The organism is Planktothricoides sp. SR001 (genome assembly GCF_001276715.1).
Lineage (GTDB): Bacteria > Cyanobacteriota > Cyanobacteriia > Cyanobacteriales > Laspinemataceae > Planktothricoides > Planktothricoides raciborskii.
Map to the genome: position 1 here is coordinate 1 of NZ_LIUQ01000003.1, position 57,671 is coordinate 57,671.

Annotated in this window: 43 protein-coding genes (1 of these 43 running past the window's edge); 21 read left to right on the forward strand and 22 right to left on the reverse strand. The window is 44.5% G+C overall.

The features are described from left to right. Positions 1-22: 22 nt before the first annotated feature. From AM228_RS02420 to AM228_RS02465, 10 genes are all read right to left on the reverse strand, one after another. Positions 23-1,378, reverse strand: coding sequence for a DNA cytosine methyltransferase (locus AM228_RS02420; protein WP_072160619.1), 1,356 nt, complete (start codon positions 1,376-1,378; stop codon positions 23-25). A 218-nt stretch (positions 1,379-1,596) separates the two neighbouring features. Continuing rightward, positions 1,597-2,877 (reverse strand): lipid-A-disaccharide synthase, encoded by a 1,281-nt coding sequence (gene lpxB, locus AM228_RS02425; protein ID WP_054464517.1) that lies wholly within the window; start codon positions 2,875-2,877, stop codon positions 1,597-1,599. Continuing rightward, entirely contained in the window at positions 2,877-3,683 is an 807-nt protein-coding gene (lpxA, locus tag AM228_RS02430; RefSeq protein ID WP_082348711.1) for an acyl-ACP--UDP-N-acetylglucosamine O-acyltransferase, read from the reverse strand. The genes lpxB and lpxA overlap by 1 nt, the downstream gene beginning before the upstream one ends. 203 nt (positions 3,684-3,886) lie before the next feature. After that, a complete protein-coding gene (fabZ, locus tag AM228_RS02435) occupies positions 3,887-4,411 on the reverse strand; it encodes a 3-hydroxyacyl-ACP dehydratase FabZ (RefSeq protein WP_082348712.1) in 525 nt (174 codons plus the stop codon). Positions 4,412-4,420: 9 nt separating this feature from the next. Further along, positions 4,421-5,314, reverse strand: a complete 894-nt coding sequence (gene lpxC / locus AM228_RS02440) for a UDP-3-O-acyl-N-acetylglucosamine deacetylase (RefSeq protein ID WP_054464690.1) — start codon at positions 5,312-5,314, stop codon at positions 4,421-4,423. Positions 5,315-5,400: 86 nt separating this feature from the next. Beyond that, positions 5,401-7,842 carry a BamA/TamA family outer membrane protein gene (locus tag AM228_RS02445; RefSeq protein ID WP_054464518.1) on the reverse strand — a complete coding sequence of 814 codons (2,442 nt, stop codon included), beginning with the start codon at positions 7,840-7,842 and terminating at the stop codon, positions 5,401-5,403. A gap of 263 nt (positions 7,843-8,105) precedes the next feature. Beyond that, positions 8,106-8,840 (reverse strand): phosphoribosylaminoimidazolesuccinocarboxamide synthase, encoded by a 735-nt coding sequence (gene purC, locus AM228_RS02450; protein WP_054464691.1) that lies wholly within the window; start codon positions 8,838-8,840, stop codon positions 8,106-8,108. A 257-nt stretch (positions 8,841-9,097) separates the two neighbouring features. Beyond that, entirely contained in the window at positions 9,098-11,662 is a 2,565-nt protein-coding gene (locus AM228_RS02455) for an adenylate/guanylate cyclase domain-containing protein (RefSeq protein ID WP_054464519.1), read from the reverse strand. Between the two features lie 184 nt (positions 11,663-11,846). Then, entirely contained in the window at positions 11,847-12,980 is a 1,134-nt protein-coding gene (locus tag AM228_RS02460) for a glycosyltransferase (RefSeq protein ID WP_054464520.1), read from the reverse strand. Between the two features lie 440 nt (positions 12,981-13,420). Next, positions 13,421-14,599, reverse strand: a complete 1,179-nt coding sequence (locus tag AM228_RS02465) for a UDP-sulfoquinovose synthase (RefSeq protein WP_054464521.1) — start codon at positions 14,597-14,599, stop codon at positions 13,421-13,423. 327 nt (positions 14,600-14,926) lie between these two features. On the opposite strand from AM228_RS02465, the gene AM228_RS31635 reads away from it, so the two are divergent. The 6 genes from AM228_RS31635 (at position 14,927) to AM228_RS02495 (ending at position 19,934) form a co-directional block, all read left to right on the forward strand. Next, entirely contained in the window at positions 14,927-15,076 is a 150-nt protein-coding gene (locus AM228_RS31635; protein WP_156331478.1) for a hypothetical protein, read from the forward strand. Next, positions 15,073-16,470, forward strand: a complete 1,398-nt coding sequence (locus tag AM228_RS02470) for a serine/threonine-protein kinase (protein ID WP_054464522.1) — start codon at positions 15,073-15,075, stop codon at positions 16,468-16,470. Before AM228_RS31635 ends, AM228_RS02470 begins: the two co-directional genes overlap by 4 nt. Before the next feature lie 352 nt (positions 16,471-16,822). Beyond that, positions 16,823-17,080, forward strand: a complete 258-nt coding sequence (locus AM228_RS02475; RefSeq protein ID WP_054464523.1) for a hypothetical protein — start codon at positions 16,823-16,825, stop codon at positions 17,078-17,080. 355 nt (positions 17,081-17,435) lie between these two features. Then, a complete protein-coding gene (locus AM228_RS02480) occupies positions 17,436-17,723 on the forward strand; it encodes a hypothetical protein (RefSeq protein WP_054464524.1) in 288 nt (95 codons plus the stop codon). 345 nt (positions 17,724-18,068) lie between these two features. Beyond that, on the forward strand, positions 18,069-18,503 hold the full coding sequence (locus AM228_RS02485; protein WP_054464525.1) for a DUF1810 domain-containing protein: 435 nt from the start codon (positions 18,069-18,071) through the stop codon (positions 18,501-18,503). A 522-nt stretch (positions 18,504-19,025) separates the two neighbouring features. Beyond that, positions 19,026-19,934 (forward strand): Rpn family recombination-promoting nuclease/putative transposase, encoded by a 909-nt coding sequence (locus AM228_RS02495; RefSeq protein ID WP_054464527.1) that lies wholly within the window; start codon positions 19,026-19,028, stop codon positions 19,932-19,934. Between the two features lie 303 nt (positions 19,935-20,237). On the opposite strand, the gene AM228_RS02500 is transcribed toward AM228_RS02495, so the two are convergent. Next, positions 20,238-20,630 carry a hypothetical protein gene (locus AM228_RS02500; RefSeq protein ID WP_054464528.1) on the reverse strand — a complete coding sequence of 131 codons (393 nt, stop codon included), beginning with the start codon at positions 20,628-20,630 and terminating at the stop codon, positions 20,238-20,240. Positions 20,631-21,251: 621 nt separating this feature from the next. On the opposite strand from AM228_RS02500, the gene AM228_RS02505 reads away from it, so the two are divergent. From AM228_RS02505 to AM228_RS02515, 3 genes are all read left to right on the forward strand, one after another. After that, entirely contained in the window at positions 21,252-22,712 is a 1,461-nt protein-coding gene (locus AM228_RS02505) for a hypothetical protein (protein WP_054464529.1), read from the forward strand. A 112-nt stretch (positions 22,713-22,824) separates the two neighbouring features. Next, positions 22,825-23,541, forward strand: coding sequence for a PspA/IM30 family protein (locus AM228_RS02510; protein WP_054464530.1), 717 nt, complete (start codon positions 22,825-22,827; stop codon positions 23,539-23,541). A gap of 9 nt (positions 23,542-23,550) precedes the next feature. After that, positions 23,551-24,141 carry a 5-formyltetrahydrofolate cyclo-ligase gene (locus AM228_RS02515; RefSeq protein ID WP_054464531.1) on the forward strand — a complete coding sequence of 197 codons (591 nt, stop codon included), beginning with the start codon at positions 23,551-23,553 and terminating at the stop codon, positions 24,139-24,141. A gap of 54 nt (positions 24,142-24,195) precedes the next feature. Here the strand turns inward: AM228_RS02515 and AM228_RS02520 are convergent, their stop codons facing one another. Then, complete coding sequence (locus tag AM228_RS02520) at positions 24,196-26,349, reverse strand: hypothetical protein (protein WP_054464532.1); 2,154 nt, start codon at positions 26,347-26,349, stop codon at positions 24,196-24,198. A 258-nt stretch (positions 26,350-26,607) separates the two neighbouring features. On the opposite strand from AM228_RS02520, the gene AM228_RS02525 reads away from it, so the two are divergent. The 3 genes from AM228_RS02525 to AM228_RS02535 all read left to right on the forward strand — a co-directional run bounded on the left by AM228_RS02525 (position 26,608) and on the right by AM228_RS02535 (position 30,206). Beyond that, positions 26,608-27,678, forward strand: coding sequence for a bifunctional 2-polyprenyl-6-hydroxyphenol methylase/3-demethylubiquinol 3-O-methyltransferase UbiG (locus AM228_RS02525; protein ID WP_054464533.1), 1,071 nt, complete (start codon positions 26,608-26,610; stop codon positions 27,676-27,678). Positions 27,679-27,862: 184 nt separating this feature from the next. Next, positions 27,863-28,966 carry a bifunctional 2-polyprenyl-6-hydroxyphenol methylase/3-demethylubiquinol 3-O-methyltransferase UbiG gene (locus AM228_RS02530; protein ID WP_082348714.1) on the forward strand — a complete coding sequence of 368 codons (1,104 nt, stop codon included), beginning with the start codon at positions 27,863-27,865 and terminating at the stop codon, positions 28,964-28,966. A gap of 115 nt (positions 28,967-29,081) precedes the next feature. Further along, on the forward strand, positions 29,082-30,206 hold the full coding sequence (locus AM228_RS02535) for a bifunctional 2-polyprenyl-6-hydroxyphenol methylase/3-demethylubiquinol 3-O-methyltransferase UbiG (RefSeq protein ID WP_231636555.1): 1,125 nt from the start codon (positions 29,082-29,084) through the stop codon (positions 30,204-30,206). Here the strand turns inward: AM228_RS02535 and AM228_RS02540 are convergent. The 4 genes from AM228_RS02540 to AM228_RS02555 form a co-directional block, all read right to left on the reverse strand. Then, the gene (locus AM228_RS02540) at positions 30,177-31,148 is read right to left on the reverse strand and encodes an alpha/beta fold hydrolase (RefSeq protein WP_054464535.1); all 972 of its coding nucleotides are present in this window, start codon (positions 31,146-31,148) and stop codon (positions 30,177-30,179) included. The genes AM228_RS02535 and AM228_RS02540 overlap by 30 nt on opposite strands. A gap of 128 nt (positions 31,149-31,276) precedes the next feature. Continuing rightward, entirely contained in the window at positions 31,277-33,163 is a 1,887-nt protein-coding gene (locus tag AM228_RS02545) for a WD40 repeat domain-containing serine/threonine-protein kinase (protein ID WP_054464536.1), read from the reverse strand. A gap of 195 nt (positions 33,164-33,358) precedes the next feature. After that, positions 33,359-35,191, reverse strand: a complete 1,833-nt coding sequence (locus AM228_RS02550) for a serine/threonine-protein kinase (RefSeq protein WP_054464537.1) — start codon at positions 35,189-35,191, stop codon at positions 33,359-33,361. 316 nt (positions 35,192-35,507) lie between these two features. Continuing rightward, the gene (locus AM228_RS02555; protein ID WP_054464538.1) at positions 35,508-36,767 is read right to left on the reverse strand and encodes a serine/threonine-protein kinase; all 1,260 of its coding nucleotides are present in this window, start codon (positions 36,765-36,767) and stop codon (positions 35,508-35,510) included. Positions 36,768-37,187: 420 nt separating this feature from the next. On the opposite strand from AM228_RS02555, the gene AM228_RS02560 reads away from it, so the two are divergent. Then, complete coding sequence (locus tag AM228_RS02560) at positions 37,188-38,897, forward strand: ABC transporter ATP-binding protein/permease (RefSeq protein WP_054464693.1); 1,710 nt, start codon at positions 37,188-37,190, stop codon at positions 38,895-38,897. Positions 38,898-38,953: 56 nt separating this feature from the next. On the opposite strand, the gene AM228_RS31640 is transcribed toward AM228_RS02560, so the two are convergent. Continuing rightward, a complete protein-coding gene (locus AM228_RS31640) occupies positions 38,954-39,154 on the reverse strand; it encodes a hypothetical protein (protein ID WP_156331479.1) in 201 nt (66 codons plus the stop codon). Positions 39,155-40,417: 1,263 nt separating this feature from the next. Here AM228_RS31640 and AM228_RS02575 point away from each other — a divergent pair. The 5 genes from AM228_RS02575 (at position 40,418) to AM228_RS02595 (ending at position 46,360) form a co-directional block, all read left to right on the forward strand. Then, positions 40,418-41,266: a cyanophycinase gene (locus AM228_RS02575; protein WP_054464541.1), complete on the forward strand. Its 849-nt coding sequence runs from the start codon at positions 40,418-40,420 to the stop codon at positions 41,264-41,266. Between the two features lie 184 nt (positions 41,267-41,450). Next, positions 41,451-44,102: a cyanophycin synthetase gene (gene cphA, locus AM228_RS02580; protein WP_054464542.1), complete on the forward strand. Its 2,652-nt coding sequence runs from the start codon at positions 41,451-41,453 to the stop codon at positions 44,100-44,102. 195 nt (positions 44,103-44,297) lie between these two features. Then, on the forward strand, positions 44,298-45,038 hold the full coding sequence (locus tag AM228_RS02585) for a phycocyanobilin:ferredoxin oxidoreductase (protein ID WP_054464543.1): 741 nt from the start codon (positions 44,298-44,300) through the stop codon (positions 45,036-45,038). Positions 45,039-45,151: 113 nt separating this feature from the next. Then, positions 45,152-45,457, forward strand: a complete 306-nt coding sequence (locus AM228_RS02590; RefSeq protein WP_054464544.1) for an acylphosphatase — start codon at positions 45,152-45,154, stop codon at positions 45,455-45,457. Positions 45,458-45,646: 189 nt separating this feature from the next. Further along, a complete protein-coding gene (locus AM228_RS02595) occupies positions 45,647-46,360 on the forward strand; it encodes a Uma2 family endonuclease (RefSeq protein WP_054464545.1) in 714 nt (237 codons plus the stop codon). 111 nt (positions 46,361-46,471) lie between these two features. On the opposite strand, the gene AM228_RS34825 is transcribed toward AM228_RS02595, so the two are convergent. After that, positions 46,472-48,772 (reverse strand): hypothetical protein, encoded by a 2,301-nt coding sequence (locus AM228_RS34825; protein ID WP_231636556.1) that lies wholly within the window; start codon positions 48,770-48,772, stop codon positions 46,472-46,474. Positions 48,773-49,274: 502 nt separating this feature from the next. On the opposite strand from AM228_RS34825, the gene AM228_RS31645 reads away from it, so the two are divergent. After that, the gene (locus tag AM228_RS31645; RefSeq protein ID WP_156331480.1) at positions 49,275-49,442 is read left to right on the forward strand and encodes a hypothetical protein; all 168 of its coding nucleotides are present in this window, start codon (positions 49,275-49,277) and stop codon (positions 49,440-49,442) included. Between the two features lie 82 nt (positions 49,443-49,524). On the opposite strand, the gene AM228_RS02605 is transcribed toward AM228_RS31645, so the two are convergent. After that, positions 49,525-50,697, reverse strand: a complete 1,173-nt coding sequence (locus AM228_RS02605; protein WP_231636557.1) for an esterase-like activity of phytase family protein — start codon at positions 50,695-50,697, stop codon at positions 49,525-49,527. 246 nt (positions 50,698-50,943) lie between these two features. Here AM228_RS02605 and AM228_RS02610 point away from each other — a divergent pair, with 246 nt between their 5' ends. Further along, on the forward strand, positions 50,944-52,203 hold the full coding sequence (locus AM228_RS02610; protein ID WP_054464546.1) for a lipopolysaccharide assembly protein LapB: 1,260 nt from the start codon (positions 50,944-50,946) through the stop codon (positions 52,201-52,203). 205 nt (positions 52,204-52,408) lie between these two features. Here AM228_RS02610 and AM228_RS02615 read toward each other — a convergent pair whose 3' ends face one another. From AM228_RS02615 to btpA, 3 genes are all read right to left on the reverse strand, one after another. Beyond that, entirely contained in the window at positions 52,409-54,646 is a 2,238-nt protein-coding gene (locus AM228_RS02615; RefSeq protein WP_054464695.1) for a CHASE2 domain-containing protein, read from the reverse strand. 206 nt (positions 54,647-54,852) lie between these two features. Next, positions 54,853-55,809, reverse strand: coding sequence for a vitamin K epoxide reductase family protein (locus AM228_RS02620; protein WP_054464547.1), 957 nt, complete (start codon positions 55,807-55,809; stop codon positions 54,853-54,855). A gap of 264 nt (positions 55,810-56,073) precedes the next feature. Continuing rightward, positions 56,074-56,889 (reverse strand): photosystem I biogenesis protein BtpA, encoded by an 816-nt coding sequence (gene btpA / locus AM228_RS02625; protein ID WP_054464548.1) that lies wholly within the window; start codon positions 56,887-56,889, stop codon positions 56,074-56,076. Positions 56,890-57,150: 261 nt separating this feature from the next. Here btpA and AM228_RS02630 point away from each other — a divergent pair, with 261 nt between their 5' ends. Continuing rightward, a protein-coding gene (locus tag AM228_RS02630) for an SGNH/GDSL hydrolase family protein (RefSeq protein WP_054464696.1) crosses the window boundary here: on the forward strand, positions 57,151-57,671 show its 5' portion. Its footprint extends 469 nt past the window's final position; only the first 521 of its 990 coding nucleotides appear in the window; it begins with the start codon at positions 57,151-57,153; its stop codon lies beyond the right edge, outside the window.

Below are 57,671 nucleotides of genomic sequence, written 5' to 3' on the forward strand. Positions count from 1 at the left end.
TAACAACTAACAACTAACAACATTAATTAATTTTTTGCCAATAATCACTGGCTTCTGACGGACTCATCCAGAGTAAGCGCAGATCGCCTAATTCTAAAGCAGGAGAGTCAGGGGGTAGGGTGAGGGGATGTAATTCTAAGTTTTGGACGACTTTGGCGCCGATCGCCCGTGCCAATAAGGGGGGTAGGGCATTGCCGACTTGACGAAAGCCATGCCATTTGGTGGCGTGGAAGCGAAACCAGTCGGGAAATGAATGTAAGCGAGCGGCTTCTCTAACGGAGATGACCCGGGGATGCTTGGGATGAATTGGTCGGGGAGAGGTGTGGCGCCCGCGATCGTTGCCGGTTCCCGCCCGTAAGGGGGGACAAACATGATTGATATCGAGGCGACGGAGCCGACTTTGGGGTTCAACTTTGCCCATCGGTGTGGTGGCGAACCTCTTGGCTGAGGCTTCGGTGTGAACGGTACGCATGGCGCCGGTGAGCATTTGCGGATTCCACTGTCGGGGATAGCCCAAGTTGTGGGGGTCGGGGATTAATCCTCGGAGCGATCGCGCATATTGGGAACTGCGCTGTTCGCATTCAAGCAACTGTTCTGGAGTCAGGAGAAGTTCATCGGTTCCCAGTAATTTATGCCAGCGATCGACATTGGGCAGGTCGGCGATCGCATCCCCGACGGTGACTTGAATCGCGTCTGGGTCATTAGCAGAAAATTCAGGATATTCTAGCAAAGGATAACCAATGCGGGTGCCAAGGATAAATAAGCGGCTACGGTCTTGGGGCACCCCAAAGTTACGAGCGTTAATCTCTTGAACCGGCTGGGTAATGTGATAACCTCCAGCGGCTAAATCCTCTAATAATTTTTTTCTTAAGTCATCGTAAGGCGCATCCAATAAGTTCGTCACATTTTCCATGACAAAATAGCGCGGTTGCAGTTCGCGAACTAAGCGACTAAACTCAAAGACCAAATCATTTCGCTCGTCTTGTAATTCCCGCTTATTAGTTTGAGAAAATCCCTCTGCTGGCGGCCCCCCAATCACTAAGTCAATTTCACCCTGCCACGGTTTTACCGGACGGTGACGGTAGATTTCCACTGGATGAGAAATCCATCCCCTAATTGCCGCATTTTCAATTGCTTTTGCCGAAACTTTGGTCGCATCGGCACAGAGAACTGTGGTGTGAGGAAAGTTATAAGAATAGACCGCTGCATGGACGGGATCAATGTCTAAGGCGGCTACCACGTCAAATCCGGCTTGTTCAATGCCCAGAGAAAATCCGCCAACTCCGGCAAATAAATCCACGGCGATCGGTCGGGTTCGATGCCGATGCCCGGACAGATTGTGAGCAAATGGTTGAGTAAATGGGGAAGTAAATGACACAGTTGGCGATCTGGCTAAAATTTACTGGCTAAAACTTATGCGACTGGAGCTAATGGATCTAACATAGAGCAGTTTTGACCCTTTTAATATGGGGAATTAGAACTGCTTTCATATTGAAACATGATTTTCGCAAATTTTGAGCGATCGCCAGAAAGGTTTAAAAAACTTGACATTAGACAATTCCAATTGAATCAGCTTTTAGCCGCTATTTTTCTGGGCTAAACCTGGGCTAAAATTGCCAAAATTGATTGGGCAGCGCGATCGCACGCGCCAATTTCTCCTAGGGCTTGACGCATTGTTTGATAATCCTGGAGGATTTGTTGCCGTTTGGGGGTATTTTGAAGCAATGGTAAAGATTCACGGACAATATTGGCGGGAGTGACTTGATCTTGAAGTAACTCCGGCACAATTGATTTCATTAAAACTAAATTTACCGGAGACATAAACGGAATTGAGAATTTGAGCAGCTTGGCCAAAATCCAGGCGCTAATCGGGTTGAGGCGATAAATCACCACTTGAGGGACATTTAACAAGGCAATTTCTAGGTTGACGGTGCCTGATTTGGTAATGGCCAAATCTGCGGCAGCGATGCCTAGGTGATTGTTTTCCCCTGTCAAGATTTTGGCTGGTAATTTAAATAAAGCGATCGCTTTTTCGATATCTTGGCGATAAATTTGGTTGGACACAGGAATCACAAATTGCACGTTGGGTAAATGCTCTTGAATAGCCCGAGCCCCGGCCAACATCACTGGCAATAAATATTTAATTTCTTGCCGTCGCGAAGCGGGTAATAAGGCAATCACTGGCTGGGAAGAATTAATCCCTAAAGCGGCGCGGGCTTGTTCCCGGTTGGCTGCCCCTTGTATCTGGTCAATTAAGGGATGACCCACCCAGGTGACATGGGCGCCTTTTGCTTGATAATAACGAGCTTCTTCGGGAAAAATCGCGATGAGGCGATCGCAAATGCTAACAATTTCGCTGGTATTTTTGTGATTAAAAGACCACACCCATTCCTGGGGGGCAATATAATAAACAATCGGCACTTGGGGAAAATGCCGCCGAATATAATTACCCAGCCTTAAATTTGGCCCGACATAATCAATCAAAATCACTAAATCCGGGGTATTTTGTTGCAGATATTGGTAGATTTTTGCTTGCAGTTTTAGGGTGGGCAAAATATAAGGCAAAGATTCCAGAATGCCTACAGAACCAATGGCGGTTGTATTCGCCCAAATAGTTGCCCCGGCTGCGGCCATGCGATCGCCCCCCAGGGCAAAAATTTCTAAATCTTTAGATTCTAAATCTTTAGATTCTAAATCTTTAGATTCTAAATCTTTAACTTCTAAATCTTTGCCTGGGGCTAAAAATTGACGGTTTAATGCCTCAATGAGTAAAGAACCTTGCAAATCACCGGACACTTCCCCAGTGCTAATAAAAATGCGCTTGGATCGGTTCTTTTTCGCAGTTATGCTGGCTTCATTTTCTGGTTTCGGTTTCATTAAATATTTTTAATCTTATTCTCAAACTTTCCAGGAGTCAGTCCGCGTCTATCCTCTGTTAATGACTGGGTGATAAAGTCAGATAAATGGGTTAAATATGGATTTTCTGGAATTAAATTTAACTGTTCTAATGCCTCTTTTAAAGACAATCCAGAGCGATACAAAATCCGAAAAGCTTTTTTCAAAGATTGACTTTCTTCCGCGCTAATTCCTGCCCGTTTCAGCCCCACGGTATTCAGGACGCGAACTCGCGATGGCGATCCTTCTACTAACATATAAGGAGGAATATCATTGATAATGCGACTGCATCCGGCAATCATAGCCAGTTGGCCAATATGCACAAACTGATGAATTCCTGTCACCCCACCAATCACCGCTCGTGATTCAATGTGAACATGACCAGCCATATTCACCGAATTGGCCATGACTACATGGTTTTCGATCGCGCAATTATGGGCTACATGGGCATAAGCCATCAGCAGGTTATGATCGCCAATGGTTGTGCTTTCTCCCTCCCCTGTGGCTCGATTAATTGTCACATATTCTCTGATCGTATTGCCATTGCCAATCTTGGTAAAACTGATCGCTCCTTTATATTTTAAATCTTGAGGTTCGGTGCCGAGCGCGGCACCGGGAAAAATCCGATTGTCTTCGCCAATTTCTGTATGGCCATCAATCACCACATGGCTATAAATTTTGGTGTTTTTGCCAATTTTTACGTTTTTCCCAATCACACAAAACGGGCCAACTTCTACCGTTGGATCTAACTCGGCTTCCGGGTGAATACTTGCTGTTGTATGAATCATATTAATTATTAACAAAGTTGTTGGTTGTTTGTTGTTTGTTGTTGGGTAGGGATTCTTTGGGTAGGGATTCTTTGGGTAGGGATTCTTTGGTTGATGAACAAAGAACAAACAACAAAGAACAAACAACAAAGAACAAACAACAAAGAACAAACAACAAAGAACAAACAACAAATATGCTAGGCTTTTTTTTGCCAATGCGGAGGTCAGTCCGCCAAGGAAAACATCAGAGTTCCTTCGCAAACTTTCTGGCCATCGACTAAGGCGATCGCCTCCATTTTGGCGACCCGCTTGCGCTTTACCACCAGCAGTTTTGTGGTCATTTTCAACTGATCTCCCGGCACCACCGGACGCCGAAAGCGCACCTCATCAATTCCAGCAAACAACCAAATTTTCCCATGAGGTAATTCAGGATGTTGACTCAGAACAATTCCCCCCACTTGAGCCATTGCCTCGACAATTAACACCCCAGGCATAATGGGTTTTCCGGGAAAATGTCCTTGAAAATGCGGCTCATTAAAAGTGACATTTTTCATTCCCACCGCCAATTCCCCAGGGACATATTGAATGATTCGATCCACTAGGGCAAAAGGATAACGATGAGGGAGCAACTTGTGGATTTCTTCCACATTAAAGCAGACAGTTTCTCTAGCAATATCTTCAGACAATTTTTTTTCACCCAGATCCGTTGTCTCACGAGCAGTGGTTTGCTGCTCAATTGTTTTAGACATAAGCTTAAATCAAGCTTTACTAAGTAAGCGAGTAAGTTTGATATGTAGGTGATGGCTGGCTTTATAGGCCACAAAATGAGCTACGGGAAAGCTGCCCAGCAAGCTCAAATCTCCCACTAAGTCTAGAATTTTATGACGGACTGGTTCATTTGCAAACCGCAAGGGCGGATTTAGCCAACCAGATGGGCTGCAAACCAGGGCATTTTCTAAGCTGCCACCTTTAATTAAACCGGCGGCTCGCAGTTGGTCAATTTGGTGGGCTAACCCAAAAGTCCGAGCGGGGGCAATTTCTGCCATAAAGCTTTCGCGAAATCCCTCCTGCCCCCTGGCGCGATCTGGCGACCAACTATACCACTGCCGACCGATCGCCGGTAAATCAAAATCGATCGCATAACTAAAGCGCAGTTCATCCGCTGGTAACGCGGCGACAAAGGCATCATTTTGGCGCACCCATACCGGAGTCTTAAGCTTTTTGGGCAGGGGATTTTTGGGCAGGGTCAGGGAGTTGGTTGGGTCTTGTGGAGTTTTGAACTGGGTGGCGGGCACCAGTCCCACCCGGAGAATTTCTTGCGCCCAAGGTAGGGCTGACCCATCTAACAGCGGCACTTCCGGGCCATCAATTTCAATTCTGGCGTGGCTAACCCCCATTCCCGCTAAGGCTGCGAGGAGATGTTCTACGGTTCTCACCCTAGCCTCACCACTGGCTAACTCCGTAGAAAGGGTGGTTTGATGGACTGCATCTACATGAGTGGCGATCGCGGGTTTTCCCGGCAAATCAACCCGGACAAAGTAACGCCAGGAGTCCGCAAGGGATGATTTCTGGGCAGGCAGCACTTTGACCGTGGTGAAATTCCCTGTATGTAAACCCACCCCAGACAGTTCAAACCCTGCGGCCAAAGTCATTTGGGGAACAGGGAACGGGGAATAGGGAACGGAGAATATTGCCTTCCCGCCCTGCCCAGACTTTTTCCCTCTTTTTAATTCATACATTAGAATTTCTCTCCAATGCCAAAGTGGAAACGACTATCACCCTCATCATTGAAACCGTAATCAACTCTAATTGCCCCTAGGGGAGACTGGACGCGAATTCCCAGACCATAGCCAAACCCTTCACCGGGCTTACCCCGGACTCCTGCGGGGTCGCCGTCCACTTCACTGCCGGTTCCCAAGTCAGAACCCACATCAAAAAATAACGCTCCGCCAACTAATGAATAAACCGGAAAACGATATTCAGCGGTGGCTTGAACGTAACTCCGACCAGTACCCAGTTCGCCTTCCCCGTATCCGCGCACGGTACTGCTGCCGCCGAGAGAAAAGGCTTCATAAGGGGGTAAGTCTCCAATTACCGTTCCCGCTTGGAAATTCACCGCAAAGGTTTGTGGGCCTTGGGAGAAGCGAATTAAATTTACTGGAACATAATGACTGACGCTACCTCGGAGGCGATTTAAGAAAATACTGCCGCTGCCCACGGGAATTGATTGCTCGCTGCTCAGACGCAAGACCGACCCTTGTGTCGGTTGTTGGGCGCTATTGCGGCCATCATAAACTGTTCCCAACTCGAAGGTGATCAGGTCATCTTGCCCGTCTTCGTTAAAGCTGAGTAGGTTGCCCAGTTCATCGCGGGGGGTAATATCCCCATCCCCGTCTCTAACACTGACTCGTTGATATTGCAATCCCAGAGAACCCCGCCAGTTGCGAGCTAAAGGACGGAAAAAGCTGACGCCACCGCCGAGTCGCAGTAATCTGGGGCGATCGCCATTTTCCAAGGTGACTTCGTTTTCGCCGCCATCGAAAATTAAAGAAATGGAACGACGCCGAAAAGCATTCACTGTATAAGAAAGCCTTTCCGTACCCGCAATCCAAGGATCGGTGAAGCTGATGTCGTACAACAGGGCTCGCTCACCCACTTGGACTTCCGCGCCAAATTTCTGGTTGCGGCCAAACAGGTTTTGTTCTTGATAGCTGACGGTGCCAAATAAGCCACTGGCGGAACTGACCCCGGCACCAGCGGCGATCGAGCCAGTATTTTTTTCAATCACATTCACTACTACGACCACCTTCCGGGGGTCTGTACCGGGATTCAGAGACAGTTGCACGTCCTCAAAGATGCCTAAACCAAAGACCCGCTGCAAGTCTCTTTCTACGAGCGATCGGTTAAACACCCCGCCCGGTTCCAGTCCGAGTTCTCTGGTGATGATGTATTCTTTGGTGCGACCTTTAATCGGTTCACCATTTTCATCGACGGCCTCGCCATCTTTATTCAAGAACCGAATCTCGATACTTTCAATGGTTCCTTCGGCCACTTCTAATGTCACCAAGCCATCAGGGCTGACTTCCGGGGCATCAATTACTTGGGCCAAAATGTAGCCATTTTCTTGATACCAATTATTCAACCGTTGGATACCCTGTTGTAAGTCCCGAAAGTTAATGATTTTGCCGTACTGGTTGCCAAATGCGGCGGATATTTCACTCTGGGGCAGTACGCTATTGCCCACCACCTCAACCGATCGCAGTATGGGGTTGGCTTCTACCACAAAGGTGACTCGGACACCGAGAGGGGTGTCTTCGGGTTCCGCTCGCACTTTGGAGAAATATCCCGTGGCAAAAATCGCGTTAATGTCTTCTTGGAGTTGCGATCGCGTGGTGGTGCGTCCCGGTCTTAAAGAAATTACCCGATAAATCTCATCTTCCAGTTCTCCAGATACCCCACTCACCGCCACCTCTGCCACCAACACATCTGGCTGATTCCCTGGAGAAACCGGCGTAGGGCCGATGGGACTTGGCTGCCTGGGCTCTGGCTGAGTAGGAGGTTGACTGGGGGGAGATAATGGTTCCGCTTGTGGAGTTGCTTCGGCGGGAGTTGCTTCGGCGGGAGTTGCGCCTGCGGGAGTTGCGCCTGCGGGAGTTGCTTCGGCGGGGGTTGCTTCGGCGGGAGTTGTGGACTGATTTTCTGCCGGTTCACTTGCCGGAGTGGTCTGCGGCGAAGCTGCTTGAGCCAATAACTGAGTGGCAGATATGGTCTCGTTTTCTGCCACAGGTTCAATACCTTTTTGGGGCGAACTCTCAGAAATGACCCCCAGAGATGGTCTGACTGCGGATAACTCAGCCCTGACCAATAAGTCATTGGCAGAATTCACAACCTTATGATTTGATGACTCTAGGGAATCTAAACTACTTGGATGGAAAACTGGGAGACTGATGGGGGCAAACTCCTGGGTTCGCGACGGCTCCTGAGAACTGATTAAGGAATCCTTTGGGAGTTCTCCCCTGGCTGAATCCACTGTTTTTTGGTGGTCTGTCTGCTCAACCGGGCTGACCAAGGAGTTATCCGAATTAACGGCTGGGTTGGAGGTTTCACCCTTGCTAGGGGTAGAAACACTCAAAATCGTTGAGGCAGTGAATACGGCTCCCAACAGCGTAGATAAGCGCATTGTTTTATTTTCCGACACCTTCACACCATTTAAAATTAAGCTAAAATTAAGCTAAAACTAAGCCAAAACTAAGCCAAAAATTGACCAAACTGAAGCCAAAACTAAGCCAAAACGCCAAAAGCGATAATTAAGCTCATAATTAGCCAAAATTAAGCACTTTAATTAAGGACTTTTGGCACTGAACATGACAACTTAAAAGTGATTTTAGGTTATTCACCTATTTCGGCTTTCTGTTTAAGTTGTCCGGATGAATGTTTGCGGTTTTACCCTTGAGTTTTACTGTTTAAAACTCGTTCTAGCACTTTTTGATAAGCCGATTCTACTTGGCCTAAATCTTGGCGAAATCGGTCTTTATCCATGATTCGTTTGGTTTGATCCGTTTCCCCTTCATCCCACAGTCGGCAAGTATCTGGACTGATTTCATCAGCCAGCAACAGTTTGCCGTTGACATCTAGACCAAATTCCAGTTTGAAATCCACTAGGGTAATGCCACACTGGTGGAAAAATTCCGTGAGGATTTCATTGATTTGTAAAGTCATTGTTTTGAGTTGATCAAGCTGTTCTGGTGTTGCCAGTTCTAATAGTAGAAGCCGATCGCGAGTTAACAGGGGATCTCCTAATTCATCATTCTTATAGAAGAATTCCACCAGAGGATGTTTCAAGACCGTACCCAAGGGCAACCCCGTTTGCTTGCAAAGGCTACCGGCAGCAATGTTCCGCACCACCACTTCCACGGGGACAATTTTCACCCGTCGCACCCGCATTTGGTTCGGGGCGGGTTGGTCAATCCAGTGGGTGGGAATGCCTTTGGCTTCCAGAATTTGAAACAGTTCGGTACTCATCCGGCAGTTGATTTCGCCTTTGCCGATGATGGTGCCACGTTTCAGGGCATTAAATGCTGTGGCATCATCTTTAAAGTGTGTCAGCAAAATTTCTGGATCTTCGGTAGAATAAATAATTTTGGCTTTACCTTCGTAAAGTTTTTGCATATCGGCCATAAGGGTTGGGTTTTTGTCACTAAATAATGGATCTCGCCTGTATTCTGCCATAACCAGGGCAAATTTTGAGCGGTTTTGAGATTTTTTTGCCATGAGGTCTTGAATTTTGCTTAAATAAAAGCGTCCCAGCATATATCTGGGCATATATCTGGTGGGAATATATCTGGGAATATATTGGGTAATTCAGTCATTCATCGTTCAATAATAAAATTTGATGAAAAATATGGATTTTTAGAGCTATTTATGATTATTTATGATTATTTAGTTGTCATGGTATGCACCCCATCCCAAGAATCAGGCGGGGGTAATTGAATATAATTGAGCGATCGCTGAATATGTAAGCTTACCGATCGGTCTTGTTCTTGCAAGCCTTGAGCTTTTTGGAATAGTTCTAACGCTTGCTGAAAATTGCGATTCATATAGGCTACACGAGCTTGGTTATAAGTTTCCAGAAACTCTTCGGTTTCTGGTGCTAAAGGATGGCTGGCTAATCCAATTAGTTCATAGATGCTGACTGCTTGTTTTTTGCCTTTTACCCGAATTTTATCTAATTCCCTGACTCTAATGCGATCGCGACATAATTGATAAGTAAATTCACTTAAAATAATATCACAATGGTATTGTTTGGTGATGCTTTCTAAGCGAGAACTTAGGTTAACTCCATCGCCAATTACTGTATAGTCCATACGTTTTTGGGAACCAATATTTCCTGACACCACTTCCCCGGAACTAATGCCAATGCCAATGGCAATTTTATGCTCGGTTTGGCGATCGTTAAATTCCTTGAGGCGCGATCGCATATCCAAGGCAGACTGCACCGCTTTCCAGGCATGATCTTGGATCGGTAAAGGTGCCCCAAATACCGCCATTAAAGCATCACCAATAAATTTATCTAAGGTGCCATCATAATTAAACACCGCCTCCACCATTGTTTCAAAATATTGGTTTAATAAAGAAACCACTTGAGACGCTTCAAAGTTTTCCGTCAGGGTGGTATAACCGCGAATATCGGAAAATAAAATAGTCACTTCTTTGCGTTCCCCGACCATTAAAGCATCTTCACCCAAAGCCATTACTCTTTCCGCAACTCCAGGAGTCATGTAACGATACATGGTGGTCTTCATTCTTTTTTCCTGACTGATATCTTCTAGTACCACTAAACCTCCCCTAACTCCCCCTTCCGGGTTGGTTAAAGGATTAACGGTTAGATTAATACTGCGTTCGATTTTTTCAATTTGACTGGCATTAATTCTGGGTTGATTTACAAATTCTGAGGATTCATTCCAGAGGAGATAAATTTCAGGATTTGTGCGATCGCTAATTGCTAAACTATACCGTTCACAAATATCTCTGGTATGAAAAATTTGTTCTCTGGATTCTATATATAATCCCACGGTTAAACTTTGCTCTGGGACATAATGTTTTGCGGCATTTTTTAAACTATCTTCTAAACGCCAGCGTAAATTTTCAATGGGTACTACTTCCCACAGTAAGCGTCCGATTAATTTTTGCTGCCAAAGTAGTAACTGTTCTTTTCCCTGTTCTCCCTTAGTCGGACACCCCAACAAGGCGATCGCGGCTTCATTAATCGTCACGATTATTCCCAGCATATCCGTAGAAATAACCGCATCAGAAAGACTTTCTAAAATATCTTTTTGATACTGCTTTTCTACCATCACACTTTCAAATAACTGAGCATTTTCTAAGGCCATGCCTGCTTGAGCATTAAAAGCTCTTAAAAACGCTTCATCGGCACTGGTAAAATTGCCTTTAATCTTATTAATTAGTTGAGTGACGCCAATCAAATTGCCTTGGGCATTAAATACCGGCATACAAAGAATATTCCGGGTTTTGTATCCAGTCCGTTCATCGGTACTCGGATCGAAACGCGGGTCTTGATAAGCATTGGGAATATTCAAAGTTTGGCCGGTAGATGCCACATATCCGGCGATGCCTTTATTGGCAGAAATGCGGATTTCCATCATGGTTTTGCCATCGGCTTTGGCTACTTTTGTCCAAAGTTCGTTGGTTTCTTTACTGAGTAAAAATAAGGTGCTGCGATCGGCTTGCATTAAATCTTTGGCTTGATCCATTACAGCGCGTAAAGTGGTTTCTAAATCTAGACTTTGCCCCAAGGTTGTTGTGGCTTTCACCAGGGCATTTACTCCCCTTTGATTTCTCGCAGCCATGTAAAAAGATTGGCAACTATCGAGAATAATCCCGATCGCCTGAGCAAATTCCCGGAATTCTTCCTCGTCACGAGCGTCAAAGGGCAGGCGATCGGTTCTGTTTAAAAGTTGCACCACCGCCAAAGCATTCGTCTCGTCTTTCCGACTAAAAATTGGCATACATAGCAAATTTTCCGCCGTAGTTCCTAGGGCTTCATCGACTTCTGCATTAAATAAAGGATGATTGTAAGCATCGCTAATATTGACACCTTTGCCAGTTTTGGCCACATAACCCAAGATGCCAATATTGATTGGCTTACTGATTTCTATGGTTTGCCCAGTTTCATTATCGGTAATTTTTGACCAAAGTTTCCGTCTTTGGTCATCTACTAAGAAAATTGTAGTTTTTTCCGCTTTCAGGATTTGGCCAATTTTTAGAGTTAACGCATCTAAAATTTGCTCCAGGATATTTTCTAGGGATTCATTCTCAATCAAATCCAGTGCTCTGAGATATTGCTGAAATTCTGCGGTAATAAAATCCAGCAGACAGACAAATTCTCCCACTGGCAGTTTTTTGACTAAATTAGCCAGAACGCCGGTTTGATTCACTTGCGTCAGCCTAGCTAAAACACTACCAGCATTAGAAAAGGTCATGGGGAAGTATCCGAGGTATTTTTATTATCCAGCATAGCTTAGATGATGTAGGGTCTAGGCTGTGGGCAGTAGAAACTTGGCAACATTCAGAAACCGGGTTTCTTTTTTGTAAGAAACAGTTAACTCTGGACTTCACAGCAGAAACCCGGTTTCTGGTTTTATTGCCGATCGCTGGATCGGGAAGTTATGCCGCATTCGGCAATGATTCAACAGCCATCACCGATTGATAGTACCGACGGAGTTGGGCAGTTGCCGCTGACCAGCCCCACCGTTCCGCTTCCTGGCGGGCATTTTGACGCAGGGTTTCTCGTTCTTTTTGGTTGGCTAATAACCTTTGGGTGGCCAGAATTGCCCCGTCTTCCGCTTCCGGGTCAAATAAATAGCCGTTCACGCCATCGGTGACAATATCCAAAATGCCCCCTCTGGCGGCAGCTACTACGGGACAACCGGCAGCCATTGCTTCGAGTAGGACTAAGCCCAAGGTTTCGGTACGGGAGGGAAAGATGAAGGCATCCGCAGAGGCAAAGGCGCTGGCAAGTTCTTTACCCCGCAGGTAGCCGACAAAGTTAGTGGGCGTTCCGGCAAAATGTTCTTGCAGTTGTTGGCGGTTTGGGCCATCACCGACTAGGGCTAAACGAGCATCGGGAATGGCCGCTAGGATGGGTTTGATGCGATCGATTTCTTTTTCGGCACCGAGACGACCTACATATAATAGTAGAGGACTTTCTGGGTGGCCTTGGCTCAGGCGATCGCGCATTTCTGGACTGGCTAATTCCGGTTGAAATAGTTCGGTATCTACTCCCCGTTGCCATAAATCGACTCTTTCAATGCCGTGCGATCGCAATTCTTTGACCATTGCCGTGGAAGTACAGAGATTCAGATCCGCTTGATTGTGGGCGCTTTTGAGCAATTCCCACAACAAGGGTTCCAGAATACCCAGGCCATAATGTTGCAAATACTGGGGTAAATGGGTATGGTATGACGCCACCAGGGGAATTTTCATGGTTTTGGCGTAATACAAGCCCCCTAGACCCAAAATTGCCGGATTGACTACATGGATTAAATCCGGCTGGAATTTTTCCAACACTGGACGAATGGAAGGATTCGGGGGCGCCAGTTTTAATTCTGGGTACATGGGTAAGGGAAAACCACTGACTCCATAGACTTGGGAGCCTTTGTAGTCTTGAATGCCATAATCCGGTGAGATGATTAAGACGCGATCGCCAAATCTTTGGAGATGATCGATCGTCTGACAAAGACGGGTGACAATCCCATCAATCTTAGGTAGAAAAGTTTCCGTAAAAAGAGCGATTCGCATGGGGTTGCGTCTTTAATATTGCTGCTGTGAATATTGCTGCTGTGAATATTGCTGCTGTGAATATTGCCTGGGATAATTTATTGCTGATATTCGGCGCTAATCTTGGACTAAAGTTAATTTTTCTCGTTGACTGCGTGGTAATCCTTTTGATTCTTTGAACGAGAAAAATTAACTACATATTTTTTGCGGTTTGTCTGAAGCCATAATATTTATTATGTTAAGTAGAATGGCAGAAATAAATGCACCACATACCCCATGAGAAAAAAACTGTCATTCCCGCGAAGGCGGGAATCCAAAGCCTATCGGCGGGGAAGGAAAAGTGCAATTAATTATGTTTACCTACTTATTTATTATGTTGGCTTCAGAAAATAACCGGTTTCTGGCAAGATTAATCAGGGAAAATTGAGCGATTTTCCCTGATTAATTTTCCCTGATTCATGTTAGCGCCGCCAAGAAACTTTGGGCAGAATATGTTTTTGATCCACGCGTTCTTTGTACTTAATCGCGAATTTCAGCAGGGAATCAATCAGCGAATCCGAGAGATAGTGAGGCTTTAAGCCCAAATCGAGTAAATTTGTGTTTTTGGCTTTAAAGTAATGTTCCTCTTTTTCTACCCGTGGGTTATCAATGTTATGAACTTCTACATCTAGTCCCAAAGATACCCCTGCTTGTTTCACTTTCATGGCCAAGTCTTTGACACTGAACATTTCCGTGAATTGGTTAAAGACTCTGAATTCACCGGGTGCGGCTGGGTGGCTAAATACACCCCGTTCGGCGGGATTTCCTAATGCTAATTCAATACAACGCACCGTATCCCGAATGTCCAAGAAAGCCCGCGTTTGTCCGCCACTACCGTAGACGGTTAGGGGATGTCCCACTGCCGCTTGGATGCAGAAACGATTTAACGCCGTCCCAAATACGCCATCGTAGTCTAGACGGTTAATTAGCATTTCATCCATGCCAGTTTCATCGGTCAGAACGCCATAAACGACGCCCTGATTTAAGTCGGTAGCCCGCAGACCCCAAACCTTACAAGCAAAGTGAATGTTATGGCTGTCGTGGACTTTACTTAAGTGATAGAAACTACCCGGTTGTTTGGGATAGGGCAGGGTATCTTTGCGGCCATTATGTTCAATGGTGATATAGCCTTCTTCAATATCAATATTAGGCGTGCCATATTCGCCCATTGTCCCCAGTTTGACTAGGTGGCAGTCGGGGAAATGTTCTTTGATGGCATAGAGAATATTCAGATTTCCCACCACATTATTTGTCTGGGTGAGTACCGCGTGTTCTCTATCGATCATGGAGAAGGGGGCCGATCGCTGTTCCCCAAAGTGAACGATCGCCTCTGGTTCAAACTTGATCAGGGATTTGATCAGGAAATCGTAGTTGGTGATGTCCCCAATAAACAGATCGATATGTTTGCCGGTCAGGTCATGCCACCGTTGGATCCGGTGTTGGATGGGGGCGATCGGGGTCAGGGTTTCCGCACCCAGTTGCAAATCCCAGTGCCGACGCACCAAACTATCTAATATGCCTACTTCATAACCTCGGTTGGAAAGGTAGAGGGCGGTTGCCCAACCGCAGTAACCGTCACCACCAATGACTAAAACTTTCATAAATTGATAAATTTTGCTTGCCGATACTCGGTAAATTTATCAGGTTTTGTGCCTCGTTTCACATTTTTAGGGGTGGGACTTCTGCTATGGGTCTGGTCTTGTCTGGGTTTCGCGGTGATTTGACTATGAGTTAGAAATGAGGAAAGGTAGTCTAGGTTACATTCCGGTAATCGTTGTTGGTTGTTGATTGTTGATTGTTGGTTGTTGGTTGTTGATTGTTGATTGTTGATTGGTAACGGATGGGCGACTTTGTGTTCTTTGTGTCTCTGTGGTGAAAAAAATAGGCAACGGATAAGGATAAGCAACGAATTAGCGTCAGGATTAGCTATGACAGATGGCTGTTGCAATGTCATATATCGGATTGAATCGCTCTATAATTATGGGGGCAATTATGGGGGCTTGGTGGTCGATCTGCTTCTGATTCCGGCGATCGCGATCCATCGCCCCAAGTTTAAAGAAATATCAACGCCAATATGATGACTCAATGCCTTAATCCTAATTGCCTGAAGCAAAACCGGGCAGAGAATCAGTTTTGTGAAAAGTGTGGCGGGAAATTGCTCCTGCGCGATCGCTATCGTGCTCTATCTATGATTGGAGAAGGCGGCTTTGGTCGCACTTTTAAAGCTTGTGATGAAGACAAGCCATCCAAACCTTTTTGTGTGATTAAGCAGTTTTTACCCCAAGTTCAAGGCACCGCTAACCAACAAAAAGCCGCTGAATTATTCGATCTTGAGGCAAAAAGATTAGAGACTTTGGGTTCACATCCTCAAATTCCCGCACTGTTTGCTTATTTTACTCAAGAAGGACGCCAATATTTAGTCCAGGAGTTTATCGACGGGGAAAACTTACAAAAGGAACTTGAGCGAAACGTCTTCACAGAAGAGCAAATCAAAGAACTACTGGCTGATTTGTTACCAGTGCTGCAATTTTGTCACGAAAAACAAGTGATTCACCGAGATATCAAGCCAGAAAATATTATTCGCAGAAATAGCGATCGGGCTTTGGTTTTGGTGGACTTTGGAGCGGCTAAATTCGTCACGGATACATCTTTGTCTGTGGGAACCGCGATCGGTTCACCGGGTTATCAGTCTCCTGAACAGTCTTTAGGAAAAGCTACATTTGCCAGCGATATCTACGGTTTAGGATCCACCTGCATTCACTTGTTAACTGGGGTTAATCCTTGTGATTTGTTCGATGCATATGAAGACAGATTGCTGTGGCGCGATCGTTTACCTGAAGCCATCAGTGATGAACTGGCTCAAATTCTCGATAAAATGCTGCAACGAAGTCTCGATCGGCGCTATAAATCAGCCGAGGAAGTTTTAGCAGCACTCAATCCCCCAAGGTCTGCAAAACATAATCAAAATGTGGTTCTCGAAAGTGATAAGGGCATTGACTATACTCATCTACGCCACCTTTTGCAAGCCGGAAAATGGCAAGCAGCAGACGAAGAAACTGCTAAAAAGATGCTGGAAGTAATGAATCGAAAGTCTTTACCGTTTCTCCGACGTAAAGACATTGAGAATTTCCCTTGTAAAGACTTACGCACTATTGACCAGTTGTGGGTCAAATATTCAAAGGGTTATTTTGGGTTTTCGGTTCAGTCTCGGATCTTAGAAGAGCTTGGCGGAGTTGGAGAAGAATATGGTAAGCAAATCTGGGAACAATTTGGCGATCGTGTAGGGTGGCGTAAAAAAGGTAAATGGCTGAAGTATCAAGACATCGCATTTAATAATACTGCACCTCCGGGTCATCTCCCAGTTGGTGGGGCTGGACTGAGGAGACTTACAGCGGAGTTGTTCGATATGGGGTTTTTTGTGAAAAGATTTTCGGCTCTGGTCAGAAGGCTGGCAGTCTGTAGAATTTCATAATTATTATTAATCCACGTTCAGCGAACTTAATTGTTATTGGTTTTAACCCGTTGACGGAAACGAGCGATCGCTATTTTATTTTCCAATCAGCAACGTATCGTTGTTGATTGTTGATTGTTGATTGTTGATTGTTCATTGGCAACGGATGGGCGCCTTTGTGTCCTTTGTGTCTTTGTGGTGAAAAAAATAGGCAACGGATCAGCGTGAGGATAAGAGGCGATCGCGCAGCGTCCCGGAGGGAATCGCTATTTTATTTTCAAATAGGGGAAAGATGAGGTAAGTTAGCTTTTTTTGAGCAATGGTAAAATGAGAATAATCTGTAACCAACCATGATTTAAGGTTTGAATCAAATATGACTGAGTTACTTCAAAAAGCGAAAAGCCCTTCGGGCATGGCTTCGCTTACCGCCCAAATCGAGAAACTTCCCATAGATGAACAAAATACCATTGCCAGTCGTTGGCTGGCTGAACTAGAAGACGAGGAAGCATGGAAATCTCGATTTCAAGCTACGACAGATGAGCAATGGGATCGAATCGCGGAAATGGTACATCAAGAAATTGCCGCTGGTGACATTGATTCAATTGATGATGTTTTTCCTCCAAAACCATGAATTCAAGTATGACGAAAACTTTTCGGAAGAAATTAATTCAGCTTCCCGAAGAGGTACAAGAACAGGCAAATAAAGCTTTTATAACCCCATTTTTTTTGACTGATAATTTTTGTTGAGGCGAGCGCTATTTTATTTTCAAATAGGCAGCGGATGGGCGATCGCTATTTTATTTTCCGATAATTTTTCTCTTTGTGTTTCTTTGTGTCTTTGTGGTGAAAAAAATAGGCAACGTCCCGGAGGGAATCGCTATTTTATTTTCAAATAGGCAACGGATGGGCGATCTATGACCTTATGAAAATGAGTGATATAATCCGCTTGATAACTCCTCATCAGACCTAACAGCAAAATTATAAATATGAAAGCAATTACGACTACTGGAAAAATTGATCCATCCGGTCAATTATCTTTAGACCAACCAATTGAAGGGACTGCACAGAGGTCAGTTCGAGTAATTATTCTGTTTGAAGAAACCGATTTGCCAGTAAGAAAAAATCTGATGTCAGCCGAAGAATTGCAGCAAGAATTAAAACAGGCTTTTACCGAAGCAGGCTATGATTCAAAGGAAAAAATTATTAATCTAGTCCAGGATATTAAACGAGAAATATCTCAAGAGCGTGAATCAAAAAACCACCAAGGTAGATAATGGCCATTCCTCAAACCGGAGAATTTGAATCTTTAACCCCATCGGAATTTGTGAAGAAGTATATCAACTGAGTTTGAGAGGCGATCGCGCAGCGTCCCGGAGAAAATCGCTATTTTATTTTCTGATAAGTTTTATCTTTGTGTCCTTTGTGTCTTTGTGGTGAAAAAAATAGGCAACGGATCAGAGGGAATCGCTATTTTATTTTGAAATAGGCAAGAGATAGGCGATCGCTATGGCAATTCTACCCCACCACCAATCTTCTCCTTTAGCAAGTCTGACGGGGTGACAGTATAATCAATCAGTGCGGCGTTATTCCCTGCCGTCTAACTCACTGCAAGACCTAACATGAACAGCGATCCGTACAATCTAAAACGTTTCCTGGACGCACAAGCTACAACCTACGATCGCGCCTTAGCCGAACTCAAAGCCGGTCAGAAGCGATCGCACTGGATATGGTACATCTTCCCCCAATATCGAGGCTTGGGTTTTAGCGCTATGTCACAAAAATATGCCATCCAAAGTCTAGACGAAACTAAAGCCTATTTAGCCCATCCGATATTAGGCGATCGCTTACTTGAATGTACCACAACAGTTTTAGGCATTACCGGGCGATCGGCAGATAAAATTTTTGGCTCCCCCGATGACCTTAAATTGCGTTCCTGTGCCACTTTATTTGCCGTAGTATCACCTGCGGATTCTCTGTTTGTGCAATTGTTAGATCGATTTTACCACGGGCAAAGAGATACCAAGACCTTGCAGTTGTTGGGGTTGGAAGAGTGAAGAATCGGGGCGATCGCCTTTGTGTTCTTTGTGTCTTTGTGGTGAAAAAATAGCGAAAAATGCCCAGGAGAACCCCCGCCAGAGGGTTCTCCGGTTGTGAAGCGATAAAGGGATTTGCCTGACCCGGAGAGGAACTCGATGGCTCCTAAAATTTCTTAACTTTCTTGATGTTTTTGTTGGTGTTAAGAAGGGCAACTCCGGGCCGGGCGCCCCTGGCGATCGCTTGGGCTTGTATTACATTTGCCCCAATTCGCCTTCATCTCTTTATAACTATTATTATTGTCTATTTTTTTATATTTGTCAATAGGTATTTAAAGTTTTTTTTGATGGTTATTTTTCGATTAAATTGGACTAATTTTAGATTTTTTGCCCCCGTTTATTGTAAAAAAATCGCTACTTTATTCTGAGATAAGTTGTTTTTCTGTGTTTCTCTGTGCCTCTGTGGTGAAAAAAGCCAAAGCTTTATGCTAAAATTAAGCTAAAATAAGAATAGCCACGCACAGGCAAAATCGGGAGGAAATTATGAGATTTATTAATCCCAAGGTCGATTACGCCTTTAAAAAAATCTTTGGTTCAGAACAAAGCAAGGAAATTTTAATCAGCTTTCTCAATGCGATCGTCTATGATGGGGAGAAAGTAATTCAATCTTTGACTATTGTTAACCCCTATAACCCCGGTCAGGTACTTACCTTAAAAGATACGTTTTTGGATATCAAGGCGGTTTTAGCTGACGGGTCAATTGTAGTAATTGAAATGCAAGTGGCTGCGATGACTGCTTTTAACAAACGGGTGGCTTATAACCTAGCTAAAGCCTACAGCAATCAGTTAGTCACCGGGGAAGATTATCCTCTGCTCAATCCTGCGATCGCGGTGACAATTACCGACTTTATTCTTTTTAAAGAAACCACCGATACGATCAACAAGTTTGTTTTTCAGGAAGTGACCAAAAAATTCAAGCTGCTGGACGATCAATTGCAGTTAGTCTTTGTGGAGTTGCCGAAATTCCATCAAACGCTTGAGGAGTTACAGACTTTGAGCGATAAGTGGCTTTATTTTTTGAAAAAAGCCGCCAGTTTAGATGAGATACCGGAAAGTTTGGGGGCAGTGTCAGAGATAAATTTTGCTCTAAATTTGGCTAACCAAGCGAATATGACCGTAGACGAGTTGGCAGCGGTCGATCGCCGAGGGATCATGTTACAAGATGAACGGGGACGACTTGCTTATGCGGCAGAACAAGGGGAACAACAAGGACGAATCAAACAAGCGATCGCCCTATTAATGCGGTTACTGCAAAAGCGGTTTGGAGAAATTCCCGCTACCGTCAGTAACAAAATTGAAAACTTACCTTTGGGGAATTTGGAAAATCTAACTGAGGAAATTTTAGAGTTTGAAAGTTTATCGGACTTAGAAGTTTGGTTAGAACAGCAGTAGGCAGCGAACAATGGACAATTGTTCGCTGTTCATATTGTTCATTGACGAGGAGGTACTTCTCTAGTCTCTGATAATTTCTGATAAGTTATTCCTCTGTGTCCTTCGTGTCTTTGTGGTAAATATTTTTGGGTTGAATATTAACTAGAACCAATTGGAACCACAGAGGCACAGAGTACACAAAGTTAATAAGACTGATTTTGGCTTTAATTTTAGCTGTAAAATTAATTATCTTCTGTTTTTTAAGGCAGCGTTAAAAACCAAGAATCTAGTAACAATAATCTAGTAAATAATAACGAGATATTTTTAACCAGATAATTTTTTGATTTTTATTTCATAAACTCGGTTTTTTGCTGGTGAACTTGTTTCACAAATTTTATCTAATAACTCTAGAAAGTCTATGGGAGGATGAAAATCTTTGCTGGCGTTAAAATTTTTTAGAGAAACCAATTGTTGATCGTGTCGCCAGATCGTATAAGCATTAGCTTCTTCGACCAGTAAAAAAATGACCTGTTGTTGCTCTTCATCAAACAGTTCTCTGGCTCGATTTACGGCGGATTTATATTCAGTGATGGGATAGGATTCAATTTTACAAAAAAGTCGGTTATTATAGGCCAATCCAGAAAGTTTACCAAATTTGCCTCGGCCAGGGCGAACGACTTGACAATATATTACTTCCTGTTCGTTAAGAATTAGCATAGACAATCTCCAGTCTAATTATCATAATTACTTAGTCATGCTCCTGGATGCTTGGCGATAAGCTTATTAAGCGGATCGCAAACACGCTTTGAAAATAGCAGCTTTTTACGTCGTGTAGCTTTAAGAGGTATCACGCCAATTTAGTCGCCCAGAAGCCGGAAGCCGGTAGCACAGCGATCGCCTCGGAGAGTTATTGAGTAGCTGCTGCATTTTCATTATGTAACCTGGTGCAAATAATTGCTGTGATGGTATCTAGGGCTAAATAGTGATCTGCATCACATCCTCTGGGGGCAATGGTTGGCGATCGCCTCCGAGGATATAGTCCTGGTCAAGGGCGATCAACAAGATCGACCCACCCAGACCCCCACTCAAACCATAGACGATCCCAAGAGTTCAAGGTCGATCGGGTGAAAACAGCATCGGAAAATCTAAAATGATATAGTCCTCAAATAGCGGATGCACGATCGAAGCAACAACTCACCCATAAAAACTGGCGATAATAAACCAGCCAACTTGCCCTAAAAGCACATTATTCAAATTTTGCTCCCTTAAGCGTTCTCCCTAGGTAAGATCGCACAATAAAATTATACAAAGATCGCGCAAATTTAAGGAATCTGTCTGATGAATCAACAAACCTCCGTGGACAACCTGAAAAAACTTAACCGTCAAGCGGATCAATTAAATCCTCAGTTGCAAGCGGTTTTGGGTAGCTTAGATGTGCAGCTTGATGATGAATTGGCTCGATACCGCCGAAAAAAACGGATCGAGGCAGAGGCGCCTCAGCCTTCTGGTTATCGTCATCGGTCAACAGCGCCAAACAATCTGGAATTGTTTACGATACCAGGGTTGAGAGAAACCTCCACCACACCAGCGGTGGCACAAAGTCCGTCAGAGGCGATCGCCTCGGAGTTCAGAGAACCGAATCAGTCAAATCCTTTTTCCTCTGGGTTATCTCCGTTTTCCCCGGAAGCGGTTTTGCCTGAGAAATTAGAAGCCTCGCTTTCTGCCAACCGACCCAACATTGGCGATCGCGATCCTTTATCATCGAATGCTAATTTAGCGGACAGTGATTCCCAGGATTCCCAGAATCCGATATCACAATCTAATGATTCTAATGATTATTTAGAATCATCGGAACAGCTACTCGGTAGTTTGGAAGATTCTACGCCCAACAACTTGCCAACCCACTTGCCAACCCAATTGAGAAACCGAAGACTGCGCCGCCGTTCTCTGAAAAGTTTACTCAGTCCTTTAAGTGTTGGTGTCACCTTGCTATTTGTCCTGACTTTAGGAACTGTAGCATCGGTCATTAGTGGCAGATTTGGCGATCGCAAGCCTGTGGTCACGGCGGAAAATTCTGCATCATCGGCATCATCTCCAACTCAAACTCCATTACCGGAAGTACCGCGATCGCCCAATTTAGCGGATAAAGAATTTGTGTCTTTAGACTTAGACACATTAGGTACTCTTAGCCGTAATTCTGAAACAAATCCGCCAACGATTCCAGAGCAATCATTGCCAACAGTGCCGATTTCTCCATCGCCGAATCCCAATCCAAACACCACCACCACCCCTGCGGTTCCCGATCAAAATTATCCCAGTTTGGAAAATCTAAATACCGCCATCTTGCCTCAATCAGTGCAAGATAATTTGCCCAACGCCAGGGCGACTAATTCTAATAACGCCAATTCTAATAACGCCAATTCTAATAACGCCAATTCTAATAACGCCAATTCTAATAACGCCAATGTAGCCAATAATTCTCCTGAAGCCAAAACAGGGGCAAGTTCTCCAACCGCCGCCGCAACAAGCCAAAATCCAGCTACCAAAACCCCAGAAAAATTACCGGAACCAAGCGTGGGTACTCAATCATTTCCCTTATTCTTTTATGTGGTGATTGATTATCAAAATGAAGACAGTTTATATCTGGCACGGCAAGTAATTCCCGATGCATATCTGCGAGAATTTCCTAACGGGGTAAAAGTGCAAATGGCCGCATTTGAAGATACAGCTTCCGCTCAAAACATGGTGCAGTATCTCAAGGAACAAGGATTTGCTGCTCAAGTTTATCAACAACCGTAGGGAATTGTGTGCGGTTATTGGTTATTAGTTATTGGTTACTCGTTAAGCTGTCAAATAACCAATAACTAACAACCAACAACAAAGAACAAATAAAATAACAGGAGTTAGAAAAATGGGATTATTTGAGCGAATCATGCGAGTAATTCGCAGCCAAATTAATAGTTTAGTTAGTAAGGCAGAAGACCCAGAAAAAATTCTGGAACAAGCGGTGATGGATATGCAGACGGACTTGATCCAAGTTCGCCAAGCAGTTGCCCAGGCGATCGCCACCCAAAAACGTACTGAACGACAATATGAGCAAGCGAAATCTACTGCCGATGAATGGTACAAACGGGCACAATTAGCGTTGCAAAAAGGGGATGAACACTTAGCTAAAGAAGCGTTAACCAGACGGCAATCTTATCAGCAAACTGCCAATTCCCTAAAGGGTCAAATTGACAGTCAACAAGAGATTGTGGCTCAATTAAAAAATAATATGCGCGGGTTGGAAAGTAAAATCGCAGAAGCGAAGACGAAAAAAGACTTATATATTGCCCGTGCTCGTTCGGCACAAGCGTCGGAAAAACTATCAGAAATGCTAGGTAGTTTAAACACTAGCAGCGCTATGTCAGCCTTTGAACGGATGGAAGAAAAGGTGATGCAATTAGAAGCGCGTTCAGAGGCGATCGCCTCCCTGGGATCTGATGATTTAGAAAAGCAATTTTCTGCCCTAGAATCTAATAATATCGATAATGAATTAGCGGCGATGAAACAACAAATGTTGGAAAGTAAACAGCCTAAAGGAACGTTGCCCGGTAGCAATAATTCCGGGGCTAACTCCGGGCAATAAAGGGGAAAAATGGATAAAAAGGCATTACGCAAGTTATGCTTACAACAGCGCAAATCCCTGTCTGAGGCAGAATGGAAACTGAAGAGCGATCGCCTCTGTCATCATCTCAAAGCTGCCTCAATGTTTCAGCAAGCCGAAACCATTTTAGCCTACTTTAGTTTTCGCCAAGAACCCGACCTAAGTCCTCTATTTAACTCAGAGGATAATTCTAATAAACAATGGGGATTTCCTCGCTGTGTTGATCAATCCTTAGTTTGGCATTCTTGGCAACCGGGAGAACCTTTAGAAAAAGGGGCATTCGGCATCCCAGAACCATTAGCTAATGCCCCAATTTTATCACCGGAAATGGTTGATTTAATCCTCGTTCCCGCCGTAGCTTGCGACTTGCGAGGATACCGCTTAGGATATGGTGGTGGCTTTTACGATCGCCTCTTAAATGACCCAAAATGGAGTCACAAACCCACCATTGGCATTGTCTTTGAATTTGCCCGACTACCGGAATTACCCATCGATTCTTGGGACAAACCTTTGGATGCAATTTGTACGGATTATTGTTTAACCAACCGGGTTGGAGGCACAGAAACCGGGTTTCTCGAATAACAAGAGAAACCCGGTTTCTTCTTTTTTTGTAGGATCAAAAACCCCGTTTCTCGTTCAATTGGTATTTTTAGTTTTCTTACCCGAAGGAGTTGGTTGACTTAAGGAAGTTTGCTGCTCTTTTGTAAGCTGAGTATATTGACGACGAACTGCCGTCCCTACTGTGAGAACCTTCGCCACTAATTGACTGCCTGTGGTAATGCCAATTGTATTCATCTTAGCTTCACTAGCCTGTTTTTCATCAACGTTTCCCTGTCCTTTAATTTCATTGGCAATACTATAACCCACTTCATACAAATCATTGACTCCTGAAATCGTACTAAATCCCATATTTTTAGCGGCATCTGCCATCCGCCAAATATACTTCGCCGATTTAAAAGCCGCTTCGCCAAGAGTATCATTATGACGGCTAATTTCTTTTAGGGCATCTCCCATATTTTCCGTAACGGCTTGCATCGATTCTGCTTTGCTTTGTTCAATGGCATTTCCCCCTTGAAGTCCAACCACTGCATGATAAACTGCGGCATCAGTTACATAAGCTTCATTGGAAAAAAGTGCCGATTCAGAAACGAGTTTTCGCAGGGCTTTTAATTTGACTTCTATATAACCATTGAGCATTTCCAGCCCCGTCACGCCACCGAAAGCTGTTCCACCATTATCCCCCTGTTCAACCATATTATTATAACGAGCGATCGCATCTTTTAGCTCCTTGCGTAACTGGGATACTTCTTGCAATTTTCTCTCATAAACTCGGTTGCTCGATCCCATCAGTAAATTTTCCGCTAATACTTCACCACTAGACGATTTTCCTCCCAATTGCTGATGGATTAATTTCTCGGCTGTACTGTTCAAACCAGTAATCCCACTCGCCATATCATCTTCACTCTGTTCAGCCGCATCTACGGAGATATTCGCTTGTTTAGACATTTCCTCAGAAATCTCTTTAACATAGTTCTGATATTTAGCTTCTATGCTTTCTTTTTTCTTCTTGGAAAGACCGGCGGCTTCCGCATACTCTTCCCACTGCACAGGATTAGAGATATATAATCTAACTTTAACCAAAGACCATTCATCCTGTTGCTCCTTATCTTGTTGAGATAAGATTGATTCTTTAAAACCGCCTTGAATTTGATTTTGTCGTTTTCCTTCTTTCTGGGTCAGTTGATGACCGTCCACCTCAACTCCCCCAAATGTATGCATAAAGTCTAAAGCATAAACATTCACATCATAAACAACTCCTGATTCATAATCCCAACCGTCTTTTTTAAACTCTTCATTAAAAATTTTGACAGCGAGTTCCGTTTCTGTTCCTTTCAAATTCACGTCAATATCAGAAGTTAAAGTTTCGCTTCCGGCTGCTGACCAGTTTTTTAATCCATTTTCATCTGTGGTGAGTTGGTTAACTCTCGTTTTTGCCCTTTCCAGAATGTTTCTATGATGCCATTTACGAAATTCCCAGATTTTACGCATGAGCGCTTTAGCTTTTTCATCTCCCTCTGCTAATTCATGTTTGGCAGTATGCCAACTTTGTCCCAAAGGATATTTTAAAATATTACGAATTGTCTCAGATTGGGGATTCAATGAAGCAATGGCACCGAGAGTCGTTGATTGCAAAAAATCCTTCAATTCCTGAAGACTCAGCTTTCCATTATTTAATAAAATTTCCGGTGACTGTTGATTCTCAGGAATATTTTGTTCCTCTGTAGGCTGACTGGCAACCGACTGACTGGCAACTGGTTGATTGGCAACCGACTGATTCGCTGGGGGCTGATTCGCTGGGGGCTGATTCGCTGGGGGCTGATTCGCAGTGGAATGCCCGATCGCTTCTTCAATATTATTTAGTTTCCCTGCTTGTTCGACAGGCAAAAGTGGCAAGCCTCTGGCTTTACGAATTCGGTTAGCGTGTTTAACCTGCTCTGGAGTCAGCTTGCATTGAATATTGGGAGCGTCACCTTTCATTTGGATCGTTGGCAAACCTGGTGACTCAGGCGGTGTAGCGGGCGCTGAAATAGAAATATTCCCTAAACGATGGCCAAAACCTTGCCCAAAACCTTCGCGGGGTTCTGGTTCCATTTGCAACTCTGGCACTTCTAAGTCTGGATTCATAGTTTCCGCTGACTGAACCCAGGAACTTGACTGCAACTGGGTTTGTATTTGGGGGACAAATACCGGATCCGTGTTCTTTTTCTTGCTGCGAGAGTGACTTGGCATATTTTTCTCGGTTTTACACTAAGTTGGATTTCGTTTTGTGAAGGTTGATTAACCCCAGGGAAATCAGAAAAATTAGATGGAATCAATGATAGAAGATTTGGGCAGCAGGGGTGGATTAGACTAAAGTCTAATTGTGAACCGAAAAAAATCATCCCAGAATCCATATTATATTAGATTCAAAAAATTAATCGCACTTGCACCATTAAACAAATAACCACAGAAACACTGCAATAATTCAAGTACAAATAGACAGATCCTATGACATCTTCACAACCCCTAAACCCCACCAAAGAGCGACCTGTAATTACCGATCCAGATGTGCTGAATTCTCTACTAATGGATGCCTTTAATCGCTCCGTTGCTGCTGGGGGAGAAATGTTAATGCCTTGCGTTCCCGTACTGCATTCTTCCCAGATGAAGCGAATTCTAGGAATTTTTGATGCCCTGGGTAGCGAATTTAATGAAGAACAACTGCAACGGTTGAGTCAAATTGTAGCGCGAAAACTCCACGAAGGTTTTCAAATTTCCCCTCATGCCAGACTACTGCTGCACTACAAACCCGCCGAAGGCAAACAAGAAGGATTAACTTTTGATATTTCCGTGAAAGTTGCCTCTTTTGAGGATGAATATAAAGATTGGGTCGAAAGCCAAAATCCGCCTTTATTCGGTCAATATGCCGATGCCAAGGTGATGGCATTAGCCGCAGAATTGGGCAACCCCGCAGAAGCACCAATATTAGATGTGGGGGCAGCCAATGGGCGCAATACTTTTGCTTTAGCGGCCCAGGGTTTTCCTGTGGATGCGGTGGAGTTAGCCCCAGAATTTCTCCGCCACTTAGAAATCAACGCCCAAGGAAAAGCGGTGACGGTGACTCCAGGGGATATTTGCGATCCGTTAGTCAGAATGGAACCAAATTATTATCGATTGGCGATCGCCCCGGAAATTGTGGCTGCCCATTGTTATGACAGCGATCGCCTGCGACTATTCCTAGTAAAAATGTGCGATAGCCTGCAAACGAACGGCTTATTACTTTTTAGCCTATTCCTCGCTGCTGACGACTATCAACCGGATCCGGGCATTCGCCAAATCGCCCAACTCCAGTGGTGTCCCATCTTCACCAGGCAAGAACTCGCCGAAGCAATGGCAGACCTGCCCCTAGAGTTAATCACCGATGAATCCGTCCTAGAGTATGAACAACACCATCGACCAGAGGAAATTTGGCCCCCGTGCGATCGCTTCACCAACTGGGCTGCCGGGTGGGAACTCTTTGCCCAAACCGATGAAAAACCATTCATAGAATTGCGTTGGCTTGTTTGTCGTCGAATTTAATACTGGTTATTTGTTGTTGGTTGGTTGTTATTTGTTGTTGGTTGGTTGTTGTTTGTTGATTGTTGATTGTTGTTTGTTTTTGTCACCATCAACCATCAACCATCAACCAATAACCAATAACCATCAACTATCAACCAATAACAATCAACCACCAACCAACAACCATCAACCAACAACAAAAACTATGATTGCTCAAACCATTTCCACCCCCAAACTAACCATTGTCAACGGCCAAGGCGCGAAAAAATCAAACCGCACCGTATCCGCCGTAATTCGGGAGCAAATTGTCACCGAACTGACCAATAAATTTTTGCTGCGCGGTGAGTTAATCATGCCTTGCATTCCCAGCATGAAGCATTACTATTTCCAAAGAGTTAATGCCCTATTTAACGCTTTTGGCATTAAACCCACTTCCGAAAAACTTAAAGAACTCTATCAACAAATTCTCGCCAAAATTAACCAAGGATTTCAAGAATCTCCCCACTCTCGGATTAGAATTAAATACGAAAGCATATTAGAACCAGAGCGAGGAATAACTTTTAATATTGGGTTAATGAACTACTCAGTAGTTGCTCAATACCAGGATTGGTTAAAAAACCGCAAACCGCCTTTTTTTGGCACTCATCCCGATGCCAAATTAATGGCGATCGCTGCTGCCATGAATCAACCACCCCAACAAATCAAAGTATTAGATATTGGGGCAGGAACCGGCAGAAATACAATCCCTTTAGCCAACCTAGGCTATCCTGTCGATGCCGTAGAATTAACCCCAGAATTTGCAGAACAAATTCAACAAACGGCGGAAAAATCCAACTTACCTGTACGAGTCATTAAAGGAAATGTCCTGGACTCTCGACAAGTAAAACTCCGACCGGCCAATTATCAAATAATCTTAATTTCTGAAGTAATTTGTCACTTAAGAACTGCCAATGACCTCAGACAAATAATAGCAAAAATGTCTGACTTACTAGCCCCCGGAGGCTTATTACTCTTTAACTCTTTTTTGCCCATCGGTGACTATGAACCGAAGCAATTCGACCGAGAAATTGCTCAATCAGAAATCTCTACTATTTTTACTTATGCCGAACTCGCTTGGGCAATGGACAAACTGCCATTAAAAATGATTTCTGATGAATCGGCTTTTGACTACGAACATCAACATTTACCCATCGAAGCATGGCCTCCTACGGGCTGGTATTGTGACTGGGCAACGGGGCGGGATGCTTTTTGGAAAGCCTTAAATCGACCTCCCATAGAACTTCGCTGGATTCTTTGTCAGCGAACTTAGAAACCCGATTTGTCTGCAAGAAACCCGGTTTCTTGAAGAAACCGGGTTTATGAAACCACGAAACCCGGTTTCTGAAACAACTTTTCAACCAATAACAAATCAAGGTAATTAACGAATGTTTGACGCGAACTTATCAGAAATTTCCTCAGAAAATTCCTCAGAAATTCCCTCAGAAATTCCCGCCCCAGAATTGCCGCAACCGAGACAAAAACCCATGCTCAAAGAAGCGGTTTGGCGAGAATTGCAAGAACGATTTGTCGCCCGTGGACAAGTGACGATGCCCTGTGTCCCAGGAATGCTGCATAATTGCCTCGATCGCATTGCCGGAATCTTTCAATCCATTGGCGCTAAAGTTGACTCTGAAGCGGTTAGCGAAATTCCTCGCAACTTAGCCCTGAAATTACAAGAAGGATTTGATGCCTCGGTTCACTCTACTTTGTTCTTTCAGTATGAACCTGTAGAACCACCAGGAGATGGTTTACGCTTTGACATCAAAATTCAAGTCGGGACAATTGCCCAACAGTATCAAAAATGGTTGGACAATCGAGAACCGCCTTTGTTTGGCACTCATCCCGATGCCAAACTGATGGCTGTAGCGGCTGCTTTAGGGGAACCTAGTCAGGTGCCAGTGTTGGATGTGGGGGCAGGAACCGGACGCAATACTATTCCTTTAGCCCAAGCAGGTTATCCCGTAGATGCGGTGGAGTTAACCCCGGAATTTGTCCAGCAAATGAAATCCCAAGCCCAGGAGTTAGGATTGCCGGTGCGGGTTTTTCTGGGAGATATTCTCGCTCCCAGAGAAGTCAAACTGCGACCCGCGCATTATCGTTTAGTGGTTTTAGCGGAAGTGGTCGCTTCCCATTTTAAAAACGTGGAACAATTGCGGCTTTTGTTAGCAAGAATGGCCGATTGTCTCCAGTCCGGGGGTTTGTTACTTTTTAGTATGTTTTTAACAGTGGACGATTATGAGCCGAATGAGGTAGCCCGTCAGTTGTCCCAAGTGAATTGGTCTTGTTTATTTACTCGTCAGGATTTGGCAGAAGCGATCACGCAATTACCTCTAGAAATCCTTGCCGATGAATCAGTTGTAGAGTACGAAAAAGAACACCAGCCAATCGAAGCATGGCCCCCGACTGGCTGGTTCATTAAATGGTGTGAGGGAGAAAATCTCTTTCCGCTCAAAGATCGGGATTTTAAATCTCCTCTGGAATTACGCTGGATTCTCTGCCGCAGAAAATAGTTTCAGAAACTTGCGAATCAACCCAATGGTTAACCCCGGTAATTCTAATTGTGGGGTTAAACCTACGTCGTCCAACTGTTGAAATACCTTAACCGCAGTGGGGTTAAGTTTGGCTAACCGTTGGCCGATTTCTGGACTGGTAAATTGAGACTGGCGACCCCAAATAATTGCCGTGGGTATAGTCAGATCCCCCATATAAAGGGATAAGTCAAAACACAGATCCCCTCGGACAAATGAAAGGGCGGCATATTCGCCGTTGGGTTGTTTAGCCGACTCTAAATAGGCGGCGATGATTTCTTCATAAATGCGGCTGGGATTGGCAAATTGGCGAATTTCCAAGAAGCGACGAATCCCCGATGGGTTGGTAATGCCCACATTGTAGAAGAAGCGATCGAGAATGGGAGTTTTGACGATTTGGGCAAAAAAGTTATTTCGATAGTCTTCGCCAAAGTCAGACAGTCCCGAAGGAGTGGTGAGAATTAGCGATTTAAATAATTCTGGACGAGCGATCGCTGCCCGAATAGTTATAGCAGCGGTCAGCGACGAAGCAATCACCGTTGTGGGGCGATCGCCAGTTTTTTCCAGAAACTCAATAATCGTCTGAATATAATCGTCAACCTGATAATTCCTTTCGGGATGGTCGGAACGCCCCCAACCAATCAGATCCGGAGCCAAAATCCGATAATCTGCCGCAAAAGCGGGGTAAACTTTAGACCACTCATAAGCCGATGACCCGCCACCAAACCCGTGCAAAAAAACCAAAGTTGGCAACGTTCCCAGGCTGGAGCCTGGGAAAGATGCTGAAGTGGCTGAATCGTTTGAGGACGGTTCACCCTCATTCTCCGTCGATCTACGCCACAGTTCCTCAGCCTCAGTGTAATAAACCATAGTGCCGAGGGATGTCACCACACTATGTTGCTCAAAGCCGATGGGTATAAACATTCAGCAACCTCATTGAAAGAATCCCTACCCAATATCCATAATAGTAGGGGCTTTTCCGTAGGCGGTGGTTGCCCCCATCCAATGGCGGTGGTTGCCCCCAATCCAATGGCGGTGGTTGTCCCGGATGCCTAGGTATGCCAAATTTTAATGCTATCGTCTCCCGCGCCACTAGCCAGTAATTGACCATCGGGACTGAAAGCCACCGAAAAAACTCGCTCTGTATGACCCGTTAAGGTCTGCTTGCGTTTTCCGATATTCAGATCCCAAAGTATAATCGTCTCATCCCGGGAACCACTGGCCAAAGTCTTGCCATCAGGACTAAAAGCCACCGCATTCACCCGTTCTGTATGGCCGGTAAAACAGCAAATTTGTTCACCCGTTTCCACATCCCAGAGGATAATATTGTTAGGTTGAAAACCGCCAGCGGCTAAAGTTTGGCCATCGGGACTAAAAGCCACCACATTCACCAAACCAAAATCGCTATCCAGGGTACGAATTGGTTTACCAGTATTTGCATTCCACAGAATAATCGTCTGATCCCGAGAACCACTGGCGACAATTGAGTCATCAGGACTAATGGCTACCGAATAAACCCAACCGGAATGACCTTTGAGAATATGACGCGGCTTACCCGTTGTCACATCCCATAAAATCACTTTACTATCCCAACCTCCACTGACCAGACTTTGACCATCAGAACTAAAAGCAACGGAATTGACTAATTCTGAATGGCCAGAAAACCAGCCCCCCAGGGTGCGAATGGGTTGACAAGAGGCCACATCCCACAGGACGATTTTTTTATCCCGCGAACCACTGGCTAAGATCGTGCCTTCAGGATTAAAAACTGCGGATAAAACGATATCCGAATGACCCATCATGGTGCCAACGGCGGCACGGGTTGCCACATCCCATAAAATAATTTTGTGATCAGTGCTGCCACTGGCAATATACTTGCCATCAGGACTAAAACTGACAGACCAAACCCAGCCAGTATGACCCTTGAGGGTATCCACCGATTCTGATTGATTTGCCTGAAGTTCCGGTTCTTCGAGTACCGTGAGATGGTGCGGCGGCACCGCGCCCAAGAGGTCTGCCAAGGCTTGTTCAGCAGTTTGATAGCGATCGTTTAGCCCTTCTTGTAAGAGTTTTTCCAGGACGATCGTTAATTCTTCACTTAATCCGGTTTTAATTTGCTCGATCGCCTCTGACCAACGCCACCCGCCTTTAAGAAAATCATAAAGCTCATTGATCGGCGCATCCGTCAGCAGTCGCATACAAGTAACGCCCAAACTATACAGATCGCTGGCCGGATATACCGTGCCACAACGCACCTGCTCAAGGGGTGCATATTCATTGGTTAACTTGGCCACTCCGGTATTCACCAAACCCATACTCACCAATTCGGGAGAAAGGGCAAAATCAATCAGCACCAATTCACCTTCTCTAGCTTCACCGCGATCCCGATTGGGTTCAGATGTACTGCGGCGCAAAATATTTTCTGGTTTGATATTGCCGTGAATCACCTGATTATCATGGATTACCTTCAGTACCGGCAATAATTCTTTTAACAATTTTTCAATTTTTTTAATTTTAAAAACTCCCTCTTCTTTTAATTCTTCTAGTAAGTTTTCTCCTTCAATAAATTCTTGCACCAGATAGAGTTGTTTCCGCTCTTCAAAGTAATCTATTACGGCAGGAAGTTGAGGTTGATTGCCCAAACTTTGTAACGCTTCAGCTTCCTTAAAAAAAAGATCTATCGCTTTGTTCAAATAGTTGTCGCTTGGTTGAATTCCGAAGGTTAAACTGTCTTGGATCATCACTTGTTTAATGACAACAAACTGGTTTTCCCGATCGCGTTCATCAACCCCTAAAAAAGTTCTCCGACATCCTCCTCTCCCCAAAATTGAGATGCCGCGATAACGGTTATGGAGGAGTAGCAGTGAACCGCAGGCTAAACAATGGCTTTCATCTAAATTTTGAGGGTTTGGACAAACTGGATTAAAGCAATAACTCATAAACACCACCGTTCAGGAGACTTGTATTATCATAGTTCTGCGCCAGGATTTTGCCGATCATTTTTTACCGTCGGTTAATTGTTCGCCTAAATTTTCAGCCTAAATTTGAGCAGGCAAGTTTGGCAGCAGATAACTGGCCGAATTCAGTTTTCTATATTTTTTGGCTGAGAAAAATAATTAATCTCCTAAATGAATTCAGGAAAGCCAAATCTTAATCGTCTTATCCCAACTACTGCTGACGAGTCGAGTCCCATCAGGACTAAATGCCAGGGATGTAATCGGGCCGGAATGCCATAGGAGTGAGCATAACTCTTTGCCCTGGTAAACCGACCAAAGTTTAATGGTGCTATTTCGATCGCCACTGGCAAAAATCTGGCCATTGGGATTAATGGCGATCGCCTGCACCCAGCTTGACTGATTAGCCAAATTGTAGACCAACTTTTCCGTAGCAATTTCCCAAATTTTGATCGTTTTATCTTCACTGCCACTAATCAGTTTAGTCCCATCGGGACTAATTGCCACAGAACGCACCGAAGCTTCATGTCCCCAAAAGGTAGTTTTCAGGGTCATACTAGGAATATCCCAAAGTTTAATGGTGTGGTCATCATAGCCTCCACCACTAGCCAGAGTCGCACCATCGGGACTAAAAGCGATCGATTCAACATACCCGCTATGGCCGGTCAGGAAACCGAGCCGTGTCCCCCGTTGAGGATCCCAGAGTTGGATCGTACTGTCAAAACTGCCTCCGGCCAGGATTTTGCCGTCCAGACTAAAGGCCAAACTAAGGATATATCCTGAAGGGGTGGAAATTTCGCGTAAAAGTTCACCGCTGCCGAGACGCCATAGTTTAATGGTATTGTCTAAACTCGCGCTGGCGAGAATTTGGCCATTGGGACTAATGGCGATCGCGCTGACCCACCGCTGATGACCTGTCAGAGTCCCTAACAAATGGCCATTGTCCAGATGCCAAAGTTTAATGGTTTTATCGTAGCTGCAACTGACTAAAGTTTGACTATCAGGACTAATCGCTACCCCGATCGCATAGTGATCGTGTCCGGTCAGGGTATGCTCACATTTCCAGTTTTGGGACAATTTCCCGGCGATCGCCGACTGGGGTATAGATTTCGGCGCCGCAATCGATCCACCTAAGTCCGCGATCGCCTCTGCTGCGGATTGATAGCGATCGCTCACCCATTCTTGCAGCATCTTATCCAAAACTTTTTGCAGGCGATCGGGAATCATTCTCCCTTGTTTTTCTAACGCTTCCTTCCACAACCAACGACCATACATCGGATCGTAAAGATCGTCGGGAAGTTCACCCGTCAGCAAATGAACACAAGTCACCGCCAAACTATAAAGATCGCTCGCGGGATAAGCCTTACCCCCGCGTAATTGTTCAATCGGCGCATATCCTTCCGTACCAATTTTTGTCCCCGTTTTAATTAACATACTCCCAGTTAATTGCTTCGCCACCCCAAAATCAATTAACACCAAACTGCCATCCTGCCGCCGCATAATATTTTCTGGCTTAATATCCCGGTGAATAATATTTTTTTGATGAATATCTTGTAAAATAACCAAAATTTCTCGTAAAACATTCTCAACTTTATTCACCGAAAAAGCCCCATTTTGATGCAACTCTGCTAATAAATTATCCCCCTCAATAAACTCCTGCACCAAATATAAGCGGCCTGCCTCCTCAAAATCAGCAAACAACGTCGGCACCTGCCGATTACTCCCCAGACTCAACAACTGCCGAGCCTCCTGAGTAAACATTTCCTGAGCCTTTTTCAACAACCCCACATTATGCTGAACTTGAGGCAAAGGCAAAAATTGTTTAATCACACAAGGCGCATTTAACCTCATAGAATCTTGCGCCAAAAAAGTCCGGCCAAATCCCCCCTCTCCCAACAATTTAATCGCTCGATAACGCTCTTTCAGTTGCACCGAAGCACCACAACTGAGGCAAAATTTAACCTCATCATAATTCTCTGGATTGGGACACTGGGGATTTAGGCAATAAATCATATATTTTGTTCTTTGTTGATTGTTCTTTGTTGTTGGTTGTTAGTTGTTTGTTGTTTGTTTGTTGGGGAACGGGGAACATTTATCAGGGAACGGGGAACGCAGAGGAGAGGAGTAGAGGAGATGAGGAGCAGAGGAGATGAGGAGCAGAGGAGCAGAGGAGCAGAGGAGAAAATTATCTCCTCCGCGCCCCCGCGCCTCCGCGCCCCCGCGCCCCCGCGCCACTGTTCCCTGTTCCCTGTTCCCTGTTCCCTAACAAACAACCACCAACCAACAACAAACAACAAATAACTAATAACCAATAACTAATAACCAATAACTAACTTTTTTCTCCAAACTCCGCCTTCATCGCCTCCAACTCTGCCTGAATGGGATCAAAAGCCGGAGATTTTGGGGTTGACTGAGGTGATTTCGCCGTTGGGGAAGGACTTGGGGGAGATGCCGGTTGCTTGGGCTGGGTCTGACTCAACTCACTTTTCACCGTCTCTAGCAATTTCGAGATTTCATCCGGCTGTGGTGAACCCTGTTGTTGTTTTGGCTGGGGATGTTGGGGATAAGCGATCGCGAAGCCGTGCCGGTGTACTATCGCTGTCCCTGGAGGAATAGGTGGCTGTGTCACCGGCAAACTAACCTGAGTCATGGTTTGACTATAACCACCGTCCACCGCTTGCAGCACCGCCGCCGCCGACTGATATCGGTCTTTCACCGCTTCTGCCAGCATCTTATCTAAAATTTGCCTTAACTCATCGCTCACCGAACCCCCTTTTTGTCTGAGAACTTGCCACCAAATCCATTCCCCTGCCTGTGGATTAAATAACTCATGCGGGGGAACTGCGGTCAACAAATGAACGCAAGTCACCGCCAAACTATATAAATCACTTGCGGGATAAACTTGTCCCCGCCAAATTTGTTCTAAGGGGGCATAACCTTGGGTGCCAGTAATCGTGCCGCTTTCAGCCAATTCACTCTGAGTGCCTTGCTTGGCTACCCCAAAATCCACCAGCACCAAAGCTTCCCTCAACTGCCCAGCAGCGGAAACGCTGGTAGGGGTCTGGTGTCGTAACTGCCGTCTTAAAATATTTTCTGGCTTAATATCGCGGTGAATCACCCCATTTTCATGGATAAATTGCAGCACGGGCAACAACTCCCGCAATAGCTGCCAAATTTTGGCCTCGCTGAAAGCCCCTTGCTGCTGCAATTCCTGCCATAAATTGCCGCCATCAATAAATTCTTGTATAAGATAAAGACGTTTGTCTTGTTCAAAGTAGGCATACAACGTAGGAATTTGTGGATGTTCTCCCAATTTCAGCAGTTGTACCGCTTCCCGGTTAAACAGTTCCGTGGCTTTGGATAAAGCGGCTGAGTTTTGTGTTTGGGGAAAAAACTGTTTAATCGCACATGGGGTTTTCAGTCGATCTTCATCGACACCTAAGAATGTACGACCAAAACCTCCCGCACCAATGAGTTTAATGGCACGATATCGCTCTTTGAGTAATAACGGGGATCCGCAATTTAAACAAAATTTGGTATCAGGGGGATTTTCGGGACGTTGACACTGAGGATGAAGACAATAGGTCATGGTGGTTACTGAGTTGTAAATTTTCCGATCGCCAGAGAATAGCTATTATCTGTCTGACTTGTGCAGAAATCTTGTGCAGAAATATTTAAGGATTCATTCGGTCTACTGACCAATAGGCTATTTGATTAAAATAGATTTCACATTAGGAGGTTAAAGGCTAAAACATATCGGCTAACGCGACAGATCGATCGCTGTTTCACTTGAATCATCTTCTATTATATATCGGATTGTTGCTTAAATAACAGATAATCTTGATTTTTTTTCAATTGGTTGCCTATTCCTGGCGATCGGCTTATATGGTTACCTTAAAATGCGATTATCAAACACTATTTTTTTAATTTATTTTATTTATATATGGTTTAAGTAATAAGAGTATAATCGCTGTTTCTTATGTTGATTGATGATTTAGGTTTCAAATTAATGAATAAAATTAAAAAATTTTTCCAAGAATTAGCTAATATTGTTTTACCTTATTTTATGTGGGAGAAAAAATGGCAAGCATGGCGAATTTTTAGCCTAATGATGATTTTGATGTTAGGATTTAGAGGCTTGTCCGTGGTGAACAGCTATGCAATGAGAGACTTAATGACTGCGGTGGCGGACAAAAACTCTTTAGAGTTTCCTCAAGCCTGTTTAAAGGTTTTCGCGGTCTTTACGACGTTGGCTGTTTTGATGGTATTTTGGCAATATACCCAAGATTTACTGCAAATAAACTGGCGAAAATGGCTGACTAATGATATTTTGAAAAAATATTTTGCTCAACAAAATTATTACAAAATACAATCCGAGCATACAATTGACAACCCCGATCAACGAATTTCTCAAGATGTGAATAATCTGATTCGCTTAACCATTGACATTATTGGATTAATAGTTGGAGAAATTTTAGAAATTGGCGCTTTTGTGACAATTTTGTTGACTTTAGATATATTTTTAGCCAAATTAGCAATTATCATTGCGATCGCCCGCACAGTAATTACTTTAATAATTGGCAAAAAATTCAGTTTTCTTAAATTTAGAGAGTTGCAATTAGAGGCGGATTTTCGTTATGGGCTGGTGCATACGAGAGATCATAGCGAGTCGATCGCCTTCTATCACGGTGAGGAGTACGAATATAATAAGATTAGTCAAAGATTTGTCTATGTAGTCAAAAATTTTTATCAGCTAATCGGGGTCAAAAGAAATTTAAACTTATTTACCAGAACTTCCGGATTTTTCGTCAGTAATTTACCGATAGTATTTTTGGCTCCCCGATTCTTTGCTGGGGAAATAGAATTTGGTGAGATTACTCAAGCATCTGGAGCTTTTATGTCAATTTATGGCTCTTTGTCACTGATTGTAGAGCAATTCGATCGCCTAACTGACTATAAAGCAGAAGTAGATCGTTTAGGCACCTTGGTCGAGGTGCTCTCGAAGCCACCAAAACTCGAACAGTCGGAATTCCCAACGATTAAAACAGTAGAAAAAAATTGTATAAATCTCAAAAATGTTACGTTACAAACTCCTGATTACCAAAGAACCTTGGTGACAGATTTATCCGTGGAAGTTCCACCGGGTCAAGGCTTATTAGTGGTGGGACATTCGGGAGTTGGGAAAAGTTCGTTAATGCGATCAATCGCCGGGTTATGGAATTCTGGAACGGGATGTATTATGCGACCAAAACCAGAAGAAACTTTGTTTTTACCTCAACTTCCTTACATGGTTATCGGCGATCTCCGCAGTCAGTTGTTATATCCGAAAACGGATAAGATAGTGAGCGATACCCAACTGCAAGAAGCCCTGGAAAAAGTCAACCTGGCCGATTTAACCGAAAGAGTTGGGGGCTTTAATGCTGAATTAAACTGGCCCGATGTTTTATCCTTGGGAGAGCAACAGAGATTAGCATTTGCTCGGTTACTGATTGCTCAACCTCCCTATGCAATTTTAGATGAATCAACCAGTGCTTTGGATGTCGAAAACGAGAAACGTCTTTATCATCTACTCAAACAAAAAAATACCACTTTTATCAGTGTGGGTCACCGACCTACTTTAGTTCAGTACCATCAATTAGTATTGAAGTTAATCGGAAATGCTAATTGGCAGCTTATTTCTGCTCAAGAATATCATCCCGATGAGATTGATTTTGGCTAAAGGTTACTACGCGATCGCCCGGTGCGGTATCGGTTCAGGGACATGAATAATTGTCACTAATTGCCTGAATTACCATCGGCAGTCAACCAGGACGGATCGGATTCGCCAGCAATGCTTAACTCACCCGATGAATCAAATTTTTGGCAGACTGATGGTAAACATTCCCAGGCGCGATCGCCAGATAGGGTCTGGGAATTGCCCTGACCTAGGAAACCTCTGAAGATTCTCCTCTGTTTCCCAGAGGCAACTTCTACCATTTACAAAAAATTATGCAACAGTAAGTATTTATATTGTAGGGTGGGCAGGAATTCAAGCATCATATATGGTAGGGTGGGTAAAATATGCCTGCCCACCCGAAGAATGTTAAAGGTTGTTGGATGAATTTTTGTAAATGGTATTCCTTTGATAACTCTAAAAAACTGCCGAAAGGTAGTCCTAGAGTCAGGAAGTCATCACTCATGGTCACGGCGAAAGTTTATCAGTCATTGTTGACCAAGTTAACGAATCTTCATGTTGAGGCCGAAAGAATTTGGGGAAAGAATGCTACATGAGTGATTTCAGAACCGATGGCTTTCCTGATTTCAAATTCAGAGAAACTTAAAAATTGAAGCCAAAGTTAAGAATTGAAGATTCTGTGCTTGATGTGACGATTGATCGGCGCACTTGGTGGTAAAATACCCTCAAAGTTACTCCTAAAATTATTGAAAAAGCGCTATGCACCCGTCACCAACTGTTTTTTGGCCAGTTCAATGGCTGGGAAAACGCCGGAAATAAGCCAGAGTACCTGCTGAAATTTCAGCGAGTGGATTTTCGGTAAATGCCACCGGGACGGGATTGTAAACGCTTAAGCTAATTATATAGTTCTGGAGCAATTAGAGGAGCCGCACAATGGCAAAGTGTCTGCAAGAGTGCTGAAATCAATCGGCTAACTCCAACTGAGTATCGGAACAAAATCAATGATAGTGAGGGGATTTACCGTTCGGTAAAAATATGCTCGCGGAAAATCTTGATTTCGTTTCGGCGAGTCATGGCGCCCATAAGAGTGGTTGAACAGGGCTGAGAATTCTGAACAGCTAGAGTCCCGTGTGGGGTTTAATTCTTCTGTCCGATCGCCTGCGAAACCCATTCGCGCCATTCTAGTCAACCGCCCCGATGATAGTTTCGGTAAGATGAGAGTTTCGGTAAAGCGTCACGTTTTATTGTATGATTTTCATCCCACTAATAAAGCGTAAACCGGGCTTTGATTCAGATATCCCTTTGTTTGACCTGAATAGGTAGAGTTATTAATCATTCTCGCGCCCCTATTATATTTTGAACAGGCCAATCTTGGAGTGGAAATATCTCGATTCCGCCAAAGGCGGATCGCTACCGCGAATCGCATCTGTGGGTTCCATTGATCCGGACTCCAAACAGACATTACGGTGAGCCACTGGAAATCACGAAAACAATCTTTCCTCGTAAAAAAATTTCGGGGTTCTGTAACCGAAGAGCAATTGAAAAGGCCAATAGCAGTATCATCCATGCAGCAGTTAGAATTAAACTCCCTTACACAAAAAATGCCCCCACCACTTAAAAACACGGTCATGGTGATTGGGGGGGCAGAAGACAAGGTTCATGGCCGAGAAATCTTGCATACATTTTTTATGCGTTCAGGCGGTACAGAGGCAAAGCTGGCAATTATTCCCTGTGCATCCAGAGAACCAGAAGCAATCGGTAGTCGCTACCGGGAAATCTTTCAGGATATGGGGGCGCAACGCATAGAGGTGCTCGATATCCGCGAACGCACTGAAGGGGAAGATCCTCGTTGGCAAGAGTACCTGGAACAATCTACAGGGGTGTTTATGACCGGCGGGGATCAACTGAGGCTTTGTGCTTTGGTGGCGGATACACCGTTAATGGAAAAGTTGCGGATGAAAGTACGAGAGGGTAGCATTGTCCTCGCGGGGACCAGTGCCGGAGCAGCAGTCATGGGTCATCACATGATCGCTGGTGGGGGTTCCGGAGAATCTCCTAATCGTTCTTTGGTGGATATGGCCACCGGCTTAGGAATTATTCCTGAAGTGATTGTGGATCAACACTTTCAGAACCGAAATCGGATGGCTCGCTTATTGAGTGCGATCGCCTCTCATCCCAACCGCATCGGCGTAGGCATTGATGAAGATACTTGTGCCATGTTTGAAGCTGATGGCATCGTCGAAATTATGGGCAAAGGCACGGTGACAATCATCGATCCAGGCCCAGCGTTATACACCAATGAGGGTCATATCGGACCGAATGATCCTCTGAGTTTGTATAACCTACGGGTGCATATCCTTTGCCACGGCGATCGCTTCAATATAGCTACAAGAGAAGTGATTCAACGATCATAGGACGGATAAAAAAATAACTCCCTTGGGCTGTTTGGGGACATAGCTTTCCCCAGCCCTAGTGGTTTATCTCCCAATCAGAGATAAATGTTCCTAGTGAACAGTTATGCAACTCAAAAACACCCCACACTCGATTACAGCCAAGCTTTCGCTTGCTCAAAAAAGCGCATCACCCTCTGGGACAGCGATGAAAATACTTAAAATCCAAACATTACGTGGTCCGAACTATTGGAGTATTAGACGCCACAAACTTATTCTCATGCGTCTTGATTTAGAGGACTTGGCAGACAAACCAAGTTCAGAAATTCCTGGCTTTTATGACGGACTGACTGAGACTCTCCCCAGTTTAATCGAACACTACTGCTCTCCTGGCTGTCGCGGTGGATTTCTCAGCCGAGTCAAAGAGGGCACCTATATGGGTCATGTGATCGAACACATTGCCCTGGAACTGCAAGAACTAGCCGGAATGAATGTTGGCTTTGGTCGAACTCGCGAGACTTCTACTCCTGGTATCTACCAAGTCGTCTTTGAATACATCGACGAACAAGCCGGTCGGTATGCCGCCAGAGCCGCCGTTCGGATGTGTCGGAGTATCGTGGATACCGGCAAGTATCCCGCCTCAGAACTGGAACAGGATTTACAAGACCTGAAAGAAATCTATGAGAAAGCTTCCCTGGGGCCAAGTACAGAAGCACTTGTGAAAGAAGCCCACTATAGAGGGATTCCCTGGATGCCCTTAAGTGCTAGGGCGATGATCCAGTTAGGATATGGCGTCTACCAAAAACGGATTCAAGCTACCCTGACGGATTTTAGTAGCATTCTGGGGGTAGAACTCGCCTGTGATAAAGAAGGCACCAAAAGAATTCTCCGGGATGCGGCTATTCCCGTCCCCAGAGGAACGGTGATCCATTACCTAGATGAACTGGAAGACGCGATCGATGAAGTCGGAGGCTATCCTATCGTCCTCAAACCCCTAGACGGCAATCACGGACGGGGGATTAGTATTAATGTCAAGTCCTGGGAGGAGGCGGAAGAAGCCTACGATGCGGCCAGCAATGCGTCAAAAACGAAATCAGTGATTATCGAACGCTACTACACGGGTCGAGACCATCGCCTCTTAGTGATCAACGGGAAACTGGTTGCGGTCGCCGAACGGGTGCCCGCCCATGTGGTAGGAGATGGGTCGTCAACGATTCAAGAACTGATCGAGCGAACCAATCAGGATCCCCGCCGAGGCGTCGGCCATGATAACGTGCTCACCCGCATTACCGTTGACCGAAACAGTGAAATTCTCCTGGAACGCCAAGGCTGTCGCCTAGACACGGTGTTAGACAAAGGCGAAATTTGCTATTTACGGGCTACGGCGAACCTGAGCACGGGGGGAATTGCGATCGATCGCACCGATGAAATTCATCCGGAAAATGTCTGGATTGCCGAACGAGTTTCTCGACTGATTGGCCTAGATATTTGTGGCATTGATCTAGTGACACCAGATATCAGCAAGCCCATGGGAGAAAACGATGCGGTGATCGTCGAAGTCAATGCCGCCCCAGGATTTCGGATGCACGTTTGCCCCAGTGAGGGTCTGCCGCGAAATGTAGCCGCAGCGGTGATGGATATGCTATTTCCCCCAGGCACTCCCAGCCGCGTGCCGATTTTAGCGGTGACGGGGACAAACGGCAAAACCACCACCACGCGATTGCTGGCTCATATCGTCAAGCAAACCGGGTCTGTGGTCGGCTACACCACCACCGATGGCACTTATATCGGCGATTATCTCCTGGAAGCTGGGGACAATACCGGCCCCCAAAGTGCCGAACTGATTCTCCGCGACCCCACCGTAGAAGTGGCGGTGTTAGAAACAGCCCGTGGCGGGATTCTCCGCTCTGGATTAGCCTTTGACGCTTGCGAAGTGGGGGTGATTCTGAATGTCTCCGCTGACCATTTGGGATTGGGCGATATCAATACCATCGAAGAAATGGCCAAAGTCAAGGCGGTGCTGGCAGAAACCGTTATTGCTTCCGGCTATGCAGTCCTGAATGCCGACGATCCCCTGGTGGCAGCAATGGCTCGCCAGATCAAAGCCCAGGTCGCTTATTTCTCGATGAATCCAGACAATGAGCTACTGCGGAGCCACACCCGGGCTGGCGGTTTAGGCGCATTGTATGAGAACGGCTATCTGTCAATTCTGAATGGGGATTGGACAATTCGCCTTGAAGAGGCGGTAAATGTGCCCCTGACAATGGGTGGTCGGGCGCCGTTTATGATTGCCAATGCGTTGGCGGCTTGTTTGGCAGCCTTTGCTCATGGGGTGGAAATAGAAGCCATTCGCGCTGGTTTGGCCACCTTTGAAGCCTCCAGTAAACAAACCCCCGGTCGGATGAATTTGTTTAATTTGGGCGATTATCATGCCCTGATTGACTATGCCCATAATCCCGCTGGCTATCAAGCGGTGGGTGAGTTTGTCCGCAATTGGCCAGGGGAAAGGATTGGGGTCATCGGGGGTCCAGGCGATCGCCGCGATGAAGACTTGATCGAACTCGGTAAACTCTCAGCGGAAATCTTTGACTGGATTATCGTTAAAGAAGACAACGATAACCGAGGTCGCCCACGGGGGGATACCGCCCGCTGTATTATGGCAGGCATCGAGCAAGTCAGCACCAAAGCTCGGTATGAAACCATCCTGGATGAAACCAAAGCCATTAACACGGCCTTGGATCAAGCGCCCAAAGGCAGTCTCGTAGTAATTTTTCCCGAAAGTGTTAGCCGCTCCTTAAAAATGATTTCGGAACGTCAACCAATCGAGCAAGAAGCAGCGCCGTCTACGCAGAATAGCTGAAAAGTGCGTTTCCAGATCGAAATCCAGCCCGAAGAAGCTTTTCAGTTTATGTCCGTTTAAAATCTAACTGCTATAATAGACCGGCTTTAGGCCGGTCTTTTTGATCGTGGCAGTCACCATAGCATATATGATCGTTCTTGTGCGGGAAGTTTTTCCCCTTTTTTTCCAGCATGATTATTTTAAGTGGCAAAAACTGTGACAATCACTTCTATTTCTTCAATTCGGACAGAACAACACCCTCTGATCCGCAAATTAGCAGACTGCATTGAAGGAGTCTGGCAACGTTATTTAGATTTATCTCCCTACGATTTGCCTGGGGATTTAGGCTATGTGGAAGGGCGATTGGAAGGAGAAAAACTGAGAATTGAAAATCGCTGTTATCAAACCCCGCAGTTTCGCAAGCTGCATTTGGAATTGGCAAAAGTGGGGACGCAATTAGATATTTTGCATTGTGTAATGTTCCCCAATCCTAACTATCCTTTGCCCATGTTTGGCACAGATTTGGTCGGTGGTCGGGGCAAAATTAGTGCCGCGATCGCTGATTTATCTCCCACCAGTCCCACCCTGACTTTGCCCCCCCCTTACATTCAACTATTAAAAGCTTTACCAGAAATTCATTTCTCCCAACCCCGCGATTTACCAGAATGGGGAGATATTTTCTCAGAATTTTGTCTATTTGTCCGACCCAATAGTGAGGGGGAAGAAGAATTATTTCTCTCTCGTGTGGAGTCTTATTTAGAAATTCACTGTCAGATGGCTTTAGCTATGCAACCCGTCGCCGACGAAGAAAGGTTACAGATTATCGCCGGACAAAGAAATTATTGCAGTAAACAGCGTCAGAATGATAAAACTCGGCGGGTTCTGGAAAAAGCTTTTGGGGAAGAATGGGCAGAATCTTATATGACGAATGTACTGTTCGATCTTCCCGAAGATTAGTTGTTATTTTACGGTTTTTCTGTCAGAAAATTAGCTTTTAGGTTTTAGGTTTTTAAGGTTTAATCTGCCTAAGATTTGATCGATAATTTTTTTCGTTTATTTTCTTTATATCAATGGAAAATCTATCACCTCGTCAGCGAAAAATTGCCGCGCGTGTTTTAATTTCTGGCAGAGTTCAGGGGGTTTTTTATCGCGCATCCACCCAAGAAGCTGCACAACTTAAAGCGGTGCATGGTTGGGTGCGAAATCTCCCTGATGGCCGGGTAGAAGCCTTTTTTGAAGGAACAACAGAAGCGGTTGAAGCGATGATTCAATGGTGTCACCAAGGCCCACCGGGAGCGCGAGTTACTAAAGTGGTTGTGGAATATCAGGAATCTCAAGATTTGCCCGGATTTGAAATTCAATATTATCCCCGTTAGGGTAGTGAATGGTTAGCCTAAAAGCTATCATTAAAAGAGTTGGTTAACAATGGAAATAATTAACCACCACCATTCAATAGGTATTATAGCAAGGTTCAGAGATGAGTCGGTGTAGAAGGCGATCCGAATTTCGGTCGGATCGCCTACAATAAACTAAATTCCCGCTCAACGATTCTATGAGGTTGCATAATGACTGTCCTACCTCAGACCTCAGTTGCTGAGATAAAAATTACCTGGCCGAAACTTCCAGAAGACTTTGTACTCCCTGACGACCCAGTGGAAAATTTAGAACATCCTTTATTAGCGAATGCCCTCCGTCAATCTTTGACTCCAGAGTTATGCCAAGACGCCCTAATTACCGCTAACTTTGCATTGTGTGCTGCTATTGATAATCGCCCTATTTGCAAAGCCCCCGATTGGATGTATGTTCGTCCCGTTGCCCCTTGGTCAAATCCTGAACCTCGTCGCAGCTATACTCCTCAGACTGAAGGACCAGTGCCATTAATCGTGATAGAATTCTTATCAGATACTTATGGGGAAGAATATTCCGTAGAATTTCAAAAGCGCATTGGCAAATGGTACTTTTATGAACAAATTATTAAAGTACCCTTTTATGGGATATTTCACCCCCAAAGCGCCGATCTAGAATTGTACGCTTTAGAATCCAACGGATATCAAATTCAGATTCCTGGTGCTAATGGTTTATATTGGATTCCCGGACTAGAGTTATTTTTAGGAGTCTGGCAGGGAACCCGTGACAACCGTACAGGCAATTGGTTGCGCTGGTGGGATGCTGATGGTGAACTGCTTCTATGGCCCGAAGAACGGGCTGAAAAAGAGCGCCAGCGGGCGGAAAAACTAGCGCAACGGTTGCGTGAGTTGGGCGTAGATCCGGATAGTTGATATCATAGATTCGGAAAATTCACCGATAAAATTTACCACAAAGACACAAAGGACACAAAGGGAGATTTCCCTATGTGTCCGCTGTTGTTAAATATGGAAATTAATGGATGCTTAACCTGGGGAATATTGTTGACCCAGTTCTCGGAGTAATTTAGTCAAACTATCCTGCTCTGATTCATTGCTTAACATTTTGACTAAATCTGCCATCTTGAATAAGTCCTGCTTAAATTGCTCATCAGATAGCTGTGACACTAATTTTTCTGGGAAAAAACGGACTAAATCAGGATTATTAGACCATAGTTCCAGGACATTCTTTAATTGGGGAAATTTCTGAATTGACTGATTGTTAGTTAAAACAACTAGAGCATCTTTTAGCTTAGACAATTGATCTTTTTTGATTTGATCGGAAACCAAATCGCCTAACTTCGGTTGAGCATCGGTAATCTTGACTAATTTTTGGATCTGGCGTAAATTACTTTTGTAATTATCGTCAGATAAAATGTCAATTACCTGGCTCAACTGAGACAATTCTTCTTGTTGTTGTTTGTCAGCAAACAGAACACCTAATTGTTTTTCTGTCTTGACAAATGTGGCTAAATCCTGGTAATTAATAGAGTTATTGTTCCAAATAATTCTGTCATCAGCAAACGCAATTCCTCCTTGATAAAACCCAGCACTGGTATCTATCAAAGCAATAACTTTTTCGTTATCGTTGACAGGCAACCATTTTTCTAAAGCCTTTGAGAGCTTATCCAAGGGAATATTAGGAGCAGAGAAAGCATTGGTAAAGCTGTATTTTCCCTGTACCTGATTTTGCAGAAATTGTTTGATATCACCGGGTATTTCTTCTTCCGTATAGGTGTAGGTTCGAGTTTCTACCTCGGAAAGCACTGATTGATCCCGTTTCTTGGCATTTTTGAGGAATGACCAAACTAAAAATGCTGTACCGGATGCAACCGCTGCCGCACCGCCAGTAATTGCAGTAATTCCACCAAGAGCGGCGATCGTCGCAGTCGTTGCCGCCGCACCGGATAAAGTTCCGGCTACGCCCAAAGCACTCGCCGCAGTCCAAGCGGCCAAAACACTTGTAGCGCCAGTAATTGTTCCTGTTCCGATCGCAATTCCCAGGTTTTTTTGGTCTTCACCATCCATTTTTGAGACTAATGCGATCGACAGCATTCCGGCGGCTCCGATCAGGGCGGCTCCTCCGGTAGCTACAGCTAACCCACCGAGCATTCCCAAACCCCCGGTAGCCACAGAACCACCACCCAAAGCAGCTAACGTGGCATTGGTCGCCGCCCCTCCAGATAATGTGCTAATTAGAGTACCCGTACCGGCTGACGCTCCACCTGCACTGAGCAAATTTGTCGATACCGGGACGATCGCTCCTCCGATCTTTCCAGCGTTTTGCACTTGCTTTTTGACCTTTTCACTTTTCTGGACAAGCACCTGAACTTTTTGCTTCAAGTCTTCTTGATTATCTAAATTCTGATCCTTGGCGATCGCATAAACCGCTTTAGCATTATCTGGAATATCCGCTTGAGCGATAAATGAGTTTAAGGCTTTTAAGGTTTCTGTATCTTCTACCGTCTTGCCGTCGCGTACCTGCTGATAAATTGACAGGTAATTGGCTTTTTGTTCTTCGGTTAGTTTTTGACTTTGCAAAATCTCGTTGACTAAAATAAGATCGACGGTTAAAGCCCTTGATGTAGCACTGGCTAACTGATAAGTTCCCTTAATTTCTGATGGCAAGTTTGAATCAGCAACAATTGTATCTAAAGCCGTGAGAGCGTTAAAGTCAGGAACAGGTTCATCCGCACGCACATAAGCAAAAGTTGCTCGAATTAGTTTCTTCTCTTCTGGACTCAGTGTAAAGTTTTCTAAGGTAGAGTCAATGGTTTTCTGAATTCCCACTAAACGCGAATTGGTACTAGCAAGTTGATAGCGCTCTTGAATCTTGCTGTCCAGCTTAGAAGAAGCGATCGCATAATCCAACAAATATAAAGCGCTCAGATCGCTAACATACTCACCATCCTCAATTTGCTCATAGACTGATTTACATTTTTCTTGGCTTGATTCTGGGCGAATAAATTGGATATTTTTCTCAATTTCTTGATAAATTTTTTCTTTTATTCCAATGCTTTTGTCATACAAGGTATGCAACACAAGCGTAATATCTTTACCCTCTAAACCACGCCCCTTGATAGTCATCTCTTGGCCATGTTTAATTTTGGCGGGAATTTCCACCGATAAGTCATCTCCCGATCGCAGAGTAACGATCTGCTTTCCCCCATACCGAGCAGTTTGATAAGGAATAAACATATGATAAGTTTCTAATAAAGTGTTGCAGTTGCCTAATCTTTCGCTATCGCCTTTAGCACTCATTAGAGGAGAACTATTTTGTTTCAGCATAACTAATATCTGAAGAAGTATGACGGTTAATTCTAGTTAAGCATCTGGATTTATAACATTGTTTCCCTGAACCGTGACCAAGCAGGAATCAAACCTAAATTTTTTAGCTAGATTTCAACGATTGGATCGAGGCTATTCTTACCGCTGACTGGCAAACAGACCATAGAAACCGGGCTTTTAGCAAGTCTGGATGAAAGCCTATATTTTGCGTTGATTTACTCGATTTTTCAGTTAGTTCCCGGATCCAAATGACTAAACCCATCCATAGCTATGTTCTCATAAAAAGTGACATAAATTTTAACAACCTATTAAGTTAGCAAATTCTATGGATAAATTCTACAATAGGACTTACAGCGTTTTTCAGACTAATAAACCACGGTAGGGCGAATGGCCATTCGCCCTTGTACGGGCGAGCAAGCGAATCGCCCCTACGGAATGCTTCGCCCCTACAGGTGTTTGTGGTTTATTCAATAGAAAATTGCTGTAGGCAACGACTCTATATATGGGGTATTGGTGTGTCACCGTCTGGGAACAACACCCTACAGATAGCTATGGGCAAATTCTCTCAGGAAAAATCGTGGTTCTAGGAACGCAAGCATTGCGGGCGCAAGCATTGCGGGTGCAAGCCGAAGCGCCCCTACGGATGCAAAACAACCTTATGGCGCTATGAATATGTTAATGAGGAAGGCTTTGCCATGACCGGAAAGAAAATTTTTACTAATGATGATGAGATGTTTGCTTGTCAACTACCCCTAATTTTTCTTTAAACGAAATAGCAAAAATTGCGTCATTTGATCGGCATTAAAATTATCATCGCTGACCAAAATTAAACTTTGACTGCCATCGGGCAAACGCGGCCCCAGAGTCATCGCCTCTAAGTTATCTAAAGTAATTCCTAAATCCTCCAGATTTAACAGCAAGCTTTTCTGGATGGGTTGGACTTTATTTTCTAAGCCAATAAAACTGGGAATACTACTGGTATCTGTTGCCCCACCCAGATTTATTTGAAAAATTTGCGCGTTGTACCCTAAAAATCCAAAAGATCGCTCCAAACTCAATAAATGACCCCCCGGATCTAAAGCTAATAATTCCGATAAGCTATGAATTAAACTCCAACGGGGGTCTTGGCTCATGGGGTAAGCGTATTCGCCAATTAATAACGGTGGCCCATCACTAATTAAGTAATGCAATAGACGGTTAATCACTGGTTGTTCGGGATTAGTGGCGTCTTGGTCTTGTTGTAGGGGTGATTCCGTGGCGGTAAAGATGCGGAACGGATCCACGGTGGCATCCCCAAACCCTCTGGGATTGATGGTCAAAGATTCAAACCCAAGATTATCTTGAACTCCGAGGGTTTGTTCTGAACCTTTCGCATCTGGGATATAACTTTGGGGAATGGGCAAGGCAGAGACAAACTGCCCAGTTTCCCGGTTGAACTCATGGATAAATGGGGGAATGCCCCGATCGCTCACTCCTTCGCTGGAAATAAATAGACTATTGGGCGCAGCAAAGGCAATCCCTTCTGGGTTAATTTCTCCCCTGGGATAGGGTTCCCCGTCTTCTTTAGTGAGAAATGTCACCGCTTCCACTTCCAGATTTTCGATCCGGGGGGCGGTAGGGATCTCTGAGTTTAGATTCAACTTTAAAGTGTAAAAACGGGCTGGGGCATAGTCTCCGCGATCGTCAGAAATAGCGTAGAAGCGATCGCGCTGCCGGTCGTAGGTAATTCCCGACAAACCCCCCACGGGAGTTTTGGCAAATGATTGTTTCGGGAGTTGGTAGGCGTCGAGAAATTCTAAAGACCAATCCAAAAACATTCTTTCTTGGGCAGAAACTTGCGGAATACTACAGCCGACAAGGAATATTAAGCAGGTCAGTATGCCTGTGAATACCCCAGAAATTAGTTGACGATTTTCTCGCTTCACCGAAATCCTCCCAAAATTGTTGCATGCATCAGAATCTATGTCAGACTGACGCGAAATCGCGAAATACTTAGATATTGTATATTGTGGATTGCTAGGTAATGACCACGTAGCTTTTATGTTACCTTTTAAATACCACTAGCGCCAAAATTCACCCAAAACTAAGCCAAAACTAAGCCAAAACTAAGCCAATATTCAGCCAATATTCAGCCAAAACTAAATTTTGTACATAAGGATTAATCGCCCTGGATGAACCATAAAACGCTGCGATTCCGCGCAGCGGATCCCTTACGGGAATCGCTGACGGCTTTAAGTTTGAGTTTAACTTTAACTCAAACGATCTTGCTGTTTGGATTGCTCACACCGTTGATGGCAGTCGCTCGTCAACCGTCCCAATTAATTGAGAGTAATCCCCTCTTATCCACAGAACCGGATCCACTATTGCCCAATCCGCCGAAAAATGGAGAACTGGTATCCCCGGAAAGAGAAATTTTAGCTCAGGCTTTGGATCAATTAAATCTGGAAGCAACCGCTCAGTTAGCAGCGGGAAATACTCCCGTAGCTTTTGCGATTTGGAATCGAGAATTAAGATTGCGACGCTATTTAGGTCCGATGGATGAGTTAGCAGCTTTGAGTCGGGTAGGTGCGATCGCTTGGCAACAAGAGGACAGTACCCAGTTACGCATCATTACACGACGATTAGAAAACCTGGAGGTGGATCATTGTCCACCAGCCAAAAATTCCTGTGGACTGGAATTTTTAGCCGCCTTGGTTCAGGGTTATGAATCAGTAAAAGCGCGAGATTTGGCCATTAAAGTTTATCAAACTATGTTGGCGGATGCCCAAAATCGGCAGGATATTGAGACTACTAAAAATTTATGGAGTGCGATCGCCCGTCTTGCTTTGGAAAAGCTGGATTATGTAGCCGGAGCAATGGCTTATGAGCAGTTATTAGCGATCGCGGAAACTGAGGGAAATCAGCCCCAAATAATTAACTATGTAGAGCAACTGAGTTATATATACTCCCAAGCCAAACAATACCCACAGGCGATCGCCATGCGGCAGCGGTTAGTACAGTTTTATCTCAATGCTCAAGACTTAAGATTAATCCCCGAATTAAAACTCGTGATCGGGCAGGACTATCAAATCTTAAATCAGCTAAACTTAGCCATCAACAATTATCAAGAAAGCTATACTTTAGCCTGGACATTGCAACAGTTTGCCGTCGCCAGAGAAGCCTTAATTAAAATTGCCAATATTTATCAACAAGCTGCGGAATTAGAAAAAGCAATCCAAGTCTATGAAGCCTTAGTAATTGTCGATCAACGCGCCACTAATTTTTATGGGTTAATGACGACCTATTGGCAACTGGGTAAACTCTATAGAATGCGGGAAAATTACCCCCAGGCGATCGCGGCTTTTCAAAAAGGCTTACAAATTTCTCAGCAATTTCAGTTCACCGATCTTCAATCGGACTTTCAACAAAATCTAGAAGAACTGCAACGGTAATGTTATTGGTTGATGGTTGTTGGTTGGTTGTTGTTGGTTGATTGTTGTTGGTTGTTTGTTGGCAAACCGCGAACAACAATCAACAAAAGAATCCCTACCCAAGAACCAAGAACAAAAGAATCCCTACCCAAGAACAAAAGAATCCCTACCCAACAAACAACAACCATCAACCAACAACAATCAACAATCAACAATCAACAAATCCTTATTTTTCCATTTGATCAATTTCCGTCAGCTTAGACTTAGAAATGCTTGAGTAAAATTTGTACTGATTTTTACCGAGTTCTTTTGCTGCATACATTGCTTGATCCGCCGCCTTAACCAAATCATCGGGAAGCTGACTATCTTCCGGGTATAAACTAACCCCAATACTGGCTGTAACTTTAGCGGTATTGTTTCCATCAACTAAAATCGGTTCTGTCACCATCGCTAATATTTTTTCCGCCACGATCGCCACATTACTGGTCTGAGCAATTGCGGGTAAAATCACCGTAAATTCATCCCCCGCTAAACGAGCAACCGTATCAGTTCCCCGCAAGCAATTTTTCAATCTCTGAGCCACGGTTTTGAGCAGGACATCACCGGCATCATGGCCATAGCGATCGTTAATCAGTTTAAACCCATCTAAATCTAAAAACATCAACGCCACTGACTGCTGATTAAATTCCGCCCATTCTAAACTTTGCATCAACCGTTCGTAAAAGAGTTTCCGATTAGGTAAGCCAGTTAGGGCATCGTGATAGGCAATATAACGCAGACGATTATGGGATGTTTGTAATTCTTCATTAGAACGAGTTAATTCTGCCGCAGTTCGCCGCAGTTCTTCTTCCATTTGTTTTCTTTCAGTGATATCTCGCAGCACCCCGACTAAAAATAAATTTCCCGCCGCATCTTTATGCAGCGATCGCTTCGTAGCCATGAAATAAGTATTGCCTAGAGAATCGGTAAATGTCTCTTCATGTTCGCTGGATTTCCCACTCAGAAAAACCAACTCAGCTTGTTCCCAAAAAATATCCGCTTCTTTTTCTGGGAAAAACTTTTCCTGCGACCCATTAATTAAAGTATCAATCGAATGGCCAAGTAAATTGGCAAATGCTTGATTAAGCACAATCCATTTATGATTTCTATCTTTAACAAAAATCGGATCAGCCACCGTGTTAATAATCCCTTGTAAAAAATCTTTAGAACGTTTCAGTTCTTCCTCCAGGTGAGCCAAATATCCGGTAATTACAATTGCTGAACCGGCTAAAGTTAGACTGGCAGGAATCAAAGGCAACCACCAATTTACCAGAAACGCTAGATAGCAAATCAACAATAAACCGATTTCTAACAACAGAATCCCCGCCAAGTTGAGATAGGGCGATCGCCAGCGCCAACTCAGATAAGCGCCGATCGATGACCAAGCAAAAATCCAGATCCATTCCACTGGGTCTGGCCAGAATTTAAGCAATAAACTCTGGCCATCGATCGCCGCATTAAGCAACTGACTCAGAAAATTTGCATGGAGTTCAACTCCAGCCATTTTATCCGGTTTTTTAAAAATATTTGCACTATAAGGTGTTGAGAAAAAATCTTTCAAACTTTTAGCCGTATTCCCAATCAGAACAATACGACCTTTAATTTCCTCTGGTGGAACTTTATCTTCTAAAACATCGCTAAAAGACCAAGTAGGAAAACCCCCCTCAATTCGGTAAAAATTCACCAACAGTTGATATCCGCCATTATCCGCTCTAACATAAGCGCCATCGTTAGGTTTAAAAGGACGCAAGACGGTTTTTCCTAACTGTAGATCCCACGGATTGTTAGCGGATTGTATCAGTTCAATGCCTTCCTGTTCGAGATATTTAAAAGCTAACTGAAAAGCAAAACTTCTATGGGCTTTGTTATCGGAAGTCCACCAATAAATTAAGTTTTTCCGCAAGATACCATCCGAATCAGTCTGAGTATTATTAAAACCGATTTGTTCGAGGGGAAGACCAGGGGGCGGTGAAACTTCAAAGTTATACTCATCTTGAGCCGCAACTTGTCGAATCCCGATAATATTGGGCATACGGGCAAATACTTCTTGTAATTCAGCATTACCCGGTTCTACCGGCAGATCCCGAAAAATATCCAGACCAATTAATCTAGCACCTTGGGCATTTAATTTCTTTAGTAATGCTGCCATAATTTCATCGGGAATTGGATACTTACCAATCTTGCGTAAATCTTCCTCATCAACTCCAATAATCACAACCCGATTCTCTTGGGACTCTGCGGGTTTCCAGCGAAACAACTGATCCAGGGCGGCTAATTCCCACCCTTGCAATATACCCGTTAATCTGATCAGGACAATACAAGTAGCCACCCCAAATGAAGTTAGCAGAACTCGACTCTGTGGCTTAATGAACTGCTTCAGAGTTGACCAGATATGTTTTGGAGATTTCTTTTCCTTGACGATCATTGAAAACCCAATTAATAATTCGGCATTGAGCAATTTGTTTTATAGGCGGCATTCGATTCAGGCAAGCCCAAGAATGCTTTTTCTGGTGAATAGTTGTGAAATCAGCTCAAGAAATCCGCTCAAAATCGATCGAGAGGAACCCCAATGATTCAGAGCGAACAACATAGATGCCCTGAGTCATTAAAACCAGCCAGTTGGTTGTTGGTCTACTGATAAGGAAAAGGATGGATAAATCCGCGATCGCCCTGATAATTAGATAAATCCGCTAGAGTTTCTAAACGTTGCACCCCTGCATATACTTGACCATTAATCTGCCAGCTAGGATATCCTGCAAGTCCAGCCGCTTTGCACATTTGCGGACGAGCATTTTTGCCCTTGGGATCGCATTCCACATAATCGATTAGGGCAAAAGCTTGCTGACCAAAAAGTTCTTTTTGTTCATGACAATGGGGACACCAATAAGCCCCATAATTTTTGGCTCCAATTGCAGTCAAATGCCGAGCTAAATCCATTTCTGCTTTTCCCGATTTATTAGTAATTGGCAGCCCAATTTCCCCTGGGATATTCACCGCTTCACTGGATGAAGCGGTTGAAGAATCTGCCGTTGGCGTTACATTGGCGTAAATTCCGGTGACTCCAACCAGTGTCACCATGCCAATGACGCAGCCGGTCATAAATAGTTGCCCTGGATCCAGCCAATTCCGACCAATGATGGTCAAGGTAAACAGGGTCACGGAAAAGATAGCTGAAGCGATACAGTATGGACATAATGCCTGAATTTTAAACAGCATCACATACATGAGATAGCTGCTAAATACCAGCATGGCGACACCGAGACTAAACATCAGCAACCAAGTGGTTTCTTGGACTTTAGACTGAAAAGATTTATCGGTTTTTTGCCGCAACAACCAGGGCAAGAAAGCTAAGAATGCCATCGCGATATAGGCTAATAACCCATAGAGGGTTAAAGGCAGACCAAAGACTGTGGCATAGTCACTTTGCAAAACTTCTTTACACCCACTGGTGGGACAAACATCCGCAGCAGTTCCCGATAACTCAGCCGCTGTTAGCCATGCGGTTTCTAGGCAACCCACTAAGGCGATCGCCCCAATTAAATGACGCGACCATTGATGAATCCAAGGAATAGATTTTCGACTTGTCATTCTCCCCCCAAATTAAATAATCGATACTGGGCGTGACATCTTTCTCGATTCTGACATATCTCACATATAGAAGTAGAGAGCGCGGTGAATGGTTCCAGATTTGAGATGAACAGACTGCACATCTAAATCGGACATTTTACCGGCTCTCTAGGATTTCTTTTGCTCTGTGGTTGCGGGAAATGCTGCTGGAAATGGTTCAAATTTTATTTCCAGGGGCAGCAGGGGGCTATGAACGGCTATCTAACTTAATTTGCCCTGCTTAAACTAACATCCGCTCGGTTTGATCGATCGCGCTGCTTCCACAAACTGACTCACCCGTAAGGGGTCGATCGGTTGGTCGATTTGACCGTGGCGTTTGAGCGAATTAGCGACAATCACACCATCGGCAGAGGGTAGCAGAGTGGCAATATTGTCCCAATTGGCGCCACTGCCAATGAAAACCGGAGTCTCTGCGGCGGCTATCTTAGCAATTTCTAGGTCTTCGAGTACAGGAGGGCTACCTGTAGCCCAGCCAGAAATAATGACGGCATCAGCTAAACCTCGCTCAATAGTATCTTTGACGGCATGAGTGAGATTAGTCGATTCTAATGCTTGAGCGTGTTTGACGAGAACATCGGCGAAGATTTTCACCTCGGATCCGAGTTCCCGTCGGTAACGAAGCAGTTGATGAGCTTGTCCTTCAATTAAGCCTTGGTCAGTAGCCATGACACCTGTAAGAACATTCACCCGGATGAATTGGGCGCCCACACAAGAGGCGATCGCCAAACCACTGTGAGCGTCATTTCGCAGGACATTAATCCCAATTGGCAGAGTAACTAAATTCATTAGCTTTTCTACCAAGATCGTCATCGCACTGACAACGGCTGGGTCTACAGTACCTTTGGTAAAAGGAGCGTCGAAAAAATTTTCGACGATAATCCCATCGACTCCACCAGCGGCTAAAGCGGTCGCTTCGCGCTCCGCTCGCTCGATCACTGTTTTGAGATTGCCACTCCATCTAGGAGAAGTGGGCAGTGGCAATAAATGGACAACACCAATGATTGGCTTGGGGGTTTTGAATATCTGCTGAATTAAGTCCACGTGCTTTCCATTCGGACTCGGCTTTTCAATAAATTAACCCGTTAAATACGAGTTAACACCTAAACTTTTTTAGAGTTTAAATCGATAAATGATTATATTGGTACTATAACCCTAGATGGATCAACCTATTTCTACTTCAGTCCGAGAAAAAGCTGAAATCCGCTTTGATTGGCCGATTTATCTGGGAATCGCCAAATTTTTTTCTGCTACCCAATTCCATCGGTGTAACCGAGCCAGCATTCCGAGGGAAGATCAGTGAATATTCCACTTATTATTTGCACAATTTTTTTGATAATTTTTGGGTTTTTTTTGGCAGGCGAAGTCCTCTTACGACTGAGATTTGGCTTGGGAACCCCTTTGATTTACTTGCCTGACCCGGAAATTGGCTATATTCTCGCGCCCAATCAACAAGTCCGTCGGTTAGGCAATTTAATTGCAATTAACCAGTATTCGATGCGGAGTCCGGTCATGGAAAAATCTCCCCCAGAAGGAACATGGCGGATTTTACTCCTGGGGGATTCGGTGGCCAATGGCGCCTGGTGGACCGACCAAGGTCAGACGATTTCCGCACTTATGACCAATCAGTTACAAGCAACTTGTTCAGCAACTTTATCCGCAGGGTCAACGGAGAGAACATCATCAAATGTCAAAAATATCCAGGTGGAAGTCCTCAACGCTTCTGCAAATTCTTGGGGGCCAAGGAATGAGTTAGCCTTTTTACGCCGGATGGGGAGTTTTGGCGCGAAGGTGGTGGTTTTACTGATTAATACCGATGATTTATT

Coding starts and splice junctions, on each gene's coding strand:
- AM228_RS02445 (WP_054464518.1), bottom strand. CDS start 7,842: ATGCGCTTATCTACGCTGTTGGGAGCCGTATTCACTGCCTCAACGATT.
- cphA (WP_054464542.1), top strand. CDS start 41,451: ATGAAAATACTTAAAATCCAAACATTACGTGGTCCGAACTATTGGAGT.
- AM228_RS02465 (WP_054464521.1), bottom strand. CDS start 14,599: ATGAAAGTTTTAGTCATTGGTGGTGACGGTTACTGCGGTTGGGCAACC.
- AM228_RS31635 (WP_156331478.1), top strand. CDS start 14,927: ATGACAGATGGCTGTTGCAATGTCATATATCGGATTGAATCGCTCTAT.
- AM228_RS02505 (WP_054464529.1), top strand. CDS start 21,252: ATGAATCAACAAACCTCCGTGGACAACCTGAAAAAACTTAACCGTCAA.
- AM228_RS02475 (WP_054464523.1), top strand. CDS start 16,823: ATGACTGAGTTACTTCAAAAAGCGAAAAGCCCTTCGGGCATGGCTTCG.
- AM228_RS02560 (WP_054464693.1), top strand. CDS start 37,188: ATGAATAAAATTAAAAAATTTTTCCAAGAATTAGCTAATATTGTTTTA.
- AM228_RS02515 (WP_054464531.1), top strand. CDS start 23,551: ATGGATAAAAAGGCATTACGCAAGTTATGCTTACAACAGCGCAAATCC.
- AM228_RS02595 (WP_054464545.1), top strand. CDS start 45,647: ATGACTGTCCTACCTCAGACCTCAGTTGCTGAGATAAAAATTACCTGG.
- AM228_RS02550 (WP_054464537.1), bottom strand. CDS start 35,191: ATGATTTATTGCCTAAATCCCCAGTGTCCCAATCCAGAGAATTATGAT.
- AM228_RS34825 (WP_231636556.1), bottom strand. CDS start 48,772: ATGCTGAAACAAAATAGTTCTCCTCTAATGAGTGCTAAAGGCGATAGC.
- AM228_RS02480 (WP_054464524.1), top strand. CDS start 17,436: ATGAAAGCAATTACGACTACTGGAAAAATTGATCCATCCGGTCAATTA.
- AM228_RS02545 (WP_054464536.1), bottom strand. CDS start 33,163: ATGAGTTATTGCTTTAATCCAGTTTGTCCAAACCCTCAAAATTTAGAT.
- AM228_RS02460 (WP_054464520.1), bottom strand. CDS start 12,980: ATGCGAATCGCTCTTTTTACGGAAACTTTTCTACCTAAGATTGATGGG.
- AM228_RS02555 (WP_054464538.1), bottom strand. CDS start 36,767: ATGACCTATTGTCTTCATCCTCAGTGTCAACGTCCCGAAAATCCCCCT.
- purC (WP_054464691.1), bottom strand. CDS start 8,840: ATGGCCGATATGCAAAAACTTTACGAAGGTAAAGCCAAAATTATTTAT.
- AM228_RS02620 (WP_054464547.1), bottom strand. CDS start 55,809: ATGACAAGTCGAAAATCTATTCCTTGGATTCATCAATGGTCGCGTCAT.
- fabZ (WP_082348712.1), bottom strand. CDS start 4,411: ATGTCTAAAACAATTGAGCAGCAAACCACTGCTCGTGAGACAACGGAT.
- AM228_RS02455 (WP_054464519.1), bottom strand. CDS start 11,662: ATGACCTTTTCTAATGCTGGTAGTGTTTTAGCTAGGCTGACGCAAGTG.
- AM228_RS02540 (WP_054464535.1), bottom strand. CDS start 31,148: ATGTTTATACCCATCGGCTTTGAGCAACATAGTGTGGTGACATCCCTC.
- AM228_RS02525 (WP_054464533.1), top strand. CDS start 26,608: ATGACATCTTCACAACCCCTAAACCCCACCAAAGAGCGACCTGTAATT.
- AM228_RS02510 (WP_054464530.1), top strand. CDS start 22,825: ATGGGATTATTTGAGCGAATCATGCGAGTAATTCGCAGCCAAATTAAT.
- AM228_RS02520 (WP_054464532.1), bottom strand. CDS start 26,349: ATGCCAAGTCACTCTCGCAGCAAGAAAAAGAACACGGATCCGGTATTT.
- AM228_RS02575 (WP_054464541.1), top strand. CDS start 40,418: ATGCAGCAGTTAGAATTAAACTCCCTTACACAAAAAATGCCCCCACCA.
- AM228_RS02470 (WP_054464522.1), top strand. CDS start 15,073: ATGATGACTCAATGCCTTAATCCTAATTGCCTGAAGCAAAACCGGGCA.
- lpxA (WP_082348711.1), bottom strand. CDS start 3,683: ATGATTCATACAACAGCAAGTATTCACCCGGAAGCCGAGTTAGATCCA.
- AM228_RS02485 (WP_054464525.1), top strand. CDS start 18,069: ATGAACAGCGATCCGTACAATCTAAAACGTTTCCTGGACGCACAAGCT.
- AM228_RS02615 (WP_054464695.1), bottom strand. CDS start 54,646: ATGATCGTCAAGGAAAAGAAATCTCCAAAACATATCTGGTCAACTCTG.
- AM228_RS02530 (WP_082348714.1), top strand. CDS start 27,863: ATGATTGCTCAAACCATTTCCACCCCCAAACTAACCATTGTCAACGGC.
- AM228_RS02500 (WP_054464528.1), bottom strand. CDS start 20,630: ATGCTAATTCTTAACGAACAGGAAGTAATATATTGTCAAGTCGTTCGC.
- lpxC (WP_054464690.1), bottom strand. CDS start 5,314: ATGACTTTGGCCGCAGGGTTTGAACTGTCTGGGGTGGGTTTACATACA.
- AM228_RS02590 (WP_054464544.1), top strand. CDS start 45,152: ATGGAAAATCTATCACCTCGTCAGCGAAAAATTGCCGCGCGTGTTTTA.
- AM228_RS02495 (WP_054464527.1), top strand. CDS start 19,026: ATGAGATTTATTAATCCCAAGGTCGATTACGCCTTTAAAAAAATCTTT.
- AM228_RS02610 (WP_054464546.1), top strand. CDS start 50,944: ATGAACCATAAAACGCTGCGATTCCGCGCAGCGGATCCCTTACGGGAA.
- AM228_RS31640 (WP_156331479.1), bottom strand. CDS start 39,154: ATGGTAGAAGTTGCCTCTGGGAAACAGAGGAGAATCTTCAGAGGTTTC.
- AM228_RS02535 (WP_231636555.1), top strand. CDS start 29,082: ATGTTTGACGCGAACTTATCAGAAATTTCCTCAGAAAATTCCTCAGAA.
- lpxB (WP_054464517.1), bottom strand. CDS start 2,877: ATGAAACCGAAACCAGAAAATGAAGCCAGCATAACTGCGAAAAAGAAC.
- AM228_RS31645 (WP_156331480.1), top strand. CDS start 49,275: ATGGGGTATTGGTGTGTCACCGTCTGGGAACAACACCCTACAGATAGC.